Raw genomic sequence first — 57,671 nt, 5'->3', positions numbered from 1 at the left:
CGCATAGCTTTGACTAATATTGTACCGTCTCGCTACCGCAGCAATGGAGATGTGCGTAGGGTGCTCGCCGTAATAAATCTGATTATCCACTTGTTGTTTCAAGTCACTAGCCAACTTGGTACACAGCAGAAATTGATCGGGATTCGTCTCGTCAAAACTAAATTGTGCCTGTGTTTGCACGGCCTCTAAGAGAATCATCATCAATTTGATGGTCGTCATCTCAATATTCAGTTTATCCGTCAGACCATACTTGTTTGAAAATAGCGTGATTAGTTGCGTCGTACAAGTCTTCAGGTCTTCGTAGACTGCCCAGTCCGGTCGCACAATTTGATTCGCATACTCCCGCGTCAGCATGTATTTAAATGACGGATCATCCAGATTGAAGTGAATCGCAAAGTAATCCAACGACTGATCCCCCACCACAAAATTGTTATGCCGAATGCCTGGCGGAATAATGATGAACTCACCGGCATGGGTCACCAACTCGCCAATTTCGGATGTAGTCCGCTGCGTCCCGGAGACAATGTACATTAGCTCAAACGCCAAGTGAGCCTCTGGCTTCCAATGCCATCCCGGCGGTACAGTTTCCATATGTCCACCGAACAAGGTAAATTGCGTATTGATCAGTGGCAGTCTTTTCATACCAATTCCCTTCTAACTTTCCTGACGAAAGAATGCTCGCAGTTCATCGACAATCAACTGGTGATCTTCCTCTGAGGCCAGTCCCGAGACGGCAATACTCCCTACGAGGCCAGTGCCTTTGATGATGACGGGAAAGCCCCCACCCGCAGCCGCGTACTGACGGGCATCAAGTGCGGCGGCTTCTTCTAGTGTTTGGCCCCGTGCGGCCATTTCCAACTGCTTATGCAGGCTACTGGTGCCATATTCGTAGACCGTGTTGATCTTACGTTGCAGCCACTTGTCGTTGTTGATTGCCGTTTCTGGCATAGCCGCGTGAAATAGCTGCTGACGATTACGGGTGATGTCGATGGTCACAGCTGCTTTCCTGTCGTGGGCCAACGCCACCAGTTGCTGGCCAATCTTGAGTGCCGTTTCGTTGCTAAAGCTCGTAAACTGTAAGTCCGCTTCTTCAGCCTGGACTTCGGCCATGGTTGGCATCTTCATTAATTTCGCCCCACTAACTGAAAGGAATTTGGTGAATACTGCATGAACTCAATCTGATTGCCATCTGGGTCCGCCGACCAGAGTTGATAGGACTTATCCGGCCCAAATTTAATTTCACTATTGACCGGTAGGCCTTTCGCTAGGAGCTCACGTTTAGTGGCCTCAAGGTCTGGAACTTCCAAACTCAGGTGGAGGTAGCCACAGAGATCGTACCCGTGCGTGGCCTTAGGCAGCTGATCATGATCATAGAACAACTCAAGGAATTGTCCCGGCTGAATTTCTAAATACTTGATCCACGGCCGCCCCTGCTCATCAGGCAACTCGAACTTATCCGTGAATCCCAGTCCTTTACAGTAAAAGTCCACTGCTGCGACCATATCTGTGACTTTGAATGAGGCGTGTGCGATGCGACTAATTTCCATGATGCTAACTTCCCTTCTAGAATGCTAAGGCACTTTCTTCGGTTGGTCCCCAGAAGCCATTATTCAGGTAACCCGTTGGTAAGGGTTGCGGCCGGTCAAACGTGGAGGTCAGGTGGTAAACCGTCTCCGTCTCGGCACTCTGATACATACCGTGGATCAGTTCAAAAACGTGGTACGCCATTTCCATGCTAGCCCGGTGCGGCCGATTCTGCTGGATGGCCCACGCCATGTCGGCAACCCCCAACCCACGTGAATTCTCTAAAAAACCGTGAGTGAACGGAAACTTAACGGGTTCATTCAGCTGTTTGGTCAGGTAATTAGGCGAGTCAAAATTATTGGGATCCCCCATCTTAAGAATCCCATCGGACCCAAACAGCGTAATCTGCGGTTCCTCATTTAAGATATTTTCGGAATTAAAGTGGACCGTTGCCAGTACTCCATCCCGATAAGCCACGGTCGCCGTCAAGATATTATCAGCTTCGACGGTTGTTTTCTCGCCAAACCACGGCTTATCGGTCCGCTGACCGATCCGTTCTGGCTGATACCGCCGACCAAAGGCGCTCACGCTCTTAGCTGGACCCAGAATACTTGCCAGCGCCGTGAGATAGTAACAGCCCGTATCAAACGGCAAGGTGCCACCCCGCTGATTCATGTGCGGAAAAATATCGGCGTAAACTCGGAAGTTTCGATTCAATGAGACCACGACCGACAAGGGATCGCCAATCAATCCGTGGTCCACAATATATCTGGCCGTCTGGATGCCGCCACCTAGGAAGGTGTCCGGCGCCACGCCGAGTCGTAAATTCTTCGACCGGGATAATTCACAGAGCTCCTGACCATCTGCCAGTTCAACTGCGATCATTTTCTCTGAGAAGACGTGCTTCCCATGTTCCAGGGCTTGTTTAATAATGCTGTAGTGGGCCTTGGGCGTCGTTAGATTCACAATCAACTGAATCATCGGGTCTGCCAAGATATCTGCGTAGCTCATCGCCTTGATGTGGTACTTCTCTGCCTTGGCCTGCATCTTCTCTGGATTCAGGTCCGAACAAGCAACCACGTTGGTCACGGCAAATTTATCTTGTAGCGACTGCAGATAAATATCGCTGATGACACCACATCCGACGACAGCAACGTTAATTTGCGCAATAGCCATTTAATCCCGCCTCTCATTTTTCTGGTTTCTCATATGTAACCGGTTACATTTAAATCATAACAAGTTTCTTGGAATTAAACAGGGGGTAATTCTGATAGAAGTAGCCCAAATTCACACTGGACGTGGCATTAGAATTTTAAAAAAATCGAAAATTATCGGCGGAATACATTCTCTAATCCGATCAACTGGGCACTTCCCTCCGCTTAGAAAAATAAGAGGCCTCTGCCCGGCATAACCGAACAGAAACCTCTTATTCCTCTAATGCTCAGGACTTAAACGTCTTGGTTCTCGCCTTTGCACCAAATGAGAGATAAACCTTTATTTAATTCATTGGGAAATTAAATAAAGGGGGTAAATAAATGGTAAGTTAAAGATACCATGAAAAATGAAAAAAATCTATCCATTTTATCATAGTTTTCTAATTTTTATTTTGTGTGACCCGCATCCGGATCGTGGAGGACCGTCTCTGGATGAACCAAGTTGCCTGGGTGTTGGACGACATCCCCTACCGAATGACCAGAGATGTTGATTAAACACGTCAGAACGAAGACGATAGCCACTGCAAATGTCAAGATACGCGTCCCCCAGCCCATCTTTTCACTGATTACGGAACCGTAAAAGTTCTTCTTAACCTTGGATGCAACATTGGTGGCATTGGGTTCCGCCGCTTGTAATTCATCCGTGACCTGCTTTTGGTAGGCATCAATATCGAAGGATTTCTGGTTTTCCTTCATTTGACGTTGGAAATGCTTCTTTTCCTTCTTCGTTTGCTCCTTGAACCACTTGGTGAACTCGCGGTAATGCTTAACCACACCAGCTGTGGCCCCAATTTCCTTCAACGTACCGTAGTGAATCCAAGCAACACGGTCACACAGAATCTCGACCTGCTTTAAAGAGTGACTGACGAAGACGATGGTTTTTCCTTCATCCTTGAATTCAGCGATCTTATCCACACACTTCTGGTAGAAGGTATCATCCCCAACGGACAACGCTTCATCAATGATCAAGATATCTGGGTTAACGTGCACGGCAATGGAGAATCCCAGCCGGGACTTCATCCCTGAAGAGTAACTTTTAACGGGTTGGTATAAGAAATCACCAATGTCAGCGAAACCAACGATATCATCCATCAAGGCATCGATTTCGGGATTCGTTAAGCCCTGCATCAGCGCCTTCAACCGAATGTTTTCCAATCCAGTCAGATTTCCCCGCAAACCGGCACCAATTGCAATAATTGAGGTGTCGCCGCGAACATCAACGACCCCGGTCGTTTGTGGGATGATCCCGGAAATGATGTTGGACAACGTGGACTTACCCGAACCGTTGACCCCAATCAGTCCCAAGGTTTCACCAGACTTAACCTCCAGCGAAATGCCCATTAGTGACCAGAAGTGTGGCACCTTTGACCCTCTCAGAGAGAAGAATGACCGCAATTTTTCGGCCTGACTCTTGTAGAGGTCATATTCCTTCGTGACATTTTGGACCTTAATTTTGTAAGAATTATCCATGAATTAAACTTCCTAACTCAGTTATTAACGATTTCTAGTAAGGCTCACCAGGTACTCGTGAGCTCAGTCTTGTGTATTATACCAAAAAACGAGCACCAGTGGGTAATTTCTCGTTGCCCTTACAAATTTCTTATAGCCTACGCTCAACTGGGTAGGGACGCCAACGCGCGGATTAGCTGATTCGAATGCTGTGTTGGATAAATAAAAAGAGCCATGCGTCAACCACGGCTCTTCCCTAACACTTACTGTAATGCCCGGGCATCGACCCAATACTTGGTCTTATTGCCACTGAACTGAATCCGATACCAAGTCGTCTTGTAGGCCGTCTTGACGCCCTTCGAATCTACCGTGACCTTGGTCCCCTTCTTGCTGCCACTCGGCCATTTATACGTTTCTTGGTCAAAGTGGGTCTTTTTAATATGATTATACATATGATATTTGCTGTACTTGCTGCTGAGCTTCTTGGTGCCACTCATCTTGGTATAAACCACGTAATCATACTGGGGACTTGCCGCAGCTTCAGTCGACGCGATCCAGTATTTCTTGGATCCCACCTTGATTCGGTACCAAGTCGTCTTGTAACCGTCCTGTGTCCGTACCGCTTGATTATCCGCCGTGTATGATTTCGCCGTTAACTTTTTGAGGGATCCCATTGCTTTAGCGAGATAAGGTGAATTAAAAACGTGGTTATAGTAACTGCCACTCATTCCACTATTCACTTTGACCGTTGCCAGCCCTTTGGTATATTTCACGGTTGGCAACGTTACCCCCTCTGCGTAAAGCCAGTACTTCTTAGCTGTACTCTTACTGGAGAAGCGAACCCGGTACCACGTCGTCTTCTTGCCCGACTTCGGATCGGTCTTCACCGCGCGCATATCTAAATAAGACAGTTGCCCCGTGTAATCATTTAGTTTGCTCCACGCCGTCTTGGTAATGTTGGCGCGCGTCCCTTTCACGTGATTGTACAGCACATAACTTGTATGCTTACTACTCAATCTCGCTGTTTGATTTCCGCTAGCACCGTAGTATGTAGCTTTGGCGTAAGTAACTGCGGGCGTCGTCGGTTTCGTCTTACTAGAACCCGAATCGCCAGAACTACTGGTACTGTCATCTAGCAGCGTATTCAGACTGTACTGGTCAATGATCTTAATTAGACTAGTCCCATAAGTGGGAGACGTCGCGTAAACGCCAGTCAGTGCGTTAGCCGCAGCTGAATAGGTCGATGCATTCTCCCGCCAAGAACCGCTGTAGATGGCTGGATTGTAGCTCGTCCCATTACGCAGAAGTTGCGCATTATCAGTCATCGAGGCCTTCGCGCTCGGATATTTACGAAAGTTAGCTGTCGTGTAATACAGTTGACCATTAGCATCATACTCAGCCGTCTTCATACTGACAGATTGCCCGTTGTAACTTCCCTTAACACCAAAATAGTTATTGGCTTGAGTCGTTAGGTCACTGGTACCCCAAGCGCTCTCTAAGGCCGCCTGAGCCATCATCACGGACGGATAGAGTTTGTATTGGTTAGCCACAGACACTACCGGACTCTTTAACTGGGTGATAAAACCTTGAGGATTAGTGGTCGCCGCATGACCAATGCTCCCAATGCTACTCAAGCCGACACCCACCACGAGTGTGACCAATAGCCATTTCTTTGTTCGCTTCATCTTACCAATTTCCCCCTTAAAATCGCTTCCAAGTTAAGAATAACATAACTTGAGGAGGTGCTTAAAGAAAAATTGATAAGATTTGCGTGTAAACCCAAGTTGGTTAGTCCAGTTGACTGGCAGCTGCTTCATCCAAAATCACGTGGACGTTTGGATGCGTCTGCAAGTAACTGGCCGGAACATCAGGGGTCACTGGGCCTTGGATCATGGCAGCAACTGCGGCAGCCTTGGCTTCGCCGTAAGCCACAATCAGAATTTGTTTGGCCTGTAAGATGGACCCAATTCCCATGGAATAAGCGTAACGAGGAACTTCTTCGGCGTCATCGAAGAACCGCGCGTTGGCCGCAATCGTTGAAGCTGTCAGCGCTACCTTGTGTGTCGTTGACTGTGGATCAGTCCCGGGTTCGTTGAATCCAATGTGGCCATTTTGACCCAGGCCAAGTAATTGTAAGTCAATTGGATTTTCTGCAATGATTTGATCGTATTGGTGCGTTGCCACCACCGCATCCGGATTAGAGCCATCTGGCACGTAAGAATTGGCAAATGGTTTTTGGTTAAACAAATGATGTTGCATGAAGTAGTGGTAGCTTTGCGGATGATCCGCGTTCAGTCCCACGTATTCGTCAAGATTGACGGACGTTAACTGGCTGAAGTCCAGGTCACTCGCCACAAGTTGTTCATAGATCGTTACGGGTGTGCTCCCAGTTGCCAGGCCCAAAACCTTGGCACCGTTGTCGATGGCTTGTTGGAACACGTTAAAACCTGCTTGACCCCCAGCTAGCTTGTCACTGACAATTTGGACATTCATGTTTGTTAATTGCTTCATTTCATTCAGTCTCCCTCTCTTAATGGTATAGCCCAATTATAAATGCTCTATACCAATTTTTCAAGTAAAACGCTCATTTTTTCCAACTTTTTTTGAAACTCACCATTCAATCTGTGAAACCCCAATCACTTACTCTCCTGCCCGACACCTATCAAACCGGATATCTAACCCATTAAGTCTTCCAGTTACGCAACAAAAAAGGATGTCCACTGCGTCTAACAGTGACCACCCTATTTCCGACGAACACCCCGTCGGTTGGCGCTTAACGTATTCTGTTGCTTTTTAAATTTATCAAACGTCGCATCCCGTTGCTTTTGATTTTTATGAGCATCGACCCGTTTCGTATACTTCATCATTTTCACCTCGTTTTCTCAAAGTTTTCATGAATGTACTATACAACGAAAGCACAGGTTACGCAAGAGAAATGCTCGCCTACCACCCGCTATTGCAAACCTAAGCGGTTAACGCCGCAAAAAAAAGACACCCCGCAATAGCGGAATGTCTTTAAAAAACTGATTTAATGACCTGAATTATTCAACAGTAACACTCTTCGCCAAGTTCCGTGGCTTGTCCACGTCAAGGCCCTTGTTTAAGCTGGTGTAGTACGCCAACAGTTGGGCTGGCACAACACTCAGTAATGGCATTAACATTTCGTCAACGTCCGGTAAGATCAGATCGTCCCCGTCAATGGCGAGGCCCTCACGAACAATGGTCAAAGTCTTAGCTCCCCGCGCCATAGTTTCTTGCAGGTTGCTCCGTGTCAGACCGGCCGTCTTGGCCTGCGTAATGAAGCCGATGACAGGCGTATCCTTTTCGATCAGCGCAATCGTCCCGTGTTTCAGTTCACCGGAGGCAAACCCTTCGGCTTGAACATAGGAGATTTCCTTCAGCTTCAAGGCAGCTTCCAGAGAAACTGCATGGTCGATTCCTCGGCCAATGTAGAAGGCCCGGTTAGACTGCATCAGGTAGTCGTTGGCGATTTTTTCCAACTTATCCTTTTCATCCACAATGGCCTGCATCCCAGTAGCGACCAAACCAAGCTGTTGACGAATGTTGAAGTCTTGTGCCACGATTTGACCCGTAACTTCACCGAGAGCCTTAGCCAAGATGGCTTCCAACGCGATTTGTGCGGTGTAGGCCTTGGTTGAAGCAACGGCGATTTCTGGGCCGGCATGGAGTAGCAACGTGTAGGTTGCTTCACGAGATAACGTGGAGTTCTGAACGTTTGTGATCGTCAAGCTTGGGTAGCCAGCGTCATTCACATTGACCAGAACTTCACGACTGTCGGCCGTTTCACCAGACTGAGTCAGGAAAATAAAGAATGGCTTCTCAGAAAGCATAGGTTGTTCGTAGGCAAATTCAGAAGAAACGTGAACTTCCGTTGGAATATGTGCCAATTTTTCGAAGAGCCGCTTTCCAACTAAGCCAGCATGATAACTAGTCCCAGCGCCCACGATGTACAGACGGTCAGCTTCTTCCATAGCCTTGATTAACTTATCATCGATCTGAGGAACACCGTGTTCTGACAGGTAAGTCTGTGCTAACTTACGCATAACGTTAGGTTGTTCGTCGACTTCCTTCAACATGTAGAAGGGATAAGTCCCCTTGTCAGCTGCGTCAGCATTCATATCGACATGGAATGGCTTCCGTTCTACAGGGTTTCCTTCAGCGTCTTGGATAGCCACTTTACCTGGTGTGATGGTCACAACTTCACCATCCATTAATTCCAAGAAATCATGGGTTTCCGTTAACATTGCCAATGCATCGGAGCAGACTACGTTAAAACCATCGCCCACACCGATCAATAGTGGACTCTTGTTCTTGGCAACAAATAGCGTATCGGGTTGTTCGCGGTCCATCATCAAGAAGGCGTATGAAGACCCTTTTAACAGACTCAACGTCTTCAGAAAGGCAGACTTAGCATCCAAATTATCTTCAATGGCAAATTTGTCGATCAATTGCACGACAACTTCGGTATCCGTTTGACTCTTGAAAGGCACATCACTCAAGTACTTAGCCTTCAAATCTTGGAAGTTATCGATCACACCGTTGTGAACCAGGTAGAAACGATCGTCGTTGGAGAAGTGTGGGTGAGCGTTGTCCACGCTAACTACACCATGAGTGGCCCAACGCGTATGACCGATCCCGGTTGATCCGTGAACGTCAGGCGTCACTTTAGAGCGCAATTCGGAGATCCGACCCTTGGTCTTAACCAAGTAATCCTTACCCTTCTGGTCATTTACGTAAATACCGGCTGAATCGTACCCCCGGTATTCCAGCTTCTCTAGTCCGTTCAGTAAGATTTTAACGGCATTGTCATTACCAGTAACACCAACAATTCCACACATAAGTTGTCTTCCTTTTCTCGACGCCAGTCCCAAGCAGCTGGGAGGGTCGGTTAATTTGATTGAGAAATGTATCTGTTTTCTTTAAAATTGGTATAGACTGAAACGCATTGAAAAACATTTCTGAATGACTATACTTTACAGTGTTTCTTAAGGGTTGTCAATTAAAAAACTCCAAACTGGTCTATCATAATATTTATAACTCGTTTTTCTGAAAAAGGCGCCTCGCCAACGTGGCAAGGTGCCCCCTTTCAACTGATTTTACAATTTCAATTCTTACGTTGTGTTCTCTGATTGCCCGATTGGGTAGCAAAAATAATTCGGAACGCTTGAACAAACATCAGAAGACACAGCGCGTTCTTCTGACTGGCCTTTGAGCCACGTCTCTCAGAGAGTTAGAGCAAGTCTAAAGAGCACTTTCTGGCTTTAGACATCCGCTCACCGCGTTTCAGTTCATTTGTACCTCCCGGTAAAACGTCGGCAATGCTCAAATTAAAACTTTTAGCCTAGATTTATTCCACGCCAGCTTCGGCGCGGACAACCTCGGCGATACGATCGACGTATGCCGCCACTGCATCTTCAGTTGGTGCTTCCGCCATCACCCGCAACAAAGGCTCAGTCCCAGAAGGCCGTACCAAGACACGACCGTCTCCGTTCATTTCCTTTTCAACGGTGGCAATGATGTCCTGAACCTTAGGGTTTTCTTGGGCTGCTTGCTTGTCGGCCACTTTAATATTGACCAACTTTTGTGGGTAAGTCGTAACATCGGCGGCCAATTCTGACAGTTTCTTGCCGGTAACCTTCAAAATATGGAGCAATTGTAGACTGGTCAACAGGCCATCACCGGTCGTGTTGAAGTCCAAGAATACCACGTGCCCGGATTGTTCACCACCCAGATTGTAGCCAGACTTACGCATTTCTTCCACCACGTAACGGTCCCCAACCTTCGTCTTGACCGACTTCAAGTTGTGGGCTTCCATAGCCTTGTACATGCCCAAGTTACTCATCACTGTGGTAACGATTGTGTCCTTCTTCAGACGCCCGTGTTCGGCCATATACTTCCCGCAAATATACATAATCTTATCGCCATCAACGATGTTCCCTTTTTCATCAACCGCAATGCAGCGGTCACCGTCGCCGTCAAAGGCCAACCCAATTTGGGCACCCTTTTCAACCACAAACTTTTGGAGTTGTTCTGGGTGAGTCGAGCCGACTTGGTCGTTAATGTTCAGACCATTGGGCGTCGTCGCAATCGTATCAAAGTCCAAGTTCAGATCGGCGTATAACCGAGAAACCAGCCCACTCGTAGCGCCGTTAGCGGAGTCCACGGCAATATGCAAACCTTCCAGATCGTCAGCAATCGTTTGTTCCAGGAACTGAATGTACTTTTGGCTACCTTCGGAGTAATCCTCGACCGTACCTAAGCCGTCAGTCGCTGGCCGTGGTTGGTCATCACTAGGGGCATCCAACAAGGCTTCGATTTCTTCTTCCATCTCGTCAGATAACTTGTACCCATCGTTCCCAAAATACTTGATCCCATTGTATTCAACGGGATTGTGGGACGCCGTGATCATAACCCCGGCTGCGGCACCTTGCGTACGGACCAAGTAAGCCACGGCTGGCGTAGAGATGACGCCTAAACGTAGGACTTCGATCCCGACTGACAAGAGTCCAGAAACCAACGCGTTTTCCAGCAATTGGCCGGAGATCCGCGTGTCACGAGCAACGAGAACTTGCGGATGCTTATTCTCACTATTCGCGTGTTGGGTCAAAACATAACCACCATACCGGCCAACTTTAAAAGCCAACTCTGGGGTCAATTCTTGGTTAGCGACGCCCCGAACGCCATCGGTTCCAAAATACTTCATCGTTATATTCCTCATTTCTCAAACATTTTTTAATTTGCTGTGGCCTTGATCGTCACCTTAATGGTGGAAGGATCAAATGCCGTTACATTATTATCACTCGTGTCGAGTGTGACCGTCTTTGTTGTATTATTCTTAACGTCACTGACATCGACATCGACTGCCACGTTATCTAAGCCTTTTAGCTGCGAGGCACTCCCATACGCAGTAACTTTGGTTACGTTACTGGTTAGTTTATACGTCGTTCCGGACGACCCATTCTTCGCATTCAGGTCCAAAGCGACCTTCTTGCTCTCGCCATCCGAGGTGATCGGTAGATTTACGGTAGTCGTCGATGGGGTCAAAATGACATTGACCGTCTTGCCGCTGCTATCCAAAGCTTCGATCACGGCCTGGCTATTCACGGTCTTCTTTGAATTCTGTGGTACCGTTAGCTGAGCCGTCACCTGTTTGATCCGTGAAATCTCGTTGGCCGCCCCAGTTGCCTTAACACTGGTAACATCGGAGGTCGCCTTACCGGCAGAGTACCCCGCCGCAATGTTTTGACTATTGTAGCGAACCTTCACAGGGAAGGATACCGTCTTTCTTGGTTCAATATCCACTGTGATTTTTGCCGGTGAGATACTCGACTCAATCTCGTGGTTCAGGCCCTCTTGATGCAGGGTGACTCGATGTTTACCAACACCCAGATCACTCAAGGCCGCATAGACCTTGAAGTTCTGTGTGTTGGCCGTCGTGGTCACTAACGCCAGCGGCCCCCGCAAGGTCACCTTGACCTTCTGTGGGTACCCCGTCACGAAGTACTTATTGCTGTTGACGTTGAGTTGTAAAGGGACCGAAACAGTCATCGTCTTCGTGGCTGTCAGTGACGTATTCGTATTGGAAGTCGTTGACTGTGAATTGGTGGATGACTTCGTACTGTTCACATAGAAAAACAACAGAATGGCTAAAATGAGGGCGAGAATACGGTATAGCCACGTTGTGTAACGCTCGTTTTTCATCGGCGCCGCCCCCCTCTGAAGCGTTCATCGAACCAATCCAACGCCTTGACTAAGACGTTGCCATTATTAGCCGCTTCTTCATTAACTAATTCATCGCGCAAGAACTTCAAGTAATCGGCCTGTGTTAAGCCCCTTAAGAGCTCGTTGTTCTTGGTAATAGAAACCTCACCCGTCTCTTCTGAGATGACGATGGTCAACGCATCCGTCACTTCAGAGATCCCAACAGCTGCCCGGTGACGTGTCCCCAATTCTTTCGGAATCAGGTTACTTTCAGACAGTGGTAGGTAAGCTGCAGCCACGGCGATGCGGTTATCTCGAATAATGACTGCCCCATCATGCAGTGGCGTGTTGGGGATAAAAATATTAATCAGCAATTCGCCAGTCAGCTCCGCATCCAAGTCAATTCCCGTCTCAATGTAATCTTCGAGACCAGTATCGCGTTGAATGGTCATTAACGCCCCAATTCGCCGCTTTGACATGTACTGGATGGCTTTGTCCAAGCCTTCGATCATGTGATTGGCCGCCTCATTTTCATGACGGATCCGCACAAACAAAGACCCCCGGCCCAGATGTTCCAGCCCACGCCGAATTTCAGGCTGGAAGATAATGATGATGGCGATGACCCCCCAGTTGATAACCTGATCGACCAGCCACGAAACCGTGTTGAGGCCGAGGTACGCACTGACGAACTTCACCAGTAGAATTAAAATGACGCCCCGGAAGAGCTGGATTGCCTTGGTTCCCCGTAACATCACGATTAATTCATAAATGACAAACCAGACGACAAGAATGTCGAGTAGGTTGACTAGATTCCCTATTGTAAGGAGATTGCCCCAATTCAGGTTCATGACTTTCCCTCCAAATTGAATTCAGATTTCATTATAGCACGGCCCCGCTTACATTTCGCCCTGAATCCTCAGAAACGCCGGAATTCACCGGTCATTGGTCACAGAATTTACAGAAACGTTAAGCTCTACTTAAATCGACAATTTCTAGAAAATATTCCATTAAAGTTCTGGTAAACTAGAAGTCATATTCTGTTCGTTTTCAGCGTAAAGGCTGTAGAATAAAGATAAACATTTGGAGAAAGGATTGGTGATGGCAGATGAATCGGCGGGCCCGGTGGGAAATTAGAATATTCTTCGTAGCATGGCTGATTTTCCTGTATTTCCGCGCCAAGGATCCCTTTTCCTTTCTGGTGCTGAATACCTTTCTGGGATATATTCCGATCGAGCTGAGCTTTCATCTGGGGAAGACCCGGCCCAAGAGTGCCTGGCTGTTTTGGCCGTTGTTGCTCCTGTGGCTCCTATTCTACCCCAATGCGCCGTACCTGCTGACTGACTTGTTTCACTTGTCACTCCTACAACCGTACGCCTTAAGTGGTCTGTTACGAGTCACACCACACCTGTGGATCTACTTCACCTACATGATTGTCAGTGCCATGAGCTGTACGCTATTGGGATTCTGGAGTCTCAACTACGTCAGCCAGGTCATCAGCCAACGCATTGCCAAGGGTAACGGAATGGCTCGCATTATCATTGTGATCATTCTGACTTTCCTAACGTCGGTGGGCCTCTATATTGGCCGTTTCTTACGTATCCACACCATTTACCTCTTCATCAATCCGGAGCAATTTATCCGTCCCATCATGGACATGTGGACCAGCAACATGTGGGTATTCGTGGGATTACTGACATTCATTCAGTTATTCTGCTACTGGCTTCTGTACGTGATTATGCATAATACGGCGGAAAGTGAATTACCCGATTAAAGGTTAGATAGTGAAATTTGACCAGTGCGTAAGGTACCGTTAGTCCCTGAGCATTTACGGCCATAAGCGTCGGCTTGGTGGAACCGAGCGGGTGCTTACGGGGGTTAGGTGGCGGCTTTCAGGTGAGCTGGAAGCCCGTCCTTTGGCTGGAGGCTCCCCACAGCAGCGGAATCCCTGGCCACCGGAGTGCGACCATTGCCACTAATTTAGCGGTGACAATTCCTACAGTCGCAAGAGTAGGACGAGTATTTCGCCTTTCAACCTTCAGTAAATACACAAAAGGCTACGTTCCATCATGCAAAAGCATGGGAAACGCAGCCTTTTTTTGCAGAATCCATGCAAGCCTCAGCTGAACAGTCAAATTTAAAAGTTGAAAACAAATTAGCCAGAGATGGTCGGGTCTATTACCAGCCTTCAGGGAGGTAGAGGTAGATTACTCGCCTTCCTCATCACTCAAAGACATCACCAATACGTTTTCCGCGTAATTGACGTACTGTCGCAAATGCGTGGCCTTGGTCCAGGTGATGTTTCCAGCCTCTAGTAGCGTCTGAATTCCAGTCCGCTCGGCACCTAACGCCCGCACCCGCAACTTATTAATCTGATGTTGATAATCATCGTTGCGGTGCGGCAACGTTGCTGCTTTGGCCCGTTCGATACGGTTACGGTACTGGACGATCAGGTGGTAAACGGCCTGGTTGTCGAACTGGGTCTCATCAATATCCGTCCGCGATAGATACTCGGACAATGCCTTGATGGCCGCCTTAGCCGTCTCACGCTCAATCAGATTATTCTCCGCGTGTAAACGATCGGTATCTTCGGAATGTAGCCAGTAAGCCGCATCCCGCCACAAGTGTTTGAAAAACCGTCGCCAATAGTTAATCACGCCCGGCATCGTGTGCCCAGAGACCTGCGTCAAGCGGCCCTCCAGATTTTCAATCCGCCGCAAGGCACCGACATAACTGGTTTGGGTGATTTTTTCACCCTGACGCAGTTCTTTTAACGTAGCGCGTTCACCATCAATTGTCACTTGACGCAATTTGATCTCATCATCCAATACCTTTTGCATCACGGTATCAGCACGATAACTCATTTCTAACCGGCGAATGATGAATTGGTAGTCGAGAATCAAGTCGTAAGCTGCCCGTTGATTATTGGGCCGCCGCAGTTCTTCAATCTTGGAAATGGCCAAACGCATGATATAAGCACGCGCCTCTTCCTCACTAATCTGTCGGACGGGTTCTTCTGGGAATTCCTCTTCCTCTTCATCATCGTCTAAATTAATATCATTAGCAATGTCATCGCTAGCACTTGCCCGCGTTTGCAAGGGCTGTTTGTCCGTAGAAATCAACGGCAACATAATTGTCGCCGCAATCAGACTGATAATAATCACCCCAGATGCCACGAAGAGCATCAACGCCCGTGCTGGAAAGGCGGCACCACTGGCAATCACCGTTGGGACGGACAGAACACCAGCCATCGTCACAGCTCCCCGTACGCCAGAGAGTCCAGAGAGAAGGGCTGTCCGGAACCCAGGCCGCTCGTCGCTATGGTTGCGACTCAGGCGTTGGAACAGGATGTACCCGTACGTCCACAACGTCCGAATCACGACCAGAACCACCCACGCCATGAAGGCGAAGAACAGGGCCTGCCAGGTGTTGAACTGACCACCCTTGATGACCTGTGAAGTTGCCACTGGGAGTTCGATCCCCAGAATCACAAACACAATCCCATTTAATGAGTAGATAATAATATCCCAAACTTTTTCGGTCACGAGCTTTAATTCTGGCGAATCCTCCACAATTCGGCTCTCCCGAGCGTGGAAAAGCACACCGGCCGTCACAACAGCGATAACGCCGGATGCATGGGTAATTTCTTCGGTGACTAAGTAAATCACAAACGGTGTAGCAATTTGCAGCACCGTGTTAAAAATCACGTCATCAATTCCTTGCCGCCGTAAGATGTCCATCAACAACTGGATGGCGGTCATAAAGATCAGACCAGATAAGAAACCGATAATACTGATGTAAACGAAGTCACCCACAGCTGTCCCGATCGAAAATACACCGGTCACCGTTGCCGCAATCGCGTATTTAAAGGCAATCAGGCCACTGGCATCGTTGATCAGACTTTCCCCGCTGACCAAATGCATCAGACTAGCTGGCAACTTAACCTGTTTCGAGATCGATTGCACGGCCACCGGATCGGTTGGCGACAAGATGGCTGCCAACGCGAATGCCACAGTCAACGGCATCTTGGGAATCAGCTCATAGATCAGGAATCCACCCAACAGCGTGGTCAGAAAGACCAGCCAGATGGCATTCCCGAAAATTGGCCCCCGCAACCGCCACAACTCTCGCTTGGGAAAGCGGCGACCATCATTATATAGCAGTGGTGCAATAAACAGGAGTAAAAACCAATCAGTCTCAAGTGGCACTTCAAATTGCCAGACCAATGCAACCACGAGGCCGAGCGCAATCTGAATCAAGCTGACTGGAATAAACGTGAGGTAGTGACTGATAATATTCGAAAATAGGACCAGGACAATTAACAAAATCACTGCTTCGACTATAGGCACATAAGGTTCCCCCTTCTTTAGTTAGACTTGCTTCGGTTCTTCACCAATGATCCGTACTTCAGTTTCAAGGTGAACTTGGTCTTCTTTCCAGATAACTTCTTGAATATGGTGAATAAGTTCTAGGTAATCGGTCGCCGTCGCGTGGTCAATGTTGACAATGAAGCCCGCATGCTTCGTTGAGACCTGCGCGCCACCCCACTTGAGGCCTTGTAACCCGGCTGCTTGAATTAATCGTCCGGTATAGTGGCCCTCAGGTCGTTTGAAGACACTCCCACACGAAGGCAAATCTAAGGGCTGTTTAGCAGCCCGTCGCGCATTTAAATCATCCATTGTGGCTTGAATGGCTGTGCCATCCCCAGGCTTCAGGGTGAATGTTGCTGTCAAAATAATATCATTGTAGTCTTGAACTGAACTGTGACGGTAACCAAAGTCAAGCTCCTGTGCGTTCAACGTTCGGATGTCTCCAGCTGGTGTCAACACTTCAGCAGCAGTCACCACCTGACTGATTTCACCACCGTAAGCACCAGCATTCATGAAGACCGCGCCACCAATGCTACCAGGAATGCCAGCAGCAAATTCAGTACCAGTCAGTGCATGAGCTTGTGCAACCTGGGTCGTCTTGATCATGGCTGCCCCGGCCTCAGCGATAACCGTGTTGTCGGTGACCGTAATCCGATTCATCCGAGTTAAAATCATCACTAACCCATGGATACCACCATCCCGCACAATGAGGTTGCTAGCATTTCCCACGACCGTTACCGGAATATTTTCTTGATTGGCATAGGCTAAAAGTGATTTAGTCTCTTGCACATTGGTCGGAAAGGCCAGATAATCCGCTGGCCCACCAGTCTTCGTGTGCGTATAGTGAGCCAAGGGTTCATTCCGCAAAATTTCAATCGCTGGAAATGCCGCTGTAATCTCTTCCATCATCATCAAATTCCCTTCGTTTCTCAAAAGTTTGTAATCCATTTGACCCGTCAATGGTCAAACAAACAACAGTCATAGTTTTATTTTACCATGGAACCCCCTGCGACCGCACGCCGTGTGCACTGATTCACAGAAAATGTCATGAGAAATGTATTTTTTGTGTGCTTACTGAAAATTGTATCGGCCAAAATAGTATCCAAGTGTCACGCAATCCTGCTTCTCCATTTTATATGCTGTAATTTCAAATAGCGTTCACTAAAAAAGGAAGCCCGCTTCTCAGGCCGCAGGCGGTCCCCACAGACGCCGGAATCTCTGGCAGCTGCAGGTGGTAATTTTCAACTAATTTTGTGGATTAAATCTCTGTGTGGGCGAAACGACACGCTATGATGGCACCATCTGGTATACTGAGAAGTAGCAGTGGAGGTGCACAGATGAAATTTATTTCATGGAACGTCAACGGCCTACGGGCTATTGTAAAAAAAGGATTTGTCGATACATTTAAGGAAATGGACGCCGACTTCTTTGGCATCCAAGAAACCAAGTTGCAGGAAGGGCAGATTGATCTCGACCTGCCTGGCTACTACCAGTACTGGAACTACGCCGAACGCAAGGGTTATTCCGGAACGGCTCTATTTACCAAACACAAGCCGTTAGCTGTCATCTATGGCATCGAGTCGCCGGACTTCGATCATGAGGGTCGGACAATCACATTGGAATATCCCGATTTTTACGTGCTGACCTGCTACACACCGAACTCCGGGAGTGGCCTCAAGCGACTCGACTTTCGGATGGGCTGGGAAACCGCCTTTCTTGCTTTCGTGAACCGGTTGAACGCTAAGAAGCCTGTCATCTTCTGTGGTGATCTGAACGTCGCACACACGGAAATTGACCTGAAGAATCCTAAAACCAATCACAAGAATGCCGGGTTTACTGATGACGAACGGGAAGCCTTCACGGCCCTCCTCGCCGCTGGTTACACCGATACTTTCCGTTACTTCAATCCGGATGCTACCGAACGTTACTCCTGGTGGAGCTACCGATTCCACGCCCGCGACAACAACGCCGGGTGGCGGATTGATTATTTTGTCACCAGTGAACGCTTGCAAGATCACTTAAAAGACGCTAAAATACTAGACCAAGTTATGGGTTCCGACCACTGTCCGGTGGAACTTGACATTGACGGGTTGACCGTCTAAATTCACTCTGAAGGGATGATACACTTTTGAATTTCGTTGCTATGGACTTTGAAACGGCCAGTGGCAAACGCTACAGTGCTTGTTCACTTGCATTAACCATCGTGCGGGACAGCCAGGTCGTTGATGAATTCTACTCACTGATCAAGCCCGATACTGACTTCTTCTGGCGGAACGTTCAGATTCACGGGATTCACGAACGCGACGTGGCTAATGCCCCCGCCTTCCCCGAAGTCTGGGAGCATGTCGCCCCCTTCTTCCAGCGTGATCGGTTGGTAATTGCTCACAATGCGCCGTTTGACAATGGTGTTTTGCGCAGCACCTTGGAACACTACAGCTTGCAGACGCCGCGTTACCTGACGTTGGACACGGTTAAGACTAGCCGGAAGTTTTTCCCAGAGTTTCCTAATCACAAACTGAATACAGTCTGTGACGAGCTGGGCATCGACCTCCATCACCATCACAACGCGCTGGACGATAGCTTGGCCTGTGCCAATATCTTGTTGTACGAGGCCAACCACTTCGGTACGCAACCGTTGAAGAACTTTGTGACGGTAAATGCCTAACGCTTATACATTGTGTTCCCAAGAGCACACTAAATTTACCAAATATTATAACTAATGTAAAAAACGTCTGGGACAATCTCCCAGACGTTTTTGCTCTCCAAAACCATATTGCTGAAACGTGTTCGCAAAGGCACCCCGTTCCGCTTAACCCCAATAAGGAAAAAAAACAAGTTCGGGATTTTATCCTTATTGACGTTAATGCTCGCTGGCTACCGCCCTTGCTCACACTCTTTTTAACCGATCTGATAGACCATTTCAACGGCCTGAACATTCTCACCGTCATCATCGGTCACCGTCTCCGGTGGTGTTTGGGTACGGACAAAGCCCATCTTCTCGTAGAGCTTCACAGCAGGAACATTTCGCGTTTGCACGATCAATCCGATGGCTTGGAGATCGCTCGCCGTATCTGCCCAGTAGAGGGCCTCGTCAACTAATGCCGTCCCGATGCCTAGGTGCCAATATGTCTTCTCAACAGCGATACCCAACTCACCCACGTTACCTTGAGGTGTCGGTGAAATCGACAGGACCCCCAGTAGCTGATCGCCCAGACTTGCCACCAGCAAGAGATGCACCGGACTCATCTCGATCTGGTCAAACTGGTCAGCTTCCTGAGCTGCGCTGATGGGATCGTCCGCATCCGCTAGACTAAAGGTGTCACTCTCTTGTTGTAAACGTTCCAGCAATGCTAGCAAAGCCTTGGCGTCAGTTGCATTCGGCAAGCGAATGGCCACTTCATCACTCATTGGTGCCGTCCTCCAGTTGTTTCACTAATTTTTCAAAATGCGTACCGCGGGGTTCGAAGCGCAACGTCCGCTGATTTTCACCAGCCTCATCGTCTCGCTTGAACACGATGCGCAGATAGTTCTCAGGGAGTTCATCCGCAATGAATTTCGACCACTCGACCACATTGACCCCGTCGCCATTGAAATACTCATCGAGTCCCAGCTCGTCGCCACCGCCCTCTTCCAAACGATAGACGTCCATGTGGTAGAGTGGGATCCGCCCACCCTGGTACTCGCGAATGATGGTAAACGTTGGGCTCTTCACGTGACGCGTGATTCCCAGACCAGCAGCCAATCCCTTGGTAAAGGTCGTCTTACCAGCACCGAGATCCCCATCGAGTAAAATGACATCGCGCGGTTGTAAGTCCGGTGCCAAGTGTTGCCCAAGAGCCATCGTGGCTTCAGGACTTGTGACCGTTACTTCATACATTGTCTCTTTCCCCTTTTGCTTTAACCTAAATTTGATCAGTCATGGACCAATAGTCGCCCCTAAACCTCGGCAGCGACTCACCTTACAAATAATACCCGGACTGCTGAAAAATAGCAATCCGGGTACCTTGTCGTCGATATAATTAAATGGTCTTAACGATTACCTATTCCAGTGATTGTGCTGCCGTGATGATGGCTACCTTGTAGACATCCTCTTCGTCACAACCCCGTGATAAATCAGAAACTGGCTTGTTCAGGCCTTGCAGGATTGGTCCAATGGCTTCAAAACCACCGAAACGTTGGGCAATCTTGTAGCCAATGTTCCCGGATTGTAATTCTGGGAAGACAAAGACGTTGGCGTGACCTGCAACCTTGGAGTCTGGGGCCTTTTGCGCTGCCACGCTTGGAACAAAGGATGCATCGAATTGTAATTCCCCATCAACAGCCAAGTCTGGCGCTGTTTCGTGCGCAATCTTCGTGGCCTCTTGCACCTTGGTAACCATGTCACCCTTAGCCGAGCCCTTGGTGGAGAAGCTTAGCAAAGCAACTTTAGGATCGATGTCAAAGACTTTAGCGGTATGCGCACTTTCGATAGCCACTTCGGCCATCCCCGGTGCATCGAGTTCAATGTTGATCGCACAGTCAGCGAAGACGTATCGTTCCTCACCCTTTTGCATGATGAAGGCCCCACTGATGCGCTTAACACCTGGCTTAGTCTTGATAATTTGTAAGGCAGGCCGAACGGTATCCCCGGTAGCGTGAATCGCCCCGGACACCATCCCATCTGCTTGGCCCATGTAAACCATCATGGTCCCGATATAGTTAGGATCTTCCAACATTTTTGCGGCTTGTTCTGGCGTGTTCTTACCCTTCCGCCGTTCAACTAAAGCGTCAAGCATTGCCTGATGCTGGTCTGCTGGAATCGTTGCTGGGTCTAAAATCGTCAAAGGTTCCAAATCAATGGCGTTGTTGGTTGCCGTCGCTTGGATCTCACTCTGCTTACCTAAAACGACGGATTTAATCAGACCGTCAGCGGCCAAACGACTCGCTGCGCCTAACACCCGAACGTCCGCGCCTTCTGGAAATACAATGGTTTTGTTTTGTCCGTTGATCTTTTGTTTAAGACTATCAAAAAGTTCCATAGATGATGACCTCCATAAAATATCCCACGAATCAATTCTGTGCCTATGCTTGTTGGTTGGTTGTGGTGTTGGGCCCCTCGTCAGCGGTCACGTGTTCAGGCAACTGCCAGTCGATGGGCGTCTCACCCAATGATGTTAATGCGATGTTGGTCTTGGAAAATGGCTTGGAACCGAAGAATCCTCGGTAAGCTGATAAGGGACTGGGATGCGGTGCTTGCAAAACAATATTGGTCTTGGTATCGATCAACTTGATCTTGGAACGGGCCGCCCCACCCCACAGAATGAAGACGACCGGTTCCGGCCGCTCGGACAGCTTGGAAATCGCCGCATCAGTCAACCGTTCCCAGCCGTGACCCTGATGAGAAAAAGCTTTGCCATACCGCACGGTCAGCACGGAATTCAAGAGGAGCACACCTTGTTTGGCCCACTTCTCTAGGTACCCGTGATTTACCGGCGGAATGCCTAAGTCATCCTGCAGTTCCTTATAAATATTCTGTAACGATGGTGGCAACGGCGTCCCTGGTAAGACCGAGAAACTACAACCGTGCGCCTGTCCGGGATTATGGTAAGGGTCTTGCCCTAAAATAACCACCTTGACCTTGCTGAACGGCGTCCACTCGAACGCAGTAAAGATATGATACATGTCCGGATAGATCTCGTAATGCTGGTACTCCGAGACTAAGAACTGACGTAATTGTTGATAATATTCCTGTTCAAACTCGGGCTCCAGAACCGGCCACCAATCATTATGAATAAACGGTTTCATTCCCAACACCTCACGCTTTTATTCTATCATAACCACGCGGTAAATGATATTGTCGAACGTGACCGACAAAACATGTTAGAATGAGAATAACTAAAATTAAAGAGCTAATGCCGGTGTTGAATAGCACACTGGTTAGCCCAAATATCCTGTGATGCTGTGGCCGGACCTCCAGAGTCAAACCTGATTCGAACCTCCGAGAACCGAGTTTCAAGGATAATCCGCTTCAATTACTGTCATTTACTCACTAAAGTCGCTATAATTTTGCCAAAAGGAGGTTCCTATGCGTAAACTTTATCTTAATCAAGCCGCTCTGTCGGCAAAGGCTACCACGGTCATTCGTGACGAGGATAATGCGTCGCGCTACCTCCTCGTTGGAAAGTGGGGGCTGCGGGCAGATGTGTTGTCCGTTTATACGATTAGCGGGGCATTAGAAGCCGAGGTCAAGCAAGAAACTTTGGGATTGTTGCCCAAATTCCGGTTACTCTACCACCGACAGATGGTTGGACGGGTCAGTAAAACACTTGGTGTCATTCGTGAGGTGCTCTTCGTCCGTGGACTTAATTGGGTCATCATGGGCAATATCAACAGCGGCCACTTTACGATCACCCATGGCCGGGAAAGTATTGCCAGCATCGATCGGGTCAGTCAATCCGGTGGTGGAACGATTGCATTGACGGTGGATCAACAGGACCACGAAGCGTTGGTCATCTGTCTCGCATCGATTCTCGATCGTTGGGGTAAGAAGTCCCAAGGCGCCGCATTACCGGTCAAACCAGTGTGGGCGCCCCACGCCTTACCAACTGGCGGTGTAACGCCCTTTGTTGACGAACCGAAAAAAGCTAACCTTCAGGACCATTCGCAGGATTAACCGACAAAAGATCTGGAACAATATCTGAGGTTTACGCCAGGATATTGTTCCAGATCTTTTTAGATTTTCAAATTCATCTATTCTGCAATAACCAATTTTTTATTGGCGGTCACGTACTTGCCGTTAGTTAGTACGAAACGCGTGGTCTGCCGATACTTCACAATTTTCTTCACCTTGAGGACCTGGCCCTTCCGGTAGTGGACCGATTTGCCAGTCAATGCGGCTTTGCCGTAACCATTAATCCCCTTGGCATTGATCACCTTGATCTTCGCTTGTTTCTTCGCATAGTAGACTGAGCTCACATAAGTCTTCTTGGCCGTGATGTAACCGGTCTTCCCCGCCGTCTTGCTGTGATGATTGACATCGCGGACCTTATAACGTTTGTTGCCAGCCTTGGAAGTCACGTAACCCGTCACGACGAACATCGGTCGCTGAGTTCGTGACTTCTTTGTGTAATACATCTGACGAGAGTTATCACTGAAGTTCTTGGTCCGATACAGACCAATCTTCTTGGTTGCATAAACGACACCCCTCATGGGTACGACCGTCGCGCCACCCCCACCAGTCACCAAGTCCGGTTCATAGTGAAAGGTCACTGTCTGTGCGGATTTGGAGAACGTCCCACTGACTTGCCCCTCGGTCTTGGCTAGCTTGTAGCCATCAAAGGTCATTTGTTCAGCTGTATACGCTGCTCCTAACTTACCAGATAACGTCTGATCGTCGGCGAGCGACTTGCCTTGTTCGTCTAGATAACGCACGGTGACGGGTGCCGCTGTGTCATCCGGGGTCACTGGCGGCAGAATGACCCGATCAACCGGTTCCCATACATAGGTCTCGACCGTTGTCGGACGATCGCCACCGGTCATATATTGTGCAGTAATAGCATCTCCCGTAGCAAATTTCTCGCCTAGGGGATTCTGCGTCGTACCACTCTCAACCGCTTGCCAGAGTCCCGTATACTGTTCGTCAGCCTTAGCATTTCTCAGAGCAGTGCCATTCCCTCTAAAGAGCGTCGCCGGACCCAATGTCAGCTCAGACAAATTATTGGCGTTGGCGAACATATAACTCGAACTAAAGCTGGCTGGTGGCGCGAACTTTGGTAGCTTCACGGTCTGAATGCCAGATGATCCAAAGACAAACATCGCACTTGCAAGGTTTGCAAATGTGCCAGCTGCGAAGTCAACGCTGGTCAACGCGTTGTCACCATTGAACATTGAGGTCATCGACTTTACTTGACTCGTGTCGAACTGACTAACGTCTACCTGGCTTAGTTGTGATTGCCCATAAAACAGCCAGTCCAGGCTGGTCACGTGAGATGTGTCGAAGCTACTTAAATCCAAAGAAGTGACCTGTCCATCAAAATTATTCACCGCAAACATACCCGAAATATTAGTTGATTGACTCGTATCGAGGCGATTCAAATTCTTGTAAGCGGTAACATTCCTAAATTGCCGAAATAAATTGATTGCGTTCTTGGGGGCAACTACCTTACCATCTAGGACCACACTAGTCACCAAATCGGCCGCAGATTGTGTCGTGGCGGCAGTTGGCGTACCACCCTGTGCGAGAACAATTTGGGTTGCCATCTGACCAGCATTCGCAATCAAGTTCTCTGGTTCTCCCATTTGGCCTGCACCCAAGTGAAGGGTTCCATCGGCAGTCAACGTCCAAGTGACCGTGCCGTATTGACCATTGGCTAGACTGTCTGCTTTCACGGTTGCAGCCTGAGCGACGGGAGCCGTTGTCCCCGTTGTCAGAAGACTAAGTGGCTGACCAACACCTAAAGCAAGGGCAACTAATAAAACGCTAACTGACTTTTTCACGATAGTTCCTCCTCTCCGTTGGGTAGACAATGATGTGCTATCAATTTCGAGCTGCAAAGCATTCATTCAATAAACCATTTAATCAAATATATAATATCATATTTTTAAAGTTATTCAAACAATTAGGTCTTACTATCTTTTACTTGTGAAATTCATTCAGCCAATCAGTAGTGAGCGCTTCATTTACATGCTTTAATAGACAGCGTAACTATTCACAAGTTGTTTCAAATAAAAGAAGGCTACTCGCCAGTAGCCTCAGAAAATAATAATCATTGTGAAATCACTAGCTTTTTATTAGCGGTTACATATTGGCCGTTTGTTAGAACAAATCGCGTCGTTTGCCGGTATTTAACAATCTTTTTCACGCGTAGTTGCTGACCTTGACGATAGTGCTGTTGCTTGCCTTTAAGCGACTTTTGACGATAACCATTGACACCTCTAGGATTGATCACACGAACTTTAGCTTGCTTCTTCGCGTAATAGACTGGGACAATATAGTGCCGGTTGGCCGTAATATAGCCCACTTTGCCAGCCGTCTTAGAGCGATGATTAACATCGCGAACCTTATACCGCAGATTACCCTGCTTGCTGGTTGCAAATCCAGTCACAACGAACATCGGCCGGGCATGGCGCTTTTGCTTGGCATACCAGTGCTGACGGGCCGTCGTACTGAAGGTCTTGTGACGATACATCCCCACCTTCTTCGTCGCGTAAACCACGGTAGCCAGTGGTGCAATGCCATCCCCATCTCCACCGGTCACGAGATCGGGCACGTAATGGAAGCGGACGCGTTGGGGCGTCGTTTTAAAGGTCCCTACTGGTTCGCCGACAGTCCGAGTCAGTTTGTACCCGGAAAAATTCAGCGAGGTAGCTTGATACGTTGCGCCAAGTTCGCCTGTTAAGTTCACGTCATCCGCCAAGCGTTGCCCTCGCTCATCCAAATACTGGACCGTTACCGGCTGGGAGTCTTCAACCGGCGGCGTTATCGGTGGTGGCGTCACGGGAGGGGGTGTAACAGGTGGCAGCACCCGATTGACCGGTTCCCAGACGTACGTATCCGGCTCAGTCAGTACCAACGTGGGATCTCGCTTGCCAATTTCATAACCAGTATTAAACTTTTCTCCAAGTGGATTCGTGATGGTCCCCTCGCCGACAATTTGCCACTTACCGGTATAGGTCTCGTTCTTAGGTGGATTAGTCGCGTTGTAGAATTTCCCCTGTTGTGCACGAGGTCCCAAGGTTAACTGCCGCAGATTCCTGGAGTCATACAAGACAGAAGCAGCATTATTCTGAGGGTCAAACACCGGGAGATTCAAGACCTCAACACCCGCATTCGCAATCATCTGAGCCGAACTGGTCATCGCTGCAAATGTCGCCTTCTTAAAATCAATAAACTTTAACGATTGGGTGCTCAACAACATCACGTTGGCTGCCGTCACCTTGTCCGTGATAAAGTTTGAAACATCCAGCTCTTGTAGCTGGTAATTGGAGGCAAACATTCCGGCCATGTTCGTTGCTTGACGCGTGTCAAATTTGGAAACATCCATCGTCGTCACCTGAAAATTAGACGAAAACATATAACTCATGTTAGTCGTACGACTGGTATTGAGACGGGGTAGCCCTACATACGTCTTGACCCTCTTCAACCGCGCAAACGTGTTACTTGCGTCTACTGCCGCGAAAACCTCATCGTCAAAAATAACGCGTGTAATCAACTCTGCCATGTTGTCAAGATCATTGAGTAATAAATTGGAACTATTGTAATAAGCACGGGCTACCGCTTGTAACAGTTGTCCCCGCCCAGAATCACCAGGTGTTCCCTCGTACTCTGGGAACTTTCCGGCTCCTAAGTGTAAGTCACCCCCATCAGTGAGATAAAAATTGACCGTACCAAATTTTCCTTGCGTCAAAATGGTCGTGCTGTCAGTTCCTTCATGATTAATCTTATTTATAGCTCTTCCCCGACTCGTGTTAGACTCGGCAAACGCTGACTGGCTTGGGATTGTAGTAGCCAGAATTGGCGTACCCGTTCCCAATAGTAATCCCATCACTAACAACATCGTTAGGTGCCGCATTGTTGTTCCTCCTTAACTTTTTCCCAATGGTGGTGGTCTTGTTAAACTTTCTGATTGCAGGATAGCATGGGCCATATTCAGCGGACAAGCAACGTCTACTGGGGGATGCAAATCTCGAAGAAAACAATAAAAAAGCTGCAGAATCGTACTCTGCAGCCTTCATTTCCTACTCAGCGATGACCAATTTTTTGTTGGCAGTGACATACTTGCCGCTAATTAACTGGAAACGCGTCGTTTTATTGAATTTCACAATCTTTCGAATTTTGAGTTTTTTTTCGTACTTGTAGGGAATCCTTTTTACCTTTAAACGAGTTCTACTAAGACCCATTATTTTTCTGAGCAGTGATCACCTTAGGACGCTTAACCTTCGATGCGTCATAAAAAAGCCACCTAAACTTTTTCAAGTTCAGATGACTCACAACAACTAATAACGCTTCATGACCCGGGAAATCTGCCGGTCCTGTTCACGTCGCTTAATTGTTTCTCGTTTATCAAATTCTCGTTTCCCATGGGCAACCCCAATGAGAACCTTCGCAAAGCCATGCTTCAGGTAGACCTTCAACGGAATCAGGGTAACCCCTTTATCCTGTGCTGCCAACCCGAGACGATGAATCTGTTTCTTATGCAGCAACAACTTACGACTCCGTAATGGATCATGGTTGAACCGGTTACCGGCCACGTATTCATTAATGTGGACGTTCATCAGCCAAGCTTCACTGTTACGGATCTGCGCAAAGCCATCCTGCAAATTAATACGCCGCTCCCGAATTGACTTGATTTCGGTTCCGGTAAGGACAAGGCCTGCTTCAACGGTTTCCGTCACAAAATAATCATGCCGAGCTTTCCGATTTTGTGCGAGCAAGTCATCCGGGTTCTTTTTAGACTTTTGTTTAGCCAAGTGCTGTCACCTCGCTTAGTGCCGATCACCCTGCGAGTTATTGCGGTGTTGGCCACCATTACCATTGCTGCGGTGGTTACTCCCGTTATTCCCGTGTTGGTTAGTTGATCGTTGGTTTCCATTGCGGTGGTTACCATTGTTACTCCCACCGTGTTGGTTTCCATTATTATTGTTCCGGCTATGGAAGTTTCCATTACCACTGTGACCGCCGCGTGAACGGTGTTCTCTCTTTGGTAATAAGTCGCTGACCGGCGCGGACTCCGGATTTAACAACTCAAAGTCGATCTCGCTTTGTTCCTTATCAACATGGATAACCTTGACCCGAATTTCTTGGCCAATCTTGTACGTCCGACGCGTGTTCCGACCAACTAAGGCCAGGTACTTTTCAACGTATTCGTAATAGTCATCTTGCATCCGACTGATATGAATTAGACCTTCAATGGTGTTTGGCAGTTCAACGAACATCCCAAACTTCATGACGGAACTCACAACGGCGTCAAATTCTTCACCGACGTGGTCAGCCATGTATTCGGCCATCTTCATGTCATTCGTATCCCGTTCGGCGTCAATTGACCGCCGTTCGGCTTCGGAAGTGTGTACCCCGATTTCTTCCAAAATCGGTGCAAACTTTTCCTTGCTGGCATCGTTGATACCGTGATCTTCGTAGTAATGAATCATCCGATGAACCATCGTATCAGGGTACCGCCGAATTGGTGACGTAAAGTGGGTGTAGAATTCTGCACCCAAGCCAAAGTGACCCAGTGATTGGTCAGCGTAACGCGCTTGCTTCAAGCTCCGTAACATCATGACCGAAACCATGGCCTCTTCTGGCTTCCCGGCAACTTGCTTCAGGATGCCTTGTAACATCTTAGGACGCAGGTGGTTCGGGTCACCCTTAACGTTAATCCCAAAGGCCGTCAAGAATTCGAAGAAACTCCGAACACGGTCGCCATCTGGTGTTTCGTGGACCCGGTATAGAAATGGCACCTTGGCACGGAAGTAATGTTCCGCAACTGTTTCGTTAGCAGCCAACATGAAGGATTCAATCATCCGTTCAGCCATCCCACGAGTCCGTAACTTAACATCAATGGCGTGACCTTTATCATCCACGATAATTTCTGCTTCGCGGTCGTCAAAATCAATGGCTCCACGACGCTTCCGTTGTTTAACCAAGATTTTATGGAGTTCGCCCATTTGTTCAAACATTGGAACGAGTTCCTTATAACGATCCATGGTAACGGCATCGTGTGATTCCAAAATGTCGTTAACGGCGGTATAGGTCATCCGTGCCTTAGAACGCATAACAGATGGGTGGATCCGATGCTTAACCACGTGACCTTCAGGATTGATTTCCATGTCACAGCTCATGCACAACCGCAATTCGCCCTCGTTAAGCGAACAAATACCGTTGGAGAGACGCCGTGGCAACATCGGAATAACCCGATCGGTCAAGTAGACACTGGTTCCCCGCTTATATGCCTCTTTGTCCAGAATAGAGTCTTCTTGAACGTAATGGGAAACGTCGGCAATGTGAACCCCTAAGTGGTAGTTCCCATTGTCAAGTTTCCAGACCGTAACGGCATCATCCAAGTCTTTAGAAGACTCGCCATCAATGGTGACTAAGTCCTGGTTTGTGACATCTTCACGGCCCTTGGTTTCTTCAGGAAGCACGTGATCTGGAATCTCGTCAGCGGCCTGCATGACCTCTTCGGGAAATTCAGAAGGGATGTTGTGTTGGTAGACAATCTGTAAAATGTCGATACCAGGATCGTCCACACTCCCAATGACCTGTTTGGCAATCCCAACCATCGCATCTGGATGCGCATCGCTAGGGTATTCGGTGATTTCTGCCGTGACTACCTCACCGGGGGTTGGGTTCAAACCGACATTCGTCACGTAGAACTTGTACTTCATGACCTTCTTGTCCGTCAAACGAACTTGACCTAAGTAACCCGCGTCATCATCAGTCTTCATGAACTCACCGACGACTTGTTCGTAGTGGTGTTCCACGATTTCCGTGACTTTACCTTCGGGACCTTTACCGCTACGGGGGTCTCCGGCGCGAACGATTTCAATCGTAACCGTATCACCATTCAAAGCACGTAACGTATTGTTAGGCGCAATGTAGGCGTCTGGTTCGATCTTATTCACGTCGTAAGCCACAAACCCAAAGCCTTTGTCATTACCGTGGAATATCCCGGTCAATGTCCGTTGGCTTGGATCGAGCTGAAAATGGCCGTGTTCAGTCACTTGAACTAAGCCGTCCCGTTCCAGTTGTGCTAACTCCTGCACGATCAGTTTAAACGCAGCTGAGCCGTGGTAATGGAGTGCATCTGAAATATCTTCTACTGTGTAGTTCTGGTCCGAGTGTGCCCGGAAGAACGCTGTTAAATCACTCTTTAAATTATCTTGCACTATCGATTCCTCGTTATTTTTAAAAGATTGTGTGTAAATACGTCAATATATCTGTCTCAAGGGCATGATGTGCCGTGTTAACCGTTAAAACGTGGTCAGCACCCGCATACTCATGAAAATCAACTTGTTTGCTAGGATACGCTTCCGCCAACCATTGGCCTGAGCGGGGATCAATCATCTGATCCGCCGTTCCCTGCGCAATGAACACAGGTTGCTTAACCTGATCTAAATGCGTAGCCGTGGTGTCTGTAAACGCCTGAATCGCTGTCAATTGCGCCGGTAAATGCTCTTGAATCCAAGCCATTCGGTTCGCGATCTCTGGCGCATCCAGATGCTGTTGCTGATACGTGGTCCGGGCCATTTGAATGAAAGCATCCGGAACATGGGTCTGACCACGAAAGACAACGGGTGACGCAATCGTTCCACCACCCACCAACTGCGGATCGGTCTGCAACGCACGCGTCGCAAACAATCCACCCAGGGACAGACCAAAGATGGCAATCTGTTGATACCCGCGCCGCCGGAGTGATGCAATTGCATCACGCGTGTCCTGCCACCATTTCTGTGGTGACCCGTCGCGTAAAATATCGGCAGGATCACCAGTTGCGTGCCCAGTAAAAATTGGGGCGAGCACGGTGTAATTTTCGCTTTCTAGCCGGCGAGCCAGCAAGCGCATATCGTTAGAACTACCCGAATAGGCGTGCAGTAAGATAACTGCGTGAGGCCCCTGCTCAAAGAAGAGCGGGGTTGGTTTTCGAATCATGTAAAACCACCACTTTCCGCTATTGCTGAGATAGTCTTCGTGAACGTCGTCGATTGTGACGATTCAGGAACACCGGCATGGTGCTCCTAGGCAGGTTCTCTGCCTGTTACTAGGTGGAAAAAAGCCCCCTGTAGCGAATAAACAGGCGGCTTTAATGTCTAGTGTGAAGAAAGGTAAACTAACCCCAATGCCAGTCCAAAGAAGATGGCTCCTAAGACGACCGTAACTTTTTGCATAAATGCTTCAAACCCACGGGGCTTGGACTTAGCGAACAAGTCATCGGCACCACCGGATAAAGCGGATAAAGCGTCATTGGTCTTAGCAGGTTGCATCATGACCGAAATAACGATCAAAACACTGACAATCAAAATACAAGTCATTAAAAAATTATACACAAATTTGCCTCCTACCTATCGAATAGGTCTAATAGGTCTAACTATACTCTTCCTAATTTATCATAGTCGGGCCAGTTTTACCAGTCCAACGCTCACTTAATCCAGCAGTCGATGGGGAGAATTATTCAATTGCGCCAACTGTTGCCGGACATAAGCCCGGTTGTGTCGGTACGTGAAAATAATTAGTGTGTCCCCCGATCTGAGGATAGTATCCCCGTTTGGAATGACCTCGCGTTCTCCTCGACGAACAGCCACCAATAACGACCCATCAGGCCAGGTCAAGTCACGTACCTGTTGACTGTCAAATCCAGAATTTTCCCCGACTGGGTATTCCACACGATCAGCCACGCCATCTGCATTGGCTTCGGCCGGTTTGACTAGCTGTCGCAGCATTGCCTCATAGATAGGTGCGCCACCCAAGACGTCCACGGTAATGTATGCCACAATGGCGACCACTGCCAACGGCATCAAATGATGCAGTGTTCCCACCATTTCGGTGATCAGTAGAATTGCCGTGAATGGTGCTTTGGAAATTCCGGCAAAGTACCCCGCCATGGCGTAGATGATGAAGTTTGCTACAAAAATCGATGGCAGCCATCCCAACAAGACAAACGACCGCGCACCAATTGCACCCAATAATGCCCCTAAAGTCAGGATCGGCAAGAAAATACCACCAGGTAGTCCCGAACCGTAGCTCATCGTGGAGAAGCAGAAGCGAAGAACAAAGTACCCAATTAAAGGAATCAACAGTGGTGTTTGCTTGGCAAAGGTCACAATCATCTGATTGCCGCCACCCAAGGATAACGGCCACATCAATCCGATTGGAATCACTAAGAGAAAGGGGATAATCCCATCTAAATGCTGTGGCACCCACGTTAGCTTCGCATACCACTTACCAACGTTGAGTGTCGCCCATTGGTAGACGAACCCTAATAGGCCCAGACCAATCCCTAAAACCAGCAGCAGCCAATAATACTTCAATGGCAATGCTTGCTGGTAGTTAATGTGCAGGACGGGGGTCAGGCCAAAGACACCGTTAGACACGAAGTTAGCAACAACAGCGCTGGTTAGTGCCGTGAGCCAAACTAACGTGGAGAAGCTGTGATAGACCTCTTCAAGAATAAATAAGGTCGACGCGATGGGCGCATTAAAGGCTGCGGATAAGCCAGCAGCAGCGCCACCGGCAATGACTAGCCGTCGCTGCGTCCCAGTAAGCCCTAGTCGGTAGGCAACCCCCTGGGCAACGGTCCCGCCAAGCTGAATCGACGGACCTTCCCGCCCTAGAAACAGGCCGGATCCAATTCCCAGGACCCCACTGATGAATTTTTTCCACAATACCGGCCACCAGGCATAGTCAAGCTCACCAGCCAGCTGTCCCTCGACCTGTGGAATCCCAGAACCTTTGATCATAGGTGTTTGCTTGACCCAGTGACCAATTAGACTTGCCATTGCTACCAGCAGGATGGCCCAAGGAATCAGCCACAATGGATGTTGTCCAAGCCAGCCATAAATTCCTTGTACCAGAATCAGCATGTGTTCGATCAACAAACGAAAGACGCTGACGACCGCACCGGCAAATAGCCCGACAATGGCCCCAAAGAAAATGGCCTTTAATCGTGTTAAATCGGGTTGTATTTGACGTTTCTCCTGCATGACTAATTCCTCCGTTGTGTTTTACTCCAAGAACTAGTCTATCACAGTTTTAGCCGATATTAGTGGATAAATCGTCGGAAACGAATGACGCCCAATCCTGCTAGCGCTACCATTCCCAGTAGACTCCCCTTTGACGTTTGTTCATCAGTTTGCGGTAATCTGCGCCCTGATGTTGAAATATGTTGTAAGGGACTGGCAGTCCGGTGAGGCTTAGCCTGTGAAGGCGTTTGGGGCCTCTTAGACGGCTTAGACTCAGCTGACGCACCAGTTACTGCCGCGCTCCCATCAACGGCCGTGACCGGGTGCTCATTGAGTTCTGAAGTGTGGTTTAGTTCTGTCGCGTTGACAGGTCCCTCGGGGGTATAGATAACGTTTGGTTTAGGAACAGTGGTTGCTGGATATTCATCGACTGGCACGACTAATTCTGGATGTGTAACCGGCACAAACGGTGTTGGATCAACTGGTTGGCCAGAGAAATTAGGCTTATTGGGAATGTTTGGCCGTATCGGTAAGAGTGGCTTCCCAGTCTCGGATGGCGCTGGCTTAGTACCAATACTGGGTTTTTCTGGTGAAGTGCTCGTACCAGGCACGACCGGCTTAGTCTGTGTGGTAGCCCCCGGCAATGGTTTTGGCTGAGGCTTACCCGGGAGTGTGGGTTGTGGCGCGGGCGTAGTTCCCGTCTGACTAGATACAGACTTCACCGCAATATTCCAATCCTCATGAATCGTCTTGACCATCCGATTCACAACACTTGCATCGGTCAGTTTATAGCCGGTTGGTGCGGCAATATTAACTTTGCCACCAATGGAAACCGATTGAATGCCCTTACGACTGGTAATAACCTTGCCGTTTTGTTCATTAACATAATTCAAGTTCACAGTTGCCATCGTTTGTTGCCCGGAATAGGTCCACATAATATATTCAGACTTAACAGGTGCCTTTAGCATGACGCGGTCGCTATGCAAAAATGCATTTAATTCAGCGCTCCCAGACATCACCTCCCCAGGCGTAACTCTAACGCTTGCACTCTTATAAAGCTTTCTTTGCTCAGGCTGCCCCTCGTCAATTGCTTTGATATAATAGTCAATCCGCAAATCGTAAGGTGCATGCACATCCGTTTCATCCGCTAACCCCACAACACCACCGCTGCCGACTAACAAACCACCAACAAATAAACTCACCATCACACCGTGTTGCCATTTTATTTTCATCATTTGAATTCCCCCTTGTACTCCTTAACTACGTAAAAATTCACGAAATAAACTTGGGAAATCAAAAAAAAGTGGTACTTACCCACGATTGGGCAAATACCACTTTCAGATTAAACTTTTAAATATTACTTGTTGATGATGGCCAAACGCGCGTCTTCATCCAAGTTGTAGAAGGAGTGAATCCCCTTGTATTCGGAAGTCTTACCTAATTGGTCTTCGATCCGCATTAATTGGTTGTACTTAGCGATACGTTCGCCACGGCTCATAGAACCCGTCTTGATTTGACCGGCGTTCAAAGCAACAACTAAGTCAGCAATAGTCGTGTCTTCAGTTTCACCAGAACGGTGAGAGATAACGGCCGTGTAACCAGCTTGCTTAGCCATTTCAACGGCTTCAACAGTTTCAGTCAAAGTACCAATTTGGTTCAGCTTGATCAGGATAGAGTTACCAACACCCATCTTGATACCCTTAGCCAAGTAGTCCGTGTTCGTAACGAATAAGTCGTCACCAACGATTTGGACCTTCTTGCCTAAGCGCTTCGTAGCCATTTGCCAGTCTTCCCATTCGTTTTCGTCCAAAGGATCTTCGATGGAAACAACTGGGTACTTGTCAACGATGCTTTCAAGTAAGGTAACAAATTCTTCAGCAGTGTATTCCTTACCGTCACCCTTAAGTTCATACTTCTTGGTGTCAGCATTGTAAAATTCTGATGAAGCACAGTCAAAGGCGATAGCAACGTCCTTACCAGGTACGTAGCCGGCGTTCTTGATAGCTTCGACTAAGATTTCGAATGGTTCTTCGTTGTTCTTCAAGTCGGGAGCAAAACCACCTTCGTCACCAACGGCAGTAGAGTAACCCTTTTCGTTCAACAAGTTCTTCAAGTTGTGGAACGTTTCGGAACCCATACGGATTGCTTCAGTAACACTCTTGGCACCAACAGGCATGATCATGAATTCTTGGAAATCAACCTTGTTGTTGGCATGCTTCCCACCGTTGATAACGTTCATCATTGGCGTAGGCAATACGTGACCATTGAAACCACCAAGGTAGTTGTATAATGGTTGGCCTAATTCATCAGCGGCAGCCCGTGCAGCAGCTAAGGAGACACCTAAGATAGCGTTAGCACCCAGCTTACCCTTGTTTGGCGTACCATCAAGGTCAATCATAGCTTGGTCAATCGCACGTTGGTCAGTAACATCGTAACCAACGATTTCCTTAGCAATAAGGTTGTTAACGTTGTCGACAGCCTTAGTAACACCCTTACCCATGAAACGACTCTTGTCGCCATCACGGAGTTCAACGGCTTCGTGTTCACCAGTTGAGGCACCAGAAGGAACGATCCCTCGGCCCATAGCACCGGCTTCAGTATAGAGTTCAACTTCAACAGTTGGGTTACCACGAGAATCTAAGACTTCGCGTGCGTAAATATCAGAAATAATAGACATTTTTTGTATTCTCTCCTTATGAAAGTTTGGCTTCACGGGAACAAGACAACCATCCCATGTTTTATTCTATAAGTTTAACTTTGAACTTTCAATCACAATTTTACCGTTTTACAAATTTTGGTAGTTTGCGAGTTGGATAAATGACTGCTCTTCGAGGCTAGAACCCCCAGCCAGCACGCCATCCACGTTCTCTCGTTCCATCAGACCGGCAATGTTGTCAGGTCTAACACTACCGCCATATAAAACGCGAACCCCGTTAGCGACTTCATCGGAATAAATATCTGCTAACGTTTGGCGAATCAGGTAACAGCCATCTTCGGCCTGGTCGGATGACGCCGAATTGCCACTGCCAATCGCCCAACTGGGTTCATAAGCAATCACGATCTTGGCAGCATCTTCAGCGCTGACCCCTTTCAGGGCGGCGGAGACTTGGTTGACAACCCAATGAATCTTTTCCCCGGTCTCCCGGCGACCCATAGTTTCATCACAACACACGATCGGTGTCATACCGTTGCGCAACACGGCAAGAACTTTACGGTTGATAACATCATCCGTTTCATTAAAGTAACGCCGCCGTTCGGAATGGCCCACGATGGTATAAGGAATCCCCATCTCGTGAAGCGCCTTGGGACTGGTCTCACCCGTATAGGCACCCTCGTCTTCGTAGTAGCACGTTTCTGCAGCAATCTTCAGAACATCGTCTTGATTGGCCACCAACATCGTCTGTAGGAACAATGCTGGTGCCGCGATCGCCGTTTCCACGGTATCAGCTGTCGGTAACTTACCCTGAACCGCTTCAATAAAGTGACGCGCTTCAGTGACCGACTTATTCATTTTCCAGTTACCTGCAATCAGGGGTATCCGCAACCTAATCCACCCTCTCCAAAAATAAATTGACTACGCCCACCATCTTAACGAATTCGCCACTGATTAGCCAGTGAAGCGCCTCCGTGATCGACGACCGTCACAATAAAGAGCCGTGATGACCGGCACCACAGCTCTTTATGAATTTACTTATCAGAAATTGCGGCAATTCCTGGTAACGTCTTACCTTCAAGGTATTCCAGAGAAGCACCACCACCAGTGGAAATGTGGGATAGCTTGTCAGCAACACCGAGTTGTTGAACGGCAGCAGTGGAATCTCCACCACCAACGATGGTCTTGGCTTCGGTCAAAGTTCCTAAGAACTTACCAATTTCCAAGGTACCTTCTGCATAATTACTCATTTCGAAGACACCCATTGGGCCGTTCCAAACAACCGTCTTTGCTGACTTCAAAACATCTTTGAATTCAGCAATAGACTTAGGTCCAATATCCAAGGCCATGTAGCCATCAGGAATATCGCCGTCAACCGTCTTGTGAGCGGCATCATTATCGAATTTTTCAGCAACAACGGAATCAGTAGGCAGAACCAGCTTGTCGCCAGCCTTGTCTAAGATTTCCTTGGCTAAATCGATCTTGTCCGTTTCAACTAATGAATTTCCAATCTTCATACCCTTTGCAGCGTAGAAGGTGTAGGTCATCCCACCACCAATAAGAATCTTGTCAGCCTTAGCTAACAAGTTATCGATAACACCAATCTTGTCGGAAACCTTAGCACCACCCAAGATAGCAACGAATGGGTGTTCAGGGTTGTCCACGGCGCCACCAATAAAGGTGATTTCCTTTTCCATTAAGAAACCAGCAGCAGTTTGGGCCATGTTAGAAGCGATCCCAACGTTTGATGCATGGGAACGGTGAGCCGTACCGAATGCATCGTTAACGAAGACGTCACCCAATGAAGCCCAGTACTTGCCCAATTCAGGGTCGTTACCGGATTCACGTTTAACATTTTCGCCGTTCTTAACGTCTTCATAACGGGTGTTTTCCATAACTAAAACATCACCGTCGTTCAAGCCATCAATAGCGTCTTCAAGCTGCTTACCTTCAGTCGTTGGGACAAAGGTAACCGGCTTGTTCAACAAGTTTGACAACCGTTCTGCGACTGGGCGCATGGACAGTGCTGGCTTGTCTTCTTCCTTCTTGATCCGACCTAAGTGGGATAAGAGGATTGCCTTGCCACCATGTTCGATGACATACTTGATAGTTGGTAATGCAGCAACGATACGGTTATCGTTACCGATCACACCGTCTTTGATTGGGACGTTAAAGTCGACCCGCATCAGGACTTTTTTGCCCTGTAAGTCTAAATCAGAAACTGTTAATTTAGCCAATTTAGAAAACCCTCCTTGATTGCTTATCAAAATAAAAGATTACTTTCACAATATACAGCACTTACCTTAAGATTTCAAAGGACTTGTGCGATTTTTTAGGCCCAATGAAAAACGCGTCGGAGAATTCCCTCCTCCGCCGCGTCTCATTGAATATTTAAAATTTTAAATGACTTACGCCACTGGCTGATTAAAGCGTAGCGAAGTGCAATAAAGTACGAACCATGTTGCAAGTGAAGCCCCATTCGTTGTCGTACCAAGCAACGGTCTTAACTAATTGGGTGTCACCGGCAGTCGTAACTTCCGTTTGAGTTGGGTCAAATACGGAACCATGATCGTCATCGATGATATCAGTTGAAACAATTTCGTCAGCGTTGTAACCAAAGGCATCGTTGCCTTCAGTGTGCTTCTTCATTGTTTCGTTGATTTCGTCAGCAGTAACCTTCTTGTCCAGAACTGCGACTAATTCAGTTAAAGAACCGTCAACAACACCAACACGTTGTGCATGGCCTTGTAACTTGCCCTTTAATTCAGGAACAACCAAACCGATAGCCTTAGCAGCGCCAGTAGAGTGAGGAATGGTGTTGATGCTTGCGGTACGGTTGTTACGCATCTTCTTGCCACGAGGGCCATCCAAGATCATCTGCGTAGAAGTGAAGGCATGGATAGTCGTCATAGTCCCAGCCTTAATGCCAAATTCTTCGTTTAAGAAGTATGCCATTGGGGCCAAGCAGTTGGTCGTGCAAGAACCAGCAGAAACGATAACATCGTCCTTGCTCAATACGTCCAAGTTAACACCTGGAACAACAGTCGTAACAGCACCGGCTGGAGCAGAGATCAATACCCGCTTAACACCAGCATCGAGGTGAGCTTGTGACTTTTCTTCGGAAGTGTAGAAACCGGTACATTCCAGGACGAAGTCAACACCGTCGTTCTTAACCCAAGGAATATCTTGAGCCTTTGGTTCAGCGTATACAGGGTATTCCTTGCCGTCAACCACGATACCTTTGTCCGTAGCTGAAACTTCACCAGGGAAACGACCATGAGTTGAGTCATACTTCAACAAGTAAGCTAACATTGAAGGTGTCGTCAAATCGTTGATGGCAACAACTTCGATGTCACTTGAGTGGAGTTCGTGAATCCGCTTGAAAGCCAAACGGCCGATACGTCCGAAACCATTAATACCAATCTTTACAGTCATACTGTGATTTCCTCCTTCAGGAAGCAAATAAAGAATAATTTTTTTAAAAAGCAGTACGTGTTAAGTGTATCACTTTTTTAAAACAAAGTCAGCAGCTCCTTCATCAGTTATTAACCAAGTCGAAGCTGGCGCTAAATGCATGTAGGCCGCAATGGCAGCACCCTTTTCGGCACCACCGGCAACGGCGATCACTAATTCTTTAGCGGCTAAATCGGCGATATCAACGCCGATGCGGGGGAATTTGCTTACCACTTGACCTTCGGCATCAAAGAAATGGCCAAAGGCTTCCCCTACCGCATGTGCCGCAGTTAAGTCGGCAATCACGTGTGGTGAAATCTTTCGACGTTTGGCCATCACGAATGCCTGACCAATGCCGTGAATCACAACGTTACTCTGGGCGATCAACTGCAAAACCTCATGAATCGCCGGTTCCGCAAACAACGGCTTATAAGTGGCCGTTGTCAGCTGCTCTGGGACAAACAATGAACGAAATTCACCATTGGTCTGCTGCGCCATCTGGGCACTCACTGCGTTGGCTTGAATGGCCGGCGACTCACCGACCCCACCGCGTGCGGGCACAAACAGCAACTGCCGATTAACCGACAACGCCGGTGTCAGTGCCGATGCAACGGCAGCCATAGTGTGGCCCCCCATCACTGCGACGGTACTCTTTCCCAGAGGAAGCTGATCCGTTAAGACTTGACCAGCAGCCTGCCCCATCCCTATCAGGGATCCGGTAGGCGCTGTGCTGTCTCCCGGTACGATTGTGCAGTGGGCAATGTGTAGCTTCTCTGCTAGCTGGTCTTCACGTTCTTGCCAGCCAGACAAATCGTCCATGACGGGTTCCAGTCCCCGCAAAAGCTGTTGTCCGGCAGTCGTTATCTGCATGCCCTTCGCTGACATCTGAATAAAACCCAGTTCAGCGAGTGCATCCGTTGTCGTGCGAATCGTCCGCTCGGAACAGGCCAAGCTAGTGGCTAAGGTACGCCGCCCAACCGGTTGCGTATTCGCAATGCCTTGTAGGACACGGAACCGATTGGTTAGCTTGGTCACCATTTGGGGGACGATTGCTTCTACCCACTGCCAATCTTCACGCATCCGACTTACCTCCTAGTGGGACGATTAACGACCAGCGGTGGCAGATAACCGCCCACCTCGGTCAAAAAAATTCAGGCCAACCAGAGCTAACCTTACGTTTGTAAGTATATCCTCTCAACTACGATATTGCAAGACAATACGCCCGAAGATTTAAGAATCTATTTCTCTGGAAAATAAAAATATTTACACGACCCCTTGAATTTATATTCAGCTTCGGGTATAGTAATTAGGTGCTCGAAAAGGCATGTATGTTATGCGCCCGTAGTGTAATGGATCGCACGTAAGATTCCGGTTCTTGAAATGGGGGTTCGATTCCCTCCGGGCGCATTGCTAACAATTCGATAAACTCATTCTACGTTTCCACGTGGAATGAGTTTTTTTGTTGCGCTCATCTGTAGCGTCAAAAAAGATGCCGTAGTCGCCTACCGCACCTCAAGTTTATTTCAATATCTGAGCATTGATTTTATCCCAACGCCGACGTAATGGCACCGCAATCAACGGTGCAACCAAGACGTCCAATACTAATTCTGGTATGGCGTTGGTCACCAGTGAGATCATCAGCACATACCCCAGCGTTTGATTGCCCTTCGCGCCAAAAGCTGTCGCCACTGCTGGTGTTTGATAGAAGAAAAAGACCATGCCGAGCACTAAAATCGTATTCGTTAAGGCCGCCACTGCTGCTGCAATCCGCATTGAACGCCGCATCGGCCATTGCCGTTGCCGTCCCCAGAGATAGACGAGGCCAGCAAATAGCCCCATCAACAGCCGTGGCACGACTGACACTAACGGATTCGTAAAGACCAGCGGTGCCACGGGACTAGACGGCCAAGTAAAGGCACGGATGAACGTGATGACTCCCCAGAAGCCGCCAATTAGCATCCCATCCTTAGGACCTAGCGCAGTTCCCGCCACAATGACCGTTAATCCAATCAGGGTCATGCTGAAGGGTCCCAGTGGAATATACCCCAGAAATGGAAAGATATTTTGTACCAAAACAATCGCCATCAATAGTGCATCCACGACGAGGCGAAAAGTCTTATGTCGCGTCATTTTAAATGACCTCCACGTAAAGTTAATGCCGATATTATAGCATGGTTTGCCTACTTGTGGGAAATTGTGTCAGCCCGGCTTCGAGAATTAATATTTCTTACCGTTTCAACTGAGTCACCCACCTACTAGCTAGCTTAAGATTCGAACACCCTGAACGAGCTAATGCGCACTGGAACAGGGAATTATCACCTCTCACCATAAACTAACTTGTATTTTTATCCAAAATCAGTTATAGTGGTTAAGGTGTTGTTAACCACTATGCGCCCGTAGTGTAATGGATCGCACGTAAGATTCCGGTTCTTGAAATGGGGGTTCGATTCCCTCCGGGCGCATCACTACCAACTCGGCAAGTCTCATCCCTCGTGGATGGGACTTTTTGTTTACCACAAAACTAGGTTGGCCGTGACTTATCATCGTGGCTAGTAGTCGCCCTCTAAAGAAAATGTCCATCACTAGCCAGTTAATTGATGCAGTGTACGCTCAGTGGAACCAAAAAAGAGCCTGGAATTCCACTCCAAGTTCTCCGTCCACTACTTAAATATAGATGATTGCTAGACCACCCAGTGACACACGCCCCGTAACGACCACAAGTGGTCCCTCGGTTCCGGCTGGTTCACCCGTAGTCTCAACGGCGCCCAGGTTCGCGTCCACATCGGTTTTAACGTTCCAAGCGGTCGGCAGGTACAACTGAACCCCACCCAGGTGAGCGTCGATATTAATCGTCGCTCCCTGGTCGCTCAGAGTCACGTCATCGAAGTACAACTTGGCATCTCCCATGGAGACTTGAACATCCGCTCGTCGAAAATCAACCGACTGCAGGTAGCGAATGCTGCTGCTCATGCTGACATCAACCGTGATGTCCGGATCATTTAACGTTTCCACATCTTCTTCGTAATGGTGGGACCAATCCCCATGATGATGAGGCCAATTGCCCTGTGCTTTCCAATTATAGCGATACCAACGTTTGGGCCGAATGATCAGCGACAGTCCCAGTGACAATAAGACCGCCGCAATCAGAATCGTCCACGGCGCTAAGGTCGCGATTCCCAGTGGTTTGGCAAAGATAATCGCTAGAAACGCCAACGAGAACACCATCCCCCACACTGCCAGATGCATCAAGCTTTCGACGAATGCGGCGACCAGGAAGACACCAATCAACAGTGGCCAGATGCCCACATGGTAGCTAAAGACACCCATTTGACTAGTCACGAGAACAACTGCTCCGAGTACCAGAAAGACACCCCAGAACCAATTTGCGCGTTTACGCATACTTATTACCCCTTTTCCTCTAATGCCCGTTTCAACGCCTGATAGTAGCGGCGAGAAACATAGAGCTGCTTGTGTGAATTTTGGAATCTTACCAGGTTGCCTGTGACTGACCGTGTCAGCGAGAATACCTGGGTACGATTGAGAATGGCCGACTTGGAAACTTTCATAAACTGCGATGGCAGGTTCTCAGCCAATTCATAGAGCCGTTGCCCAGTCGTATACATGGCCGTTGCGGTGTGTACGGCTACCTGATGATCACTCGCCTCGAAGAACAGGATATCCGTCAGATTGACACGAAAATTCTCACCGTGCCAGCTAAACGTCAACTGCTGAGTCGTGTCGGCCGCGCGAATCGCCGCAACCATCTGGTCAACTGCAGCCGTCTGTATCGGGACTCGAACGGTAACCTCCGTATTGGTTAATTTGGGATCGACCTCCACGTGAATTTTCAAGTCGCCACCCCCTCTCATCTCTATTAGTTAACCATAAGCTTGTTCAAAAATAAATAGCGCAAACGCAAGTGGTTATTTTCTTAGCGTAACCGGTCATTTTCGGTGATAGAATACGTGACGTTTGGCCAAACTCTGGTATGATAGTTCTAGTCAAATGGTTGTGGGCGTGAATGCAATCGCGCCAAAATAAGGGTTAAAAAACGAAGTCATATTGTTTGACCTACTTTGACCATAGCGGTACACTAACAACATGTTAGCAAAACGCTAGCCATTTCTACGTTAAATTAATAAGGGAGGCTATCTTGTCATGAATTTAGTACCTACAGTTATCGAACAATCATCCCGTGGCGAACGGGCCTATGATATCTATTCACGACTTTTAAAAGACCGGATCATTATGCTCTCCGGCCCAATCGAAGATGACATGGCAAACGCCATCATTGCACAACTGCTCTTCTTGGATGCTCAAGATTCCACCAAGGACATTTCACTTTACATTAACTCACCAGGTGGTGTGGTCTCTTCCGGCCTAGCCATCTACGATACCATGAACTTCATCCAATCCGACGTTCAAACAATTACGTTGGGGATGGCAGCATCCATGGCCAGTGTCTTGGCTTCATCTGGGACTAAGGGCAAGCGGTTCGCTTTGCCTCACGCCCAAGTCTTGATTCACCAACCATCTGGTGGTGCTCAAGGTCAACAGACTGAAATCGAAATTGCCGCTCGTGAAATCTTGAAGACGCGTGAACTGATCAACAAGATTTTAGCCGACAACTCCGGTCAACCTGTTGAACGGGTCAACAAGGATACTGAACGTGATAACTACTTGAGTGCTCAAGAAGCCGTCGATTATGGTTTAATCGACCACATCATGACGAACAGTAGCGAACAAAAGAAGTAAACGTGTTTTCTATGAATCACCTGACGACTTCTGTCGTCGGGTGATTTTTTTTGTTGCCCACACTTAGACTAACTGTTGATACCTGCGGCTGGCAGAAATCCCATCGCCGTGGTAGCCCGCAGTCCAATTAAAAAAGGCCGTAGTCCGACATCAACGTCCAACTACTGCCATTTTAATTTACGTTACTTCATTTTTAATGCAATCAGTCACAGCAAAGAATTAAGCTGAAGCCTCTTCTCTCAACTGTTTGGCATAGTCGTTGATCTTCCGCAAACGGTGGTTGATCCCGGACTTGGAAATCGGTCCACCCGGAACCAAATCACCCAGTTCTTTCAGACTAACTTCCTTGTGTGCCAACCGGGTCTCGGCCACCTCACGTAACTTCACTGGCAATTGACTCAGGCCAACCGTAGATTCGATGAACTGAATATTATCGATCTGCCGGGTCGACGCATTGGCTACCTTATCCAAATTAGCGTTTTCGCAATTAACCAGTCGATTGACGGAGTTCCGCATATCCCGCATGATCCGAATATCTTCGAACTTGAGCATAGACGTTGTCGCCCCAATCAAGGACAAGAAGTCCGCAATTTCCTCAGCGCTCTTCAAATAAGTGATATAGCCACTCCGACGCACAATAGTCCGCGCGTTCAGGTTGTAACGATTCATCATATCGGCAATCATCTGGTTGTGCTCTTCATATAGAGAGTAAATTTCCAAATGGTACCGACTGGTTTCAGGATTATTAACCGATCCCCCGGCCAGAAAGGCGCCGCGCAGGTAAGACCGCACGGACATGTCGGAATCCAAAATATCGTCTGGGACCGACTCTAACAATTGCATCCCGTCAAAGATACCCAGGTCGGATAAAACTTCCGTCACGCCTGTCTTGACCCGCACAATGTACAGGTTGTTTTTCTTCAGTTTCATCTTGCGCCGCACGAGCAATTCGCTTTCCAAGTCGTAGAATTGCTTAAGTAACTGGTACATCCGCCGAGCAATGGCGGGGTTTTCCGTCTGAACGTTCAGCACGAAATGGTGGTTTGCTAACCCCAAGGCCCCGTTCATCCGGATCAGCGCAACCAGCTCGGCTTTGGCGTTCTCACGGTGGACCTCAAGGGTCGTTAATTCTTTCTTCACTTCACTGGCATACGACATTTCGTTAAAGCCTCCGTTTCATCCGATAACGCGGCTGGCCAATCAAGTTCAAGAGTTCATGAACGACCTCTTGCCCGTTGTGAAAAGCCCCATTATCGCGTAATTCAAGAAAATCCGTCGAAATGACCCGGCACCCCTGATCACGGAGTCCCTGGAAATCATGACGCACTGGCTGAGACATTTCGTCCCACCGTTGATAATCAATATACTGGTCAGGCACCTTACGCGTGTTGACGAGTACGGTATCAATAAAGTTTTCGTTTAGATGTTGATTCAGGACGCGAACGTGATCGGCATCGGTAAAGTTCTCAGTTTCACCCTTCTGCGTCATGATATTGCAGATATAAACGACTTCCGCTGGACTTTCCTTTACAGCCTTGCCCACACTCTCAATCATCAGGTTAGGCAGAATACTGGTAAATAAGCTCCCGGGGCCCAACACAATCTGATCGGCATCCATGATGGCATCGATCACTTGTTGAACCGCGTGTGGTTGATCATGATGGTCACTGGTTTCCACCCACACCCGTTTGATCAGCTTGTGCGCTGCCGTGATCTCAGACTCGCCACGCAACGTACTGCCATCGGCAAACTGCGCATGCAATTCCAGTGGCTCGTTTGCAGCCGGGTAAATATGGCCGTTGACCCGCATCAATTGAGAAAGTTCTTGGACAGCATCAAAAATACCGCCCCGCATCTCCGACAAGGCGGCAATGATTAGGTTTCCAATGGCGTGGCCAGCAAAGAAATCATCCGTCGTTTCAAATCGGTATTGAAATAAATCCTTATAAATGTCCGGAACTTCGGCAAGCGCCACCATGACGTTTCGAATATCTCCAGGCGGCACTACGTTAACGTAATGCCGAATAATTCCTGAAGAACCCCCGTCATCAGCAACCGTCACCACCGCAGTAATATCAACATCGCGGTCGCGAAGATTGCCTAAGATAACTGGCAAGCCAGTTCCCCCGCCAATGACCACAATTTTGGGCCGGCGGGTACGCAATGGATCTCTCATGATCGGTTAGCAGACTCCTTTCGCTTCTCAATGTCGCGATGGGTCATGTGAACTGGATACGTGTTCCCCAGTGCCTGACCGATACGTGTTGCCAAGGCGACGGATCGATGCTGACCACCCGTACACCCAATAGCAATGGTAAGGTTGGCCTTACCTTCTTTTTTATAGCCCGGCACGATAGTCGTGAGGAGCTTGATAAACTGTTCATAGAATTCTTCAGTCTGCGGTTGTGCCATGACGTAGTCGTAAACTTTCTGATCCTTACCCGTTAGATTCCGTAATTCTGGAATGTAGTAGGGATTGGGAAGAAAACGGACATCCATTACGATATCGGCATCGATGGGTAGTCCATACTTAAACCCAAACGACATGACCTCAATGTGAAAGACTTGCGCGGACTCGGTCTCGTAATTATGGAAGATTTCTTCCCGTAACTTACGTGGGCTCAGCGAGGTCGTATCAATGACCAATTGTGCTGCCTGCCGAATTGGCGCCAACAACCGCCGTTCACGTTGAATGCCTTCCATGACGCGACCATTTCTGGCCAGTGGATGGGAACGCCGGGTCTCCTTGTAGCGGGAAACCAACTCCTCATCCGATGCATCTAGGAATAAAACTTGTGCGTTCATGGTCCCATGGACCGCCACATCGTTCAACATCTTGACGATTTCATCGTAAAATGCCCGGGACCGTAAATCGATGACCAGGGCAATCTTTGAAAGTTTGCCAGATTCACGGACCAAATCCCAAAACTTAGGGAGTAACGAAGGTGGCATATTATCAATACAGAAATACCCCAAATCTTCAAAGCTCTGCATGGCGACGGTCTTCCCGGCACCACTCATCCCAGTTATGATGACTAAATGGATTTCATTTGTCATGGCTCTCCTCCAGCTTCTTTTAAAAACGTCTTTAAGCAGTATAACACACCGGGCGTGTCTTTCCCTAACAATTCCCTTAATTTCCAAAAAAGAATGCCTAAGTTGGTGCTCACTTAGCGCGCTTAACCATCCTAACATCAAAGTAGTCGTGCTTAACCTTCGGAATCTCTCAGTTCTCCCCTTTCAAAAAAGCAGCCATCTCAACCTTACTCGGTCAAAACGGCTACTCAAAGTTCTATTTAAGACTGATTTTATCAGACAAGCTGACTCTTTACCGACTACGGGCGATGGAAATCCAGATGGCGTTGATCCCAAAGATGGCAAAGAAGATCGCAATCAGGCCGTTCAGCGATAAGGCCGCCACTACGGGGTGAACGAACAACATGATCCCCACGACTAAGGCCAACACATCAAAGATGATCGACAACCAAAAGTAAACGCCACCGAAACTTCGCAGGTGACTGGCAACCAGTAAACGTTCTAACGAATCAACGATAAACCACAATGCAAACAAGTACCCCAGGGTGACAATGGCACTGTTCATATCGAAGAAGAACACCACGGCAATCAAGATATCTAAGATGCCCAATACTAAGGCAAAGTTGGCTCGAAACCCCGTCGCTTCATGAAGCTTGCTGTATCCTGCAATTGTTGTCATCCCACTCAGTAAGGCCATGATGGCAAAAATAATTGCTAACCCGGTCAATCCAATTTTAGGAGAGCGGAAAAGTCCAAACGCAGCAACTAGGAATAAAATGCCAAGAATAAATTCGCTCCAGTCAAAACCCCAACGGGTACGATTCAAATTAAACATTGTCTGTATCTCCTCACAACTTCGGTCAAGTGTTGACCGGTTTCCAACTATTGTACTGGTTTTCGACAAGGTAAACAAGTTCACTTAACTAAAATAAGCGTTGGAACCGCCATGCAGCAGTCTCAACGCTCTAATTTACAATTTGGTAACGTTGGTTAGGCGTCCTCTTCCGTTCGTGCCTTATCCCGTTTCAAGACGGGCTTCAGGTACTGACCCGTATAGCTGTTCTTCACTTCGGCCAACTCTTCTGGTGTTCCGGTTGCCACGACGTTTCCGCCGGCTTCCCCACCTTCAGGACCAAGATCGATCAAGTGGTCGGCCGTCTTGATTACATCGAGATTATGTTCGATGACCAAGACTGTATTTCCCTTGTCTACCAAGCGATGCAACACTACCAATAACCGTTTGATATCATCGGTGTGTAACCCGGTCGTCGGTTCATCCAAGATATAGAAGTTCTTCCCATTCTGCTGCTTATGCAGTTCGGAAGCCAACTTCATCCGTTGGGCTTCCCCACCGGACAAGGTCGTCGCGGGTTGGCCCAACTTTACGTAGCCCAGACCCACGTCCTGAATCGTTTGGAGCTTCCGGGTAATCTTTGGAATGGCTTCGAAGAATTTCAAAGCTTCACTAACCGTCATGTCCAGCACATCGGCAATGTTCTTCCCCTTGTATTCGACTTCCAATGTCTCGGAGTTATACCGCGTCCCATGGCAAACTTCACACGGAACATAAACATCGGGCAGAAAGTTCATTTCGATCTTTAAGATCCCATCCCCGTGGCAGGCCTCACAACGGCCACCCTTGGTATTAAAACTAAAGCGACCCTTCTGATATCCTCTAAGCTTGGCATCATTGGTCTGCGCAAACAGTGTCCGTACGTCGTCAAAGACTCCGGTATAGGTCGCAGGATTACTCCGCGGCGTTCGACCAATGGGACTCTGGTCAATATCAACCAGTCGCTCAATGTTCTTCACACCAGCAATACTCTTGTATTTCCCGGGTTTTTCCGAGTTACGGTTCAGTTTCTGGGCCAACGCCCGCTTTAAAATTGTGTTAACTAGTGTGGACTTCCCGGAGCCAGAGACCCCAGTCACGACGACAAATTCGCCCAGCGGAAAATCAACCGTGATATCCTTCAAGTTATTCTCAGCAGCCCCAGTCACCCGGATGGTTTTCCCGTTACCAGTCCGACGTTCCAATGGAACCGGAATGTAGCGTTTGCCCGCCAGATACTGCCCCGTCAAGGACTTCCGAGAACGCATGACTTGTTTAGGTGTTCCGGCGGCCATCACATGTCCCCCGTTTTCACCGGCACCAGGCCCAATATCCACGATATAGTCGGCAGCCCGCATGGTATCTTCGTCATGTTCCACCACGATCAGTGTATTCCCGAGATCGCGCATCTGTTTCAGTGACGCAATCAACCGATCGTTGTCCCGTTGATGCAACCCGATTGAGGGTTCATCTAAAATATACAGAACCCCAGACAAGTTAGACCCAATCTGCGTGGCCAATCGAATTCGTTGGGCTTCCCCACCGGATAGAGTACGCGCGGAACGACTCAGCGTCAGGTAGTCCAATCCCACATTCCGTAAGAAGGTCAATCGATCCCGAATTTCTTTCAAAATAGGTTGCGCGATCACTTTATTTTGTTCGCCAAAGGTCAAGTCCTTGAAGAAGGCCAATTCCTTATCAACGGACAACTCAGATACAGCACCAATGTGTTGGTGATTGATCTGAACACTGAGGGCTTGTCGATTCAACCGATAACCGTGACAGGTCTGACAAGTCAATTCAGCCATGTACTTACGCATGACGTCGCGAGTAAAATCGCTATTCGTTTCTTTGTAACGACGGTCCACGTTGGGCACGACCCCTTCAAAAGCTACGTCAACATCACGAACCCCGCCAAAGTCATTTTCATAGTGAAAATGGAATTCTTTACCGTCAGATCCGTAAAGTACGAGCTGTTGATCCGCCTTTGACAAATCCTTAAATGGTGTGTCCAAGTCCACATCAAAGGCATCGCAAGCCTGTTCCAGCAACGCTGGATAATACTGCGAGCTAATTGGATTCCAGGGCGCTAAAGCCCCTTCGCGTAACGTCTTGGTCTTATCAGGAACCACGAGATCTAAGTCGACTTCGAGCTTGACCCCTAACCCATCACAATCTGGGCAAGCCCCGAATGGCGCGTTGAAGGAGAACAAACGTGGTTCCAACTCACCCACCGTAAACCCACAGACGGGACAAGCATAGTGTTCGGAGAAAATCAAAGGTTCCCCGTCGATCACGTCAGCAATTGCATAACCCCCACTCAACCGTAAAGCGGCCTCAAAGGAATCAAACAACCGAGAACGGATGCCATCCTTGACCACAATCCGGTCGATGACAATCGCAATATCATGATTTTGATTTTTATTTAATTCAGGTACATCGTCCAGATCCATGATGTCCCCGTCAACTCTGACACGGACGAAACCTTCACGCCGAATCTTCTCAAAAATCTTCTTGTGTTGTCCCTTTTTGGCCCGCACGATAGGTGACAATATCTGAAGCTTTGTCCGCTCGGGGAGATTAAGCACTTGATCGACCATCTGCTCGACACTCTGGCTGGTAATCTCCGTACCATCGTTGGGACAGATAGGCGTTCCGACCCGCGCCCACAGTAGTCGCAAGTAGTCGTTAATTTCGGTAACGGTTCCCACCGTTGACCGAGGGTTCTTCGAGGTCGTCTTTTGGTCGATCGAAATAGCTGGACTGAGACCATCTATGGAATCCACGTCCGGCTTATCCATTTGTCCCAAGAACTGACGCGCGTACGATGACAGACTCTCCACGTACCGGCGTTGGCCTTCAGCGTACAATGTGTCAAAGGCCAGAGAACTTTTCCCTGAACCGGACAAGCCACTGATCACAACCAATTTATTCTTTGGAATAGTGACGTCGATGTCCTTTAAGTTATGCGCTCTGGCACCATGAATCACGATTTTATCGTTTAACACTTAACATTCTCCTTACTCGACCTAATCTCCGATCTCGGTCTTCATATCCATGACGGTATCCCGTAGTGAAGCGGCCTGTTCAAAGTCCAGCTTCTTAGCAGCGGCACGCATCTCGTCTTCCAATCGGGAGATTAACTTGCGTTGGTCATCCTTGGACATATCTTCAAAGTCACTCGAAACGAAGTCATCCTTTTCGCCCTCGTGATCGTTCTTTTTCGTCACCGCAATCAAGTCACGGATTGGTTTAATAATCGTTGTTGGGGTAATGCCATGTTCCTTGTTATAAGCCATCTGCACCTTGCGCCGGCGAGCCGTTTCATCCATCGCGGCCTGCATCGACGCCGTCACAGAATCAGCATACATGATCACTGACCCGTGAGAGTTCCGTGCCGCCCGACCAATCGTTTGAATCAACGACCGTTCGTTACGCAGGAACCCTTCCTTATCGGCATCCAAAATGGCCACCAGAGAAACTTCGGGAATATCGATTCCTTCCCGCAACAGGTTGATGCCGACTAAAACATCGTACTTACCCAGCCGGAGGTCTCGCATAATCTGTGTCCGCTCCAACGTCTTGATATCGGAATGCAGATAAGCGACTTTGATCCCCAAGTCCTTCAGATAATCGGTCAAATCTTCCGACATCTTCTTGGTCAGTGTCGTGACAAACGTCCGCTCGTTGGCCTCCACTCGCTTATTGATCTCGCCCACGAGGTCATCCATCTGACCCATAATTGGCCGGACTTTGATGGTCGGATCGAGCAAGCCGGTTGGCCGGATAATCTGTTGAACCACGTGATCGGTCTGCTCGTGCTCATAATCACCGGGCGTTGCGGACATGTAGATCACCTGATTAATATGTTGCTCAACTTCAGACAGTTTCAGTGGCCGGTTATCCAGCGCACTAGGCAGTCGGAATCCGTAGTCGACTAGTTGTTGCTTCCGCGCACGGTCCCCATTGTACATCCCGCGAACTTGCGGCATGGTCACATGAGATTCATCGACCACCAGCAAGAAATCTTTAGGGAAGAAATCTAGCAGCGTGTACGGTGGCTCACCAGCCTGACGACCATCCATCCAACGTGAATAGTTTTCGATACCGCTGGTATAGCCCATTTCACGCATCATTTCCAAATCATAGGTCGTTCGTTGCTTGAGCCGTTGCGCCTCCAGCAGCTTACTCTGACCTTCCAATTCGGCAACTCGATCCTTCATTTCACCTTCGATGCCCGCCGTGGCCTTAGCCATAATGTCATCGTTCGTCATAAAGTGGGTCGCTGGAAAAATAGCCACGTGCTCACGGTCAGCCACGATTTCACCGGTCAGCGAATCCACCTCACGAATCCGGTCGATCTCGTCCCCAAAGAACTCGACCCGCAGTGCTCGGTCGTCACGCGACGCTGGAAAGATTTCGACCACGTCTCCGTGGACCCGGAACCGGCCCCGTTGGAAATCATAATCATTTCGTTCAAATTGAATGTTCACAAGTTTGCGGAGCAAGGCGTCCCGCTCAATCTCTTGGCCCACACGTAGTGAAACCACGTGGTTCTTATATTCAGTTGGGTCACCCAACCCGAATATGGAAGAGACGGAAGCCACGACGATGACGTCGTTTCGTTCTAGCAGTGAACTCGTTGCTGAGTGCCGGAGCTTATCGATTTCATCATTGATCGACGAATCTTTTTCAATGTAAGTATCACTCGAGGGTACGTAGGCTTCCGGTTGATAATAATCATAATAACTGACGAAGTATTCCACAGCGTTATTCGGAAAGAACTCCTTAAATTCCCCATAAAGCTGGCCCGCCAACGTTTTGTTGTGGGACAGAACCAGCGTGGGCTTGTTCACATTCTTAATCACATTGGAAATCGTAAACGTCTTTCCAGTCCCGGTGGCCCCCAACAGTATCTGGGCCTTCTCATGCTCATTGAGCCCCTTAGTGAGCTGTGAAATTGCCTCTGGCTGGTCACCAGTTGGCTGGTACTTCGAAACCAAATCAAATTTACGGTCCGATTGTCGATCAATCATGGCATAACCTCCCTACCAAATCTCTAGTTTACTTTAGATTTTCACCAAACTACGGCATAAGCCGGCTGTCTGTTCGTTACCGATAAGCCACTTCACATCCACAATAATTGTGAACCCGATGTGCCAACAAAACACTGCTGCACCGCTGTTTGACGACAGAAAATCTTTTTACTCATCAGAAAAGATGGGAAACAATCCGTTTCCCATCATGCTCAAATATTCTACCATACCGAACATACTTTCGCCAGTTTGACGCTCTATGCTCAGAATTTATCCTGATAGATGGTGACGTTAGCTGCTCGCTCACCACGAATGACTGTCGTCGTATGAATCGACTGAAGTTGCTGGCTTTCCCAGAATTGCTTCATTTGGCGATCGCCCATAAAGACGCTGAGCTGTAATTGAACCGCCCCAGCTGCCCGCAGCGTCGCTACCAAGCTGTGATAATAGTCAGCCGCTTGCTCGGTCGCTAACTGCTTGTCGGTCATCCACATCCCCAGCCAAACTAGACTAGGAAGGGGATAATCAATGATCAGATCCACCAAAACGACCAGCTGATCATCCTTAAAAATCCCCAAGTAGGCCTTTTGATCCGGCATCGCATTCATGGGAACGTCGGTGACGTCCTGAATCGCTTCGTTCCGAGTGACCGGATGATCTTGAAAGTGATTAAAATAGTCGGGATGGGCCGCCTGAAAACTATAAATTAAATCGTCATCCTCGTGCGTCAATGGCCGCACCGTGGCACCCATAATCGTCTGATTCCAAACTTCAGCTAATTTCATGCTTAATCTCCTTGCTTCAACAAATTGTCCGTCAACGTGGCTAGCTTCTGACGATCACTAAAGTCAGCCGCTAGCATCTCTGGTAACACCGCCGCCAAGAAGTACTGTACGCAGGCCATCTGGTTGAATTTCAAGATCGTCGTTAGACTTTCCCGGTAAATTTCGGTAAAGACGGGTTCCGGATTCCCCTTCTGAATCTCACCAAATGATTCATAAAGCAAGTCTACCTTATCAGCCACAGAAAGAATCTGCCCTTCCAAGGTATCATCCTTTCCCTCACCCAAGCGTCGCGTATAGGCCGCCTGGAATTGCTTGGGAATTTCATTTTCAATAAAGTTAGCAGTCAGCGAGGACTCCACATCGGCGAGCATCTGACGCAACTGTGGCGTGGCGTACTTCACAGGCGTCTTGATGTCGCCAATGAATCGCTCTGTATAATCGTGATTCAAGGATTTTTCGTAGAGCAACCGCCAATTCACTTCGTTCCCAGCCTGTTCTTCAACGTCACCAAGAAACTGTGCGACTTCAGCCACCTTAAACGAATGGGCGGCTACAGAATGCTGCTCAAATTTAAAGTAACCCGGCGCACGATCGATTGTTTCCAGATCACTCAGGCTTTGTAAAAATTGATTCATCCCCATGTTTAACACTCCTCGATTTTAATTTCTATATATGTACAGATGAACCCAGCTGCCGCAGCAATACTGATGCCCACCCTGACACGCTCATCAAATTTCTAAAAAAAGCGGAAACCACCCCAATGAGGTTGTTTCCGCTACATCGTCCATTATTGGGCGGAAGCTGCCTTAGCCTTCAAGTCTTCCAGAAAACTGAAAGCTTCTTGGCCAGCAATCCCACCGTCCCCAACGGCAGTCGTAATCTGCCGCAAGGTCTTTTGCCGAACATCACCGATAGCAAAGATACCAGGAACAGCCGTGGCCATCCGGTCATCGGTCTTGATCCAGCCCTTATCATCAGTAACACCCAGATCAGTGAAGGCCTCGGTCATTGGTAAGTTTCCCACGTAAATGAAGACCCCACTTGCCGCAATCTCGCCAGTTTCACCAGTTTGGTTGTTCTTCGTAGCCACACCAGTCACCTTCATCTCGTCACCCAAAACCTCAGTAACGTTAGTGTTCCAGACAAAGTTAATCTTATCATTCGCGAATGCTCGGTCCTGAATGACCTTTTGCGCCCGCAATTGGTCGCGCCGAACGACAACAGTTACCTTGGAAACGATCCCTGCCAAGTAGAGGCTTTCTTCAACGGCTGAGTCACCACCGCCGACAACCACGACTTCGCGATTCTTAAAGAACGCCCCATCGCAGACCGCGCAGTAAGACACACCACGACCACCAAATTCATTTTCACCAGGAACGCCTAATTTCTTATATTCGGAACCAGACGCGATCAGTACGGCACCGGCACTGTAATCACCATCATCAGTCTTGACGACCTTGTGATCACCGTGATCTTCGATGCTTTCCACGTTGCCGTACGCAAACTCTGCGCCGAATTGCGTGGATCCATCATACATATCCTTTGCCAAATCTGGTCCGAGGACAGACTTAAACCCTGGATAGTTTTCGATGGCTGCCGTATTGTTCATTTGACCGCCGTAAATACCACGATCCAACATCAAGACGGACAGGTTAGCCCGTGAAGCGTATAACGCACCGGTCATACCGCCAGGACCCGCACCAATCACAATAACATCATAGTTTTTCATTTTAACGCTCCCTTCTGCTCTTAGCCTTTAGTGTACTTTACTATCAAAAAGGAAGTTTGTCACCTATTTTGACTTGTTGTTCTTTTCATCCTCAGCAGTCAGTTTAGCACCCATCTCTTCAATGTACTTCCGTAAGGGTTCTTTGGTTTCTGGATGACGCAGTCCGTATTCAATGTTGGTCTGCAACCAGCCAAACTTATTGCCGACATCGTAACGCTTACCCGTATACTCATGGGCAAAGACACGCTGAGTCTTGTTTAAGTTGTCAATAGCGTCCGTTAATTGAAGCTCATTTCCTAAGCCAACTGGTGTATTCTCCAAGGCCTCAAAGATTTCCGGCGTGAAGAGATACCGGCCAATGATGGCCAAATCGCTGGGTGCTTCATCGGGTTGTGGCTTTTCCACAAAGTTCGTGACATTGTACAATCCTGGTGCGGTCTCCTCGGAAGGATTAATAACCCCATACTTGGCAGTCTCTTCGTGAGGAACCCGCATAACAGCTAAGGTTGAAGCCCCAGTCTCGTCATACCGATTAATCAGTTGCTTAGTCAGTGGTACCTTACTATCCGTCATATCATCACCCAACATCACGACGAATGGTTCATCGCCGATAAAGGCCTTCGCCGTCAATACGGCATCCCCCAGGCCTCGTGGATATGGTTGCCGGATAAAGTACAAATTCATTCCAGTCGTTTCTTGCACTTGACGTAACATCTTTTCCTTGTGCTTAGCGGCCAGGTTGGCTTCCAATTCTGGATTGGAGTCGAAGTGGTCTTCGATCGACCGCTTGGACTTACCATCAACGATGACGATATCTTCGATGCCGGACTTCCGGGCTTCTTCGACGATGAATTGAATCGTTGGCTTATCGACGATTGGTAACATTTCCTTGGCTAACGCCTTGGTTGCCGGCAGGAAACGCGTCCCCAAACCAGCGGCTGGAATGACTGCTTTTCTAACTTTTCGCATAATTCTTATTCCTCCTGTATCCCCTGTAATTAAAATTCCGAACGGCCTTCACGTTGCATTAAGTCTGAAATTGCCTTACGGATATCTTTTCCTTCATAAAGCACTTGGTAAATGGCTTCGGTAATTGGCATCGAGACGCCACGCTTCTTGGAAAGTTCGTAAGCGGCCTTTGTCGTTGCCAAGCCTTCAATCACCATCCCCATATGATTGATCACGTCATCGAGTGCTTCACCGCGACCTAATTCGTCGCCGGCCCGCCAGTTCCGTGAATTTGAACTCGTTGCCGTCACGATGATGTCACCAACACCGGACAGCCCGATAAAGGTCATTGGATCGGCGCCAAATGACGTCCCCAAACGTGAAATTTCAGCCAAGCCCCGAGTCATCAAGGCCGCCTTGGCATTGTCGCCGTAGCCCAGTCCGTGTAAGGCCCCAGCACCTAAAGCAATAATGTTCTTCAACGCTGCCCCAATTTCGACCCCAATAATATCGGGGTTGGTGTAGACCCGGAAATAGTTTGTCATAAATAATTGTTGCGTATGCTTAGCGGCATCTAAGCTTTCACTCGCAGCTGTCACCAATGTCAGATCATGTCGGGCAACATCTTCGGCATGACTAGGCCCAGATAAGACCGTAATCGACTTGCGATTAGCAGCTGGAATTTCTTCGGCTAAAACCTGTGAGATCCGCTTGTAAGTCTTTTGTTCAATCCCCTTACTGGCATGGATCAGAGCTGGTTGATTCTTTGTCTTCTGTAAGATGGTGGCAACTTGTCCAGCAACCGAACGTACAGCCTTGGTTGGGACAACAAATAGGATTGTTTGAACCCCATCCAAAGCACTTGCCAAGTCGGAGTAGGCTACTAACGAGGGAGAAAACTTAAAATTTTTGATGTAGTGCGAGTTCGTGTGTGCCGTATTCAATTCCTCAACTTGTTTGGGATTGTACGACCAAAGCCGAACGTCATGCCCATTTTCATCCAAGACGCTCGCTAAGATTGATCCCCATGAACCGGCACCGAGTACTGCAATTTTCTCTGACATAGTAATGGATTCTCCTTATTTAGAAAGTTTAGATGACTCACGAAACGGGTTGCCATCCAGATAGGCTGCCGGGACAATTGCTTGTCGCCGACGGTAAATCCAGATGATTAGCGCACCAATAAACAAGATCACTGAAAGTAGCTGTGAGACCCGCAAGCCCCCGAACAACATCAGGCTATCCGTTCGCATCCCCTCAATGAAGAAACGACCAAATGAATACCACAGCACGTAGCTCAGGAAGACTTCTCCCTGCTTGAAAAGTCCCGGTGTGTGACGTAGACTCATCAACACGATGAACCCCAAGATATCCCAGGTTGACTCGTACAGGAAGGTTGGTTGCCGATAGGCGCCATTGATCAACATCTGATTGATAACAAAATTCGGCAAGTGCAGGCCTTGTAAGAAGGCCAAACTGGTGATGCGGCCGAAGGCTTCTTGATTCATGAAGTTC

Annotated in this window: 52 protein-coding genes and 2 tRNA genes (2 of these 54 cut by a window edge); 7 read left to right on the top strand and 47 right to left on the bottom strand. The window is 48.3% G+C overall.

The genetic code is table 11. From position 1 onward, the window contains the following. The 12 genes from ACKTSF_RS05075 to cdaA form a co-directional block, all read right to left on the bottom strand. A protein-coding gene (locus ACKTSF_RS05075) for an AraC family transcriptional regulator (protein ID WP_407887216.1) crosses the window boundary here: on the bottom strand, positions 1 to 642 show its 5' portion. It extends 213 nt beyond the left edge of the window; the window shows 642 of its 855 coding nt (coding positions 1-642); it begins with the start codon at positions 640 to 642; the stop codon falls past the left edge of the window. A 12-nt stretch (positions 643 to 654) separates the two neighbouring features. Then, entirely contained in the window at positions 655 to 1,125 is a 471-nt protein-coding gene (locus ACKTSF_RS05070) for a heme-degrading domain-containing protein (RefSeq protein WP_407887214.1), read from the bottom strand. Beyond that, a complete protein-coding gene (locus tag ACKTSF_RS05065; protein WP_407887213.1) occupies positions 1,125 to 1,547 on the bottom strand; it encodes a VOC family protein in 423 nt (140 codons plus the stop codon). Before ACKTSF_RS05065 ends, ACKTSF_RS05070 begins: the two co-directional genes overlap by 1 nt. A gap of 16 nt (positions 1,548 to 1,563) precedes the next feature. Next, on the bottom strand, positions 1,564 to 2,700 hold the full coding sequence (locus ACKTSF_RS05060; RefSeq protein WP_407887211.1) for a Gfo/Idh/MocA family protein: 1,137 nt from the start codon (positions 2,698 to 2,700) through the stop codon (positions 1,564 to 1,566). Positions 2,701 to 3,125: 425 nt separating this feature from the next. After that, positions 3,126 to 4,208: an ABC transporter ATP-binding protein gene (locus tag ACKTSF_RS05055; RefSeq protein ID WP_407887209.1), complete on the bottom strand. Its 1,083-nt coding sequence runs from the start codon at positions 4,206 to 4,208 to the stop codon at positions 3,126 to 3,128. Between the two features lie 242 nt (positions 4,209 to 4,450). After that, entirely contained in the window at positions 4,451 to 5,872 is a 1,422-nt protein-coding gene (locus ACKTSF_RS05050; RefSeq protein ID WP_407887207.1) for a glucosaminidase domain-containing protein, read from the bottom strand. A gap of 103 nt (positions 5,873 to 5,975) precedes the next feature. Further along, positions 5,976 to 6,680 carry a glucosamine-6-phosphate deaminase gene (locus tag ACKTSF_RS05045; RefSeq protein WP_407887248.1) on the bottom strand — a complete coding sequence of 235 codons (705 nt, stop codon included), beginning with the start codon at positions 6,678 to 6,680 and terminating at the stop codon, positions 5,976 to 5,978. A 248-nt stretch (positions 6,681 to 6,928) separates the two neighbouring features. Beyond that, on the bottom strand, positions 6,929 to 7,051 hold the full coding sequence (locus tag ACKTSF_RS05040; RefSeq protein WP_407887205.1) for a hypothetical protein: 123 nt from the start codon (positions 7,049 to 7,051) through the stop codon (positions 6,929 to 6,931). 177 nt (positions 7,052 to 7,228) lie between these two features. Next, positions 7,229 to 9,046: a glutamine--fructose-6-phosphate transaminase (isomerizing) gene (glmS, locus tag ACKTSF_RS05035; protein WP_407887203.1), complete on the bottom strand. Its 1,818-nt coding sequence runs from the start codon at positions 9,044 to 9,046 to the stop codon at positions 7,229 to 7,231. A 509-nt stretch (positions 9,047 to 9,555) separates the two neighbouring features. Then, positions 9,556 to 10,911, bottom strand: a complete 1,356-nt coding sequence (glmM, locus tag ACKTSF_RS05030) for a phosphoglucosamine mutase (protein WP_407887202.1) — start codon at positions 10,909 to 10,911, stop codon at positions 9,556 to 9,558. Positions 10,912 to 10,940: 29 nt separating this feature from the next. Beyond that, positions 10,941 to 11,909, bottom strand: coding sequence for a CdaR family protein (locus ACKTSF_RS05025; protein ID WP_407887200.1), 969 nt, complete (start codon positions 11,907 to 11,909; stop codon positions 10,941 to 10,943). After that, complete coding sequence (gene cdaA / locus ACKTSF_RS05020) at positions 11,906 to 12,757, bottom strand: diadenylate cyclase CdaA (protein WP_407887198.1); 852 nt, start codon at positions 12,755 to 12,757, stop codon at positions 11,906 to 11,908. Before cdaA ends, ACKTSF_RS05025 begins: the two co-directional genes overlap by 4 nt. A gap of 257 nt (positions 12,758 to 13,014) precedes the next feature. Here cdaA and ACKTSF_RS05015 point away from each other — a divergent pair, with 257 nt between their 5' ends. Then, complete coding sequence (locus tag ACKTSF_RS05015) at positions 13,015 to 13,680, top strand: DUF1361 domain-containing protein (RefSeq protein WP_407887196.1); 666 nt, start codon at positions 13,015 to 13,017, stop codon at positions 13,678 to 13,680. 433 nt (positions 13,681 to 14,113) lie between these two features. On the opposite strand, the gene ACKTSF_RS05010 is transcribed toward ACKTSF_RS05015, so the two are convergent. Together ACKTSF_RS05010 and murB are read right to left on the bottom strand one after the other, a co-directional pair. Beyond that, on the bottom strand, positions 14,114 to 16,255 hold the full coding sequence (locus ACKTSF_RS05010; protein ID WP_407887194.1) for a cation:proton antiporter: 2,142 nt from the start codon (positions 16,253 to 16,255) through the stop codon (positions 14,114 to 14,116). 21 nt (positions 16,256 to 16,276) lie between these two features. Continuing rightward, positions 16,277 to 17,188 (bottom strand): UDP-N-acetylmuramate dehydrogenase, encoded by a 912-nt coding sequence (murB, locus tag ACKTSF_RS05005; protein ID WP_407887246.1) that lies wholly within the window; start codon positions 17,186 to 17,188, stop codon positions 16,277 to 16,279. A 425-nt stretch (positions 17,189 to 17,613) separates the two neighbouring features. Here murB and ACKTSF_RS05000 point away from each other — a divergent pair, with 425 nt between their 5' ends. After that, entirely contained in the window at positions 17,614 to 18,378 is a 765-nt protein-coding gene (locus tag ACKTSF_RS05000; RefSeq protein ID WP_407887192.1) for an exodeoxyribonuclease III, read from the top strand. A gap of 26 nt (positions 18,379 to 18,404) precedes the next feature. Continuing rightward, entirely contained in the window at positions 18,405 to 18,941 is a 537-nt protein-coding gene (locus tag ACKTSF_RS04995) for a 3'-5' exonuclease (RefSeq protein WP_407887190.1), read from the top strand. 233 nt (positions 18,942 to 19,174) lie between these two features. On the opposite strand, the gene ACKTSF_RS04990 is transcribed toward ACKTSF_RS04995, so the two are convergent. The 4 genes from ACKTSF_RS04990 to ACKTSF_RS04975 all read right to left on the bottom strand — a co-directional run bounded on the left by ACKTSF_RS04990 (position 19,175) and on the right by ACKTSF_RS04975 (position 22,060). Then, positions 19,175 to 19,684 carry a GNAT family N-acetyltransferase gene (locus ACKTSF_RS04990; protein ID WP_407887188.1) on the bottom strand — a complete coding sequence of 170 codons (510 nt, stop codon included), beginning with the start codon at positions 19,682 to 19,684 and terminating at the stop codon, positions 19,175 to 19,177. Then, the gene (gene tsaE / locus ACKTSF_RS04985; RefSeq protein WP_407887186.1) at positions 19,677 to 20,153 is read right to left on the bottom strand and encodes a tRNA (adenosine(37)-N6)-threonylcarbamoyltransferase complex ATPase subunit type 1 TsaE; all 477 of its coding nucleotides are present in this window, start codon (positions 20,151 to 20,153) and stop codon (positions 19,677 to 19,679) included. Before tsaE ends, ACKTSF_RS04990 begins: the two co-directional genes overlap by 8 nt. Before the next feature lie 163 nt (positions 20,154 to 20,316). Further along, positions 20,317 to 21,294, bottom strand: coding sequence for a phosphate acetyltransferase (gene pta / locus ACKTSF_RS04980; RefSeq protein ID WP_407887184.1), 978 nt, complete (start codon positions 21,292 to 21,294; stop codon positions 20,317 to 20,319). 43 nt (positions 21,295 to 21,337) lie between these two features. Then, positions 21,338 to 22,060, bottom strand: coding sequence for a uracil-DNA glycosylase (locus ACKTSF_RS04975; RefSeq protein ID WP_407887183.1), 723 nt, complete (start codon positions 22,058 to 22,060; stop codon positions 21,338 to 21,340). Positions 22,061 to 22,340: 280 nt separating this feature from the next. Here ACKTSF_RS04975 and ACKTSF_RS04970 point away from each other — a divergent pair, with 280 nt between their 5' ends. Next, entirely contained in the window at positions 22,341 to 22,928 is a 588-nt protein-coding gene (locus ACKTSF_RS04970; protein WP_407887181.1) for an LURP-one-related/scramblase family protein, read from the top strand. Between the two features lie 77 nt (positions 22,929 to 23,005). On the opposite strand, the gene ACKTSF_RS04965 is transcribed toward ACKTSF_RS04970, so the two are convergent. The 14 genes from ACKTSF_RS04965 to ACKTSF_RS04900 all read right to left on the bottom strand — a co-directional run bounded on the left by ACKTSF_RS04965 (position 23,006) and on the right by ACKTSF_RS04900 (position 40,115). Further along, positions 23,006 to 24,751, bottom strand: a complete 1,746-nt coding sequence (locus ACKTSF_RS04965; protein WP_407887179.1) for a MucBP domain-containing protein — start codon at positions 24,749 to 24,751, stop codon at positions 23,006 to 23,008. Positions 24,752 to 25,020: 269 nt separating this feature from the next. Continuing rightward, positions 25,021 to 26,826 carry a DUF5776 domain-containing protein gene (locus ACKTSF_RS04960; RefSeq protein WP_407887177.1) on the bottom strand — a complete coding sequence of 602 codons (1,806 nt, stop codon included), beginning with the start codon at positions 26,824 to 26,826 and terminating at the stop codon, positions 25,021 to 25,023. A gap of 166 nt (positions 26,827 to 26,992) precedes the next feature. Beyond that, positions 26,993 to 27,154, bottom strand: coding sequence for a DUF5776 domain-containing protein (locus tag ACKTSF_RS04955; protein WP_407887175.1), 162 nt, complete (start codon positions 27,152 to 27,154; stop codon positions 26,993 to 26,995). 96 nt (positions 27,155 to 27,250) lie between these two features. Next, positions 27,251 to 27,724 (bottom strand): SsrA-binding protein SmpB, encoded by a 474-nt coding sequence (smpB, locus tag ACKTSF_RS04950; protein WP_407887173.1) that lies wholly within the window; start codon positions 27,722 to 27,724, stop codon positions 27,251 to 27,253. A gap of 15 nt (positions 27,725 to 27,739) precedes the next feature. Then, a complete protein-coding gene (gene rnr / locus ACKTSF_RS04945) occupies positions 27,740 to 30,139 on the bottom strand; it encodes a ribonuclease R (RefSeq protein ID WP_407887171.1) in 2,400 nt (799 codons plus the stop codon). A 19-nt stretch (positions 30,140 to 30,158) separates the two neighbouring features. After that, positions 30,159 to 30,902: an alpha/beta hydrolase gene (locus ACKTSF_RS04940; protein ID WP_407887169.1), complete on the bottom strand. Its 744-nt coding sequence runs from the start codon at positions 30,900 to 30,902 to the stop codon at positions 30,159 to 30,161. A 158-nt stretch (positions 30,903 to 31,060) separates the two neighbouring features. Then, on the bottom strand, positions 31,061 to 31,297 hold the full coding sequence (secG, locus tag ACKTSF_RS04935; protein ID WP_407887167.1) for a preprotein translocase subunit SecG: 237 nt from the start codon (positions 31,295 to 31,297) through the stop codon (positions 31,061 to 31,063). Positions 31,298 to 31,393: 96 nt separating this feature from the next. Next, entirely contained in the window at positions 31,394 to 32,950 is a 1,557-nt protein-coding gene (locus ACKTSF_RS04930) for a ClC family H(+)/Cl(-) exchange transporter (RefSeq protein ID WP_407887165.1), read from the bottom strand. 59 nt (positions 32,951 to 33,009) lie between these two features. Next, the gene (locus tag ACKTSF_RS04925) at positions 33,010 to 34,164 is read right to left on the bottom strand and encodes an LPXTG cell wall anchor domain-containing protein (RefSeq protein WP_407887163.1); all 1,155 of its coding nucleotides are present in this window, start codon (positions 34,162 to 34,164) and stop codon (positions 33,010 to 33,012) included. Positions 34,165 to 34,286: 122 nt separating this feature from the next. Then, positions 34,287 to 35,606, bottom strand: a complete 1,320-nt coding sequence (eno, locus tag ACKTSF_RS04920) for a phosphopyruvate hydratase (RefSeq protein ID WP_407887162.1) — start codon at positions 35,604 to 35,606, stop codon at positions 34,287 to 34,289. Positions 35,607 to 35,714: 108 nt separating this feature from the next. Continuing rightward, positions 35,715 to 36,473 (bottom strand): triose-phosphate isomerase, encoded by a 759-nt coding sequence (gene tpiA, locus ACKTSF_RS04915; protein WP_407887160.1) that lies wholly within the window; start codon positions 36,471 to 36,473, stop codon positions 35,715 to 35,717. Positions 36,474 to 36,616: 143 nt separating this feature from the next. Continuing rightward, on the bottom strand, positions 36,617 to 37,819 hold the full coding sequence (locus ACKTSF_RS04910; protein ID WP_407887158.1) for a phosphoglycerate kinase: 1,203 nt from the start codon (positions 37,817 to 37,819) through the stop codon (positions 36,617 to 36,619). A gap of 187 nt (positions 37,820 to 38,006) precedes the next feature. After that, positions 38,007 to 39,017, bottom strand: a complete 1,011-nt coding sequence (gene gap / locus ACKTSF_RS04905) for a type I glyceraldehyde-3-phosphate dehydrogenase (protein WP_407887156.1) — start codon at positions 39,015 to 39,017, stop codon at positions 38,007 to 38,009. Between the two features lie 69 nt (positions 39,018 to 39,086). After that, positions 39,087 to 40,115, bottom strand: a complete 1,029-nt coding sequence (locus ACKTSF_RS04900; RefSeq protein WP_407887154.1) for a sugar-binding transcriptional regulator — start codon at positions 40,113 to 40,115, stop codon at positions 39,087 to 39,089. A 255-nt stretch (positions 40,116 to 40,370) separates the two neighbouring features. On the opposite strand from ACKTSF_RS04900, the gene ACKTSF_RS04895 reads away from it, so the two are divergent. After that, positions 40,371 to 40,442 (top strand) — tRNA-Arg (locus ACKTSF_RS04895). A gap of 111 nt (positions 40,443 to 40,553) precedes the next feature. On the opposite strand, the gene ACKTSF_RS04890 is transcribed toward ACKTSF_RS04895, so the two are convergent. After that, positions 40,554 to 41,165: an ECF transporter S component gene (locus ACKTSF_RS04890; protein ID WP_407887152.1), complete on the bottom strand. Its 612-nt coding sequence runs from the start codon at positions 41,163 to 41,165 to the stop codon at positions 40,554 to 40,556. Between the two features lie 260 nt (positions 41,166 to 41,425). On the opposite strand from ACKTSF_RS04890, the gene ACKTSF_RS04885 reads away from it, so the two are divergent. Next, positions 41,426 to 41,497, top strand: a tRNA-Arg gene (locus tag ACKTSF_RS04885). Between the two features lie 202 nt (positions 41,498 to 41,699). Here ACKTSF_RS04885 and ACKTSF_RS04880 read toward each other — a convergent pair. Next, a complete protein-coding gene (locus tag ACKTSF_RS04880) occupies positions 41,700 to 42,434 on the bottom strand; it encodes a LiaF transmembrane domain-containing protein (protein WP_407887150.1) in 735 nt (244 codons plus the stop codon). A 5-nt stretch (positions 42,435 to 42,439) separates the two neighbouring features. Then, on the bottom strand, positions 42,440 to 42,886 hold the full coding sequence (locus ACKTSF_RS04875) for a LytTR family DNA-binding domain-containing protein (RefSeq protein ID WP_407887148.1): 447 nt from the start codon (positions 42,884 to 42,886) through the stop codon (positions 42,440 to 42,442). 307 nt (positions 42,887 to 43,193) lie between these two features. Between ACKTSF_RS04875 and clpP the strand changes: the two genes are divergently transcribed. After that, a complete protein-coding gene (clpP, locus tag ACKTSF_RS04870; protein WP_020088218.1) occupies positions 43,194 to 43,790 on the top strand; it encodes an ATP-dependent Clp endopeptidase proteolytic subunit ClpP in 597 nt (198 codons plus the stop codon). Between the two features lie 219 nt (positions 43,791 to 44,009). On the opposite strand, the gene whiA is transcribed toward clpP, so the two are convergent. From whiA to lgt, 12 genes are all read right to left on the bottom strand, one after another. Then, entirely contained in the window at positions 44,010 to 44,948 is a 939-nt protein-coding gene (gene whiA, locus ACKTSF_RS04865; RefSeq protein WP_407887146.1) for a DNA-binding protein WhiA, read from the bottom strand. A gap of 4 nt (positions 44,949 to 44,952) precedes the next feature. After that, positions 44,953 to 45,966, bottom strand: a complete 1,014-nt coding sequence (locus tag ACKTSF_RS04860; RefSeq protein ID WP_407887144.1) for a gluconeogenesis factor YvcK family protein — start codon at positions 45,964 to 45,966, stop codon at positions 44,953 to 44,955. Beyond that, positions 45,963 to 46,847 (bottom strand): RNase adapter RapZ, encoded by an 885-nt coding sequence (gene rapZ, locus ACKTSF_RS04855; RefSeq protein ID WP_407887143.1) that lies wholly within the window; start codon positions 46,845 to 46,847, stop codon positions 45,963 to 45,965. The genes ACKTSF_RS04860 and rapZ overlap by 4 nt, the downstream gene beginning before the upstream one ends. 271 nt (positions 46,848 to 47,118) lie before the next feature. After that, complete coding sequence (locus ACKTSF_RS04850) at positions 47,119 to 47,661, bottom strand: HdeD family acid-resistance protein (protein ID WP_407887141.1); 543 nt, start codon at positions 47,659 to 47,661, stop codon at positions 47,119 to 47,121. A gap of 155 nt (positions 47,662 to 47,816) precedes the next feature. Continuing rightward, entirely contained in the window at positions 47,817 to 50,666 is a 2,850-nt protein-coding gene (gene uvrA / locus ACKTSF_RS04845; RefSeq protein WP_407887139.1) for an excinuclease ABC subunit UvrA, read from the bottom strand. A gap of 21 nt (positions 50,667 to 50,687) precedes the next feature. After that, positions 50,688 to 52,694, bottom strand: a complete 2,007-nt coding sequence (gene uvrB, locus ACKTSF_RS04840; RefSeq protein WP_407887137.1) for an excinuclease ABC subunit UvrB — start codon at positions 52,692 to 52,694, stop codon at positions 50,688 to 50,690. 263 nt (positions 52,695 to 52,957) lie between these two features. After that, positions 52,958 to 53,479, bottom strand: a complete 522-nt coding sequence (locus ACKTSF_RS04835) for an acetyltransferase (RefSeq protein ID WP_407887135.1) — start codon at positions 53,477 to 53,479, stop codon at positions 52,958 to 52,960. 2 nt (positions 53,480 to 53,481) lie between these two features. Then, complete coding sequence (locus ACKTSF_RS04830) at positions 53,482 to 54,120, bottom strand: YfbR-like 5'-deoxynucleotidase (protein WP_407887133.1); 639 nt, start codon at positions 54,118 to 54,120, stop codon at positions 53,482 to 53,484. 146 nt (positions 54,121 to 54,266) lie between these two features. Beyond that, entirely contained in the window at positions 54,267 to 55,208 is a 942-nt protein-coding gene (trxB, locus tag ACKTSF_RS04825; RefSeq protein WP_407887131.1) for a thioredoxin-disulfide reductase, read from the bottom strand. 63 nt (positions 55,209 to 55,271) lie between these two features. Next, entirely contained in the window at positions 55,272 to 56,177 is a 906-nt protein-coding gene (gene galU, locus ACKTSF_RS04820) for a UTP--glucose-1-phosphate uridylyltransferase GalU (RefSeq protein WP_407887129.1), read from the bottom strand. Between the two features lie 29 nt (positions 56,178 to 56,206). After that, positions 56,207 to 57,220 carry an NAD(P)H-dependent glycerol-3-phosphate dehydrogenase gene (locus ACKTSF_RS04815; RefSeq protein ID WP_407887127.1) on the bottom strand — a complete coding sequence of 338 codons (1,014 nt, stop codon included), beginning with the start codon at positions 57,218 to 57,220 and terminating at the stop codon, positions 56,207 to 56,209. Positions 57,221 to 57,235: 15 nt separating this feature from the next. Beyond that, positions 57,236 to 57,671 carry the 3' portion of a prolipoprotein diacylglyceryl transferase gene (gene lgt / locus ACKTSF_RS04810; RefSeq protein WP_407887125.1) on the bottom strand. 428 nt of this gene lie beyond the right edge of the window, so 436 of the gene's 864 nt are visible here — the last part of the coding sequence; the start codon falls outside the window, past its right edge — the gene reads right to left on this strand; the stop codon is at positions 57,236 to 57,238.

The organism is Levilactobacillus muriae, assembly GCF_045862015.1.
Taxonomy (GTDB): domain Bacteria; phylum Bacillota; class Bacilli; order Lactobacillales; family Lactobacillaceae; genus Levilactobacillus; species Levilactobacillus muriae.
The sequence above is the reverse complement of the archived record's forward strand: the minus strand, read 5'-3'. Positions and strand labels throughout refer to the sequence as shown.

Coding starts and splice junctions, on each gene's coding strand:
- ACKTSF_RS04925 (WP_407887163.1), bottom strand. CDS start 34,164: ATGATGAAAATAAAATGGCAACACGGTGTGATGGTGAGTTTATTTGTT.
- ACKTSF_RS04880 (WP_407887150.1), bottom strand. CDS start 42,434: ATGCGTAAACGCGCAAATTGGTTCTGGGGTGTCTTTCTGGTACTCGGA.
- rapZ (WP_407887143.1), bottom strand. CDS start 46,847: ATGACAAATGAAATCCATTTAGTCATCATAACTGGGATGAGTGGTGCC.
- ACKTSF_RS05045 (WP_407887248.1), bottom strand. CDS start 6,680: ATGAATGTCCAAATTGTCAGTGACAAGCTAGCTGGGGGTCAAGCAGGT.
- galU (WP_407887129.1), bottom strand. CDS start 56,177: ATGCGAAAAGTTAGAAAAGCAGTCATTCCAGCCGCTGGTTTGGGGACG.
- gap (WP_407887156.1), bottom strand. CDS start 39,017: ATGACTGTAAAGATTGGTATTAATGGTTTCGGACGTATCGGCCGTTTG.
- ACKTSF_RS05040 (WP_407887205.1), bottom strand. CDS start 7,051: ATGAAGTATACGAAACGGGTCGATGCTCATAAAAATCAAAAGCAACGG.
- ACKTSF_RS04940 (WP_407887169.1), bottom strand. CDS start 30,902: ATGATTCGAAAACCAACCCCGCTCTTCTTTGAGCAGGGGCCTCACGCA.
- eno (WP_407887162.1), bottom strand. CDS start 35,606: ATGTCTATTATTTCTGATATTTACGCACGCGAAGTCTTAGATTCTCGT.
- murB (WP_407887246.1), bottom strand. CDS start 17,188: ATGATGATGGAAGAGATTACAGCGGCATTTCCAGCGATTGAAATTTTG.
- ACKTSF_RS04970 (WP_407887181.1), top strand. CDS start 22,341: ATGCGTAAACTTTATCTTAATCAAGCCGCTCTGTCGGCAAAGGCTACC.
- ACKTSF_RS05055 (WP_407887209.1), bottom strand. CDS start 4,208: ATGGATAATTCTTACAAAATTAAGGTCCAAAATGTCACGAAGGAATAT.
- ACKTSF_RS05065 (WP_407887213.1), bottom strand. CDS start 1,547: ATGGAAATTAGTCGCATCGCACACGCCTCATTCAAAGTCACAGATATG.
- uvrB (WP_407887137.1), bottom strand. CDS start 52,694: ATGATTGATCGACAATCGGACCGTAAATTTGATTTGGTTTCGAAGTAC.
- ACKTSF_RS05050 (WP_407887207.1), bottom strand. CDS start 5,872: ATGAAGCGAACAAAGAAATGGCTATTGGTCACACTCGTGGTGGGTGTC.
- clpP (WP_020088218.1), top strand. CDS start 43,194: ATGAATTTAGTACCTACAGTTATCGAACAATCATCCCGTGGCGAACGG.
- cdaA (WP_407887198.1), bottom strand. CDS start 12,757: ATGAACCTGAATTGGGGCAATCTCCTTACAATAGGGAATCTAGTCAAC.
- glmM (WP_407887202.1), bottom strand. CDS start 10,911: ATGAAGTATTTTGGAACCGATGGCGTTCGGGGCGTCGCTAACCAAGAA.
- ACKTSF_RS05015 (WP_407887196.1), top strand. CDS start 13,015: ATGAATCGGCGGGCCCGGTGGGAAATTAGAATATTCTTCGTAGCATGG.
- ACKTSF_RS04850 (WP_407887141.1), bottom strand. CDS start 47,661: ATGTTTAATTTGAATCGTACCCGTTGGGGTTTTGACTGGAGCGAATTT.
- tsaE (WP_407887186.1), bottom strand. CDS start 20,153: ATGTATGAAGTAACGGTCACAAGTCCTGAAGCCACGATGGCTCTTGGG.
- ACKTSF_RS05070 (WP_407887214.1), bottom strand. CDS start 1,125: ATGAAGATGCCAACCATGGCCGAAGTCCAGGCTGAAGAAGCGGACTTA.
- ACKTSF_RS04900 (WP_407887154.1), bottom strand. CDS start 40,115: ATGCGTGAAGATTGGCAGTGGGTAGAAGCAATCGTCCCCCAAATGGTG.
- ACKTSF_RS04830 (WP_407887133.1), bottom strand. CDS start 54,120: ATGGGGATGAATCAATTTTTACAAAGCCTGAGTGATCTGGAAACAATC.
- ACKTSF_RS04955 (WP_407887175.1), bottom strand. CDS start 27,154: ATGGGTCTTAGTAGAACTCGTTTAAAGGTAAAAAGGATTCCCTACAAG.
- ACKTSF_RS04990 (WP_407887188.1), bottom strand. CDS start 19,684: ATGAGTGATGAAGTGGCCATTCGCTTGCCGAATGCAACTGACGCCAAG.
- ACKTSF_RS04960 (WP_407887177.1), bottom strand. CDS start 26,826: ATGCGGCACCTAACGATGTTGTTAGTGATGGGATTACTATTGGGAACG.
- trxB (WP_407887131.1), bottom strand. CDS start 55,208: ATGAAAAACTATGATGTTATTGTGATTGGTGCGGGTCCTGGCGGTATG.
- ACKTSF_RS04975 (WP_407887183.1), bottom strand. CDS start 22,060: ATGAAACCGTTTATTCATAATGATTGGTGGCCGGTTCTGGAGCCCGAG.
- ACKTSF_RS05000 (WP_407887192.1), top strand. CDS start 17,614: ATGAAATTTATTTCATGGAACGTCAACGGCCTACGGGCTATTGTAAAA.
- pta (WP_407887184.1), bottom strand. CDS start 21,294: ATGGAACTTTTTGATAGTCTTAAACAAAAGATCAACGGACAAAACAAA.
- ACKTSF_RS04890 (WP_407887152.1), bottom strand. CDS start 41,165: ATGACGCGACATAAGACTTTTCGCCTCGTCGTGGATGCACTATTGATG.
- glmS (WP_407887203.1), bottom strand. CDS start 9,046: ATGTGTGGAATTGTTGGTGTTACTGGTAATGACAATGCCGTTAAAATC.
- ACKTSF_RS04860 (WP_407887144.1), bottom strand. CDS start 45,966: ATGAGAGATCCATTGCGTACCCGCCGGCCCAAAATTGTGGTCATTGGC.
- ACKTSF_RS04930 (WP_407887165.1), bottom strand. CDS start 32,950: ATGCAGGAGAAACGTCAAATACAACCCGATTTAACACGATTAAAGGCC.
- ACKTSF_RS05025 (WP_407887200.1), bottom strand. CDS start 11,909: ATGAAAAACGAGCGTTACACAACGTGGCTATACCGTATTCTCGCCCTC.
- whiA (WP_407887146.1), bottom strand. CDS start 44,948: ATGTCGTATGCCAGTGAAGTGAAGAAAGAATTAACGACCCTTGAGGTC.
- ACKTSF_RS05060 (WP_407887211.1), bottom strand. CDS start 2,700: ATGGCTATTGCGCAAATTAACGTTGCTGTCGTCGGATGTGGTGTCATC.
- ACKTSF_RS04835 (WP_407887135.1), bottom strand. CDS start 53,479: ATGAAATTAGCTGAAGTTTGGAATCAGACGATTATGGGTGCCACGGTG.
- ACKTSF_RS04815 (WP_407887127.1), bottom strand. CDS start 57,220: ATGTCAGAGAAAATTGCAGTACTCGGTGCCGGTTCATGGGGATCAATC.